Below are 57,671 nucleotides of genomic sequence, written 5' to 3'. Positions count from 1 at the left end.
GGCTGCATGCCATGGGAGCGCGGCCTATTCGCCGCGCCCTCTGAAGCGCCGCTGATAGGCGGGATCATAAAGCGAGCTTTCGCGGAAATCGGAGGCTTCGAGCCCCGGACCGACGAAGATCAGCGCCGTGCGCTCGATCGGCTCTTCCGCCACCTTGGCGGCGATATTGCCGAGCGTGCCGCGCACCACCCGTTCGTCCGGCCAGGAGGCCTTGACGACGATGGCGACCGGGCAGTCGGCGCCATAGAGCGGCGTCAGTTCCTCGACGACCTGCCCGAGCGCATGGATCGCAAGGTGGATCGCCAGCGTCGATCCCGTAGCGCCGAAGGCGGCAAGCGTTTCGCTGTTCGGCATCGGTGAAGCGCGGCCGGAAACGCGGGTCAGAACCAGGCTCTGGGCCACCGACGGAATGGTCAGTTCACGCCCAAGCGCTGCGGCGGCCGCCGCAAAAGAAGGAACGCCCGGCGTCATCGTATAGCCGATGCCGCGCTTTTCCAGCCGGCGGATCTGCTCGGCCACCGCGCTCCAGACCGAGAGGTCGCCGGAATGCAGACGCGCCACATCCAGACCATCAGCTTCGGCTCTGAGATACTCGGCCTCGATCTCGTCGAGCGACATCGGCGCGGTGTCGACGATGCGAGCACCGGGCGGGCAATATTGCAGCAGTTCCGGCGAGACGATCGAGCCGGCATAGAGGCAGACCGGGCAGCGCCCGATCAGGTCGCGACCGCGCACCGTGATCAGGTCTGCAGCCCCCGGGCCGGCGCCGATGAAATGTACCGTCATAGGTTGCTCTTTCTTTTTCTTACGCAGTCCTGACGCGACCGCGTCATACTTTTTCTGGGCTTTAGCCCTTCGTCCACGACCACTGGGTGACCGGCATGGCCGGCTTCCAGCCGGTCATTGCACCGATCGGTCCTGCCCGCGCGATATCGATGCGGATCAACGAACCGCCGAGCCGCGCGTGATGTTCAAGCAGAACCGCCTCCATATCCGTCGTTACCGCATTGGCAACCAGCCGTCCGCCTGACTTGAGCGCGTCGATCGCCGCTTCCATCACGCCGTCTTCGCTGCCACCGCCACCGATGAAGATCGCGTCCGGCTGCGGCAAGCCGGCAAGCGCCGCCGGCGCCTCGCCTTCGACGACGGTCAGCCCGGGCACGCCAAACATCGTCGCGTTGCGGCCGATGCGCGCTGCCCGCTCCGGTTCCACCTCGATGGTGATCGCCTGCATGGTCGGGTCGGCCAGCATCCATTCGATGCCGATCGAGCCGGAGCCGCCGCCGATATCCCAGAGCAGTTCGCCCTTGCGCGGCGCAAGAGCCGAGAGCGTCAGCGCCCGCACCTCCCGCTTGGTGATCTGCCCGTCATGTTCGAATAGCGCGTCGTCGCGGCCGGCGGCGAGCGGCAGCACGCGCGCGCCCTCGTCAGCCGTCACTTCGATGGCGCAAACGTTCAAAGGATGCACGAGGCCGAGCATGAAGCGCGAGGCAATCTGCGTCGTCACCCGTTCGCCGGCGCCACCAAGTGCTTCCAGCACCGTCAGCCGCGACTGACCGAAGCCGCTTGAAACCAGCAGTTCGGCCAGGTCCCTCGGACCCGCACCGTCCGACGTCAGCGTCAACACCTTGGCACCGGGATGCAGGTGCGGCCGCACCAGATCGAGCGGGCGTCCATGCACGGAAACAAGCGTCGCGTCCTGCAGCGCCCAGCCGAGGCGCGAGGCGGCAAGGCTGATCGAGGACGGCGCCGGAAGCGTGCGGATTTCGGCCGACGCGATCCGGCGCGCCAGGGTCACGCCGACGCCGAAGAAGAACGGGTCACCCGAGGCGAGCACCACCACCGGGCTGCCGCGGCGCGCGACGATCTCGACGACCGAGCGCTCCAGCGGGCTTTGCCAATTGTGCGCTTCGCCGGTGATGAGGGAGGCCGCAAGTTCCAGATGGCGGTGGCCGCCGTAGACAACCGGCGCCTCGGCGATCAGCCGCTTGGCCTCGTCGCCGAGACCCGCTACACCATCCTCACCGATACCGATGACGGTCAGCCAGGGGGAGACGATGGCGGGTTCGCTGTTCGACACGTCAGCCATGGAAAAACCTCGTATTCTGATATTGGGTGGCACCACCGAGGCACGCGAGCTCGCACGCCGGCTGGCCGAAGATGCCCGCTTTGAGACCGCCATCTCGCTCGCCGGCCGCACGACCGACCCACGGCCGCAGCCGGTGAGGACCCGCATCGGCGGCTTCGGCGGCGCCGAAGGACTGGCGCATTTCCTGCGCGACGAAAAGATCGCGTTGCTGGTCGATGCGACGCACCCCTTTGCCGCGCGCATTTCGCACAATGCCGCCGAGGCGGTGCAAAGAATTGGCGTGCCGCTGCTCGCCCTTCGCCGACCGGAATGGTTGCCCCTGCCCAGCGACCGCTGGACCCTGGTCGATAGCGTTGTCGAGGCGGTCAGTGCGCTTGGCGATCGAAGGCGCCGCGTGTTCCTTGCCATCGGCCGGCAGGAGGCGTTCCATTTCGAAGTCGCGCCTCAGCACAGCTACGTCATCCGCAGCGTCGATCCGGTCACGCCGCCGCTCGATCTTCCGGACCAGGAGGCGATTCTTGCAACCGGTCCCTTCAAGGAAGCCGACGAAGCCGAGCTGCTCAAGAGCCGGCAGATCGACGTGATCGTCGCCAAGAACAGCGGCGGCAGCGCCACCTACGGCAAGATCGCCGCTGCGCGCCGGCTTGGCATCGAGGTGATCATGGTCGAGCGGCGCAAGCCCGCGGACGTGCCGACGGTGGGCAATTGCGACGAGGCGCTCGACCGCATCGCTCACTGGCTCGCCCCTGCATAGAAGCGCGGCGTGTAGACGAGATCCGGCTGGCCGTCGCGCTCGACGGTACGCGTCTCGGGCGAACCGATGATGACGCAGGTCGCCATGTCGGCGCGGTTGGCATCGGCCTCGCCGAGCGGCATCACCGCAATCCGCTCGTCCGGCCGCCCGGCCGCGCGGCCGAAGATCACCGGAACCGTTGCCGGCAAGACGCCGCGCAGAAGCTCGAAGGCTTCGCCCAGTTGCCACGGCCGCGCCTTGCTGATCGGATTGTAGAGCGCGATGACGAAGCCCGCTTCCGCCGCCAGCCGGAGCCGCCTTGTGATGACTTCCCAGGGCTTCAGATTGTCGGAAAGCGAGATCGCGCAGAAATCATGGCCGAGCGGCGCCCCGATACGAGCGGCAACGGCAAGCATCGCGGTGACGCCAGGCGTGATTACCAGTTCGACCGACTTCCATTCCTCTGGGCCCTTGTCGATCGCCTCACAGACGGCGGCGGCCATGGCAAAGACGCCCGGATCGCCGCCGGAGACCATGCAGACCTTCACGCCTGCCGCAGCCCGCGCCAGCGCGACCTGCGCCCGGTCGAGTTCCTCGCGGTTGTCGGAGGCGACGCAGACCTGATCAGGTCTGAGGTTCAGCCGGTCGAGATAGGGAAAGTAGCCGTAGAATTCCTGAGCGGCGGCAACGGCCTCCGCCGTTTCCGGCGTCATCTGCTTGGCGCTGCCCGGTCCGGTGCCGACCACATAGAGCGTGCCGGTCATGGCCGGTCCTTCCAGCCGGGAACGAGCACCAGCGAGAAATAGGGCGCATCGTCATTAGCCTTCTCGGCGAGCGCCGTCATCGCCGCGTTCTTCATCGTGCCGCGCTCGACATAGACGGCCTGAGCGAGGCGGCCGGAGGCGGCAAGCGCGCGGCGGATCTTCGGCAGGTTGCGCCCCACCTTCATGATCACGGCCGCTTCGGTATCCTTCAGCCTGCGGCCAAGCTCGGCTTCGGCCATCGTGCCGGGAAGCACGGAGAGAACATCATCGCCCTGCACCAGCGGCAGGCCGGCAAGCGACCAGCAGCCGGACATGGCGGTAATGCCGGGGATCACCTCGACCGGGAAACGGTTGGCGAGCCGCACATGCAGATGCATGTAGGAACCGTAAAACAGCGGATCGCCTTCGCTGAGCACGGCGACCGTACGACCGGCGGCAAGATGCGCCGCCACGGCTTCGGCCGACGCATTGTAGAAATCGGTAATCTGGCTCTTGTAGGCGCCGTCGTCCTTGTCGATCTCGGTCGTCACAGGATAGTAGAGCGGCAATTCCACGAGATCCGGCTTCAGCAGTCCCTCGACCACGGCGCGACCGTTGCCGCTGCGCCCGGCCTTGGCGAAATAGGCAAGCACATCGGCCTGCCCGAGCGCTTTGACCGCCTTGACCGTCAGAAGCTCCGGGTCGCCGGGGCCGGTTCCAACGCCGATCAGGCGTCCCACACCGCCGCCGCTCACAGGCCCGGCCTCGCGAGCGAGTTGAGCGCGGCCGCTGTCATGGCGCTGCCACCGAGGCGGCCGCGCACGATCGCAAAGGGAACGCCATAAGAATTTTCCGCCAGCGCATCCTTCGATTCCGCAGCACCGACGAAACCGACGGGCATGCCGAGGATTGCCGCCGGCTTCGGCGCGCCATCACGCAGCATTTCGAGCAGGAAGAACAGCGCCGTCGGTGCGTTGCCGATCGCGACCACCGAACCGGCCAGACGCTCGCTCCAGAGCTTCAGGGCTGCGGCGGAGCGCGTGTTGCCGATCTCGGCGGCGATCTCGGGCGTGCGCGGATCGCGCAGCGTGCAGATCACCTCGTTACCGGCCGGAAGACGTGCGCGGGTCACACCATGCGCAACCATCTCGGCATCGCAGAGGATCGGCGCACCGGCCTTCAACGCCGTACGGGCGGAGCTTACGAAATCGGGAGAAAACACGAACTGCCTGGTCGCCTCGACGGAGCCGCAGGCATGCACCATGCGCACCGCCAGATCCGCTTCCTCTTCGGAGAAGCGCGAAAGATCGGCCTCGGCGCGAATGATAGCGAAGGAACGCTCGTAGATGGCGTTGCCATCGCGAATGTAATCATACTCAGGCATGTCTATCCCTGTTCGAACGCTGCCGAGACGCGCGCAGCTCCGAGCCGTGTAAGACAGGACTGCGCCGATTCGCCAGCGTCTTTGTTTTGCCGCACCAGCCAGCCGAGCCGGGCAAGTGCGGATCCCATTCCATTCTCATCGGTGTAGGCGCTTGGCAAGCCATTGGCAGCCCCATTTACGACAAGCCCGTATCCTGATGGCGCACCGACGAACGTCAGTTCGGACGGCTTCGGCCGGGCGCAGCCCTTGGCGCAGCCGGAGAGATGCACGGTCAGTGACCCGTCGAGCAACTCCGGCGCCGCCTCGACGAGGCGCTCAGCCATGCCCTTGGTCTCCATCCGGCCGGACGCACAGCCCTTGCTGCCGGCGCAGGTGGCGATCGCGTTGCGGGGATCCTCTTCGGCAATGCGAAAACCGTGTGCCACCGCCAGGCCCTGCGCCATCGCCGCCGTCTCAGGGCGAAGGCCGAGCACGAAGAAGGCGTGCCCCGGCGCAAGCCGGATCGCGCGCGCACCAAGTTCCTGGACCTGAAGGAGGTAGGATGCCAGCGCGGCAGCCTCCACTTGAGCAAAGGCCAGACCGAGACCAAGAACGGTGTCGGCGCTACCTAGGGCGTGAATGCCGGGTATGGCAGCCGAACGCGGAACGGCCGGGCGTTCGCTCGATGCCTCACAGCGACAGAGCGCGCGGATGTCCGCCGGGTCCAGATCGCGCCCGCGCGCCGCCGCGCCCAGGCTCGCCAGTTTCTCGAGAATGGTGACCAGGGCCGGCACGACTGCGTCGCCGGTAAACGTCCCGACGATCGATGCCTTCGCCGCCGTGCCGCCAAGCGACAGAACCCAGGTCGCGCGCCCGGCAGTCGAAACCGCCTGAAGGCGAATGTCCGCAACCACGGCGCCAAGACCGAAGCGGCCGCCACTATCGATGACGACGGATAATTTGGGTGCAAGCTTCAACGGCACCTGGCGCGCGCGAAGCGCTTCGCGAAGCTCGCTGGCAATCGGCCGGGGGTCGGCGATCTCGTCCGGGTCGATGCCGGCGAGAGGCGGCACTTCGATCGCGAGCCCCTCGGTGATGGCGATCTCCGCATCGCCGATCGCCTGCGCCAGCATCGGCACGGACGCCGCGCTCAGGCCGCGAAGCTGCAGGTTTCCGCGCGCGGTGATCTCGATGATGCCGTTGCCGAGGCGCTCGGCAGCAGCGGCAAGTGCAATGATCTTCGGCAGCGTCAGACTGTCGTCCGTCGGCCTCAACCTGACGAGCAGGCCGTCGCCGGTCTGCATCGGCTCTGCCAAGGAAGGGCAGGCACCGCGGCGCATCGACGCGACAGTACCGGCATCTCCGGTCGATGGAAGGGCGCAGCTGGTCATCAAATCCGTCATCACGTGAGGCTCTCCTCCCTGAAGAAACCTCTTAAGACGCTATAACACAGCCGCAAACCTTGAGTGAGATCAAACACGACGCGGATCAGTACTTGCCGTCACTCGTCGAAGTCGGCGCCCTTGCGCAGGAGATAGATGTCCATGATCCATCCCATCTTCGCGCGCGCCGCCGCCCGCGTTTCAAGGATTCGGTCCTTCACCGCAGCCACGCGGCCGGAAATCACGATCTCATCCGGCGTGCCGAGATAGGCGCCCCAGAAGATCTCAGCGTCCGGATCGTCGATCCGCTGGAACGCCTGTTCGCCGTCGAGCATGACGACGGAGGTCTGGCTCTTTTGCGGAAAACTCTCGTGCAGCCGGCGCCCGGTGGTGATCTCCACCGGCTTGCCGACCAGGTTCAGCGGAATGCGGTGGCTGGCGCAGAGCGCCTGCAGGCTGGTGATCCCGGGAATGACGTCATAATCGAAGGCGACCTGACCGCGTGCCTTGACCCGCTCGACGATGCGAATGGTGCTGTCATAGAGCATCGGGTCACCCCAGACGAGAAACGCGCCAATTCCCTCGTTGCCCAACTCCTTCGAAAGAAGCCCTTCATAGATCGCGGCGATCTGCGCGTGCCAGTCGTCGACGCTGCCGTCATAGCTGACGCCCTCGGTGCGCCGCACCGGCACCGCGAACTCGACGGTGCGGCCGTCCTTGCGCGTGACGTAGCGGGCGCAGATGTCGCGACGCACGTCGGCAAGCTCGGTTTTCTTGGCGCCCTTGGTCGGAATGAAAAGCACGTCGGCGCGGTTGAGCGCATTGATGGCCTGCACGGTCATGTGTTCGGGATTGCCCGAACCGATGCCTATGATCAGAATTTTGCGCATGCCCGCCTCCGCCATTTCGTTCGGGCGTCTTAGGCGGATCTCCGCCGCCAAGGCAAGACCTCAGGGCGACGACGAAGCCGTCAATCACGCCAAGCCGTCAGTTGATGTCCGCAGCCGGATTCTCGGGCAGCCGCCAGTCGATCGGATCGTAGCCCTTGCTTTCAAGGAAGGCGTTGGCCTGGGAAAAATGCCGGCAGCCGAGAAAGCCGGAATGCGCCGAAAGCGGCGACGGATGCGGCGCCCTCAAGACCAGATGGCGTGAGCGGTCGACGAAGGCCGCCTTCTTCTGCGCATAGGAGCCCCAGAGCATGAAGACGACGGGATGCTCGGCCTCGTTGACCGCGCGGATGATCGCATCCGTGAACTTTTCCCAGCCGCGTCCCTGGTGTGACGCCGCATTGCCGCGCTCCACCGTCAGCACGCTGTTCAAAAGCAGCACGCCCTGTTTCGCCCAGCTTTCGAGGAAACCATGCCGCGCCGGCGGAATGCCGAGATCGGTGTTCAGCTCCTTGTAGATGTTGACGAGCGACGGCGGCGTCCGAACGCCGGGGCGCACACTGAAGCAGAGCCCATGCGCCTGGCCATCGCCGTGATAGGGATCCTGGCCGAGGATGACGACCCGCACCTTGTCGAGCGGCGTCAGATCGAGCGCGCGAAAATACTCAGGTCCCCGAGGAAAAATCTGCCGGCCCTCGTTCTTCTGGACCACCAGGAACTGCTTGAGGTCAGCCATGTAGCCGCTGGCAAATTCCGGTGCCAAGGCTTCCCTCCAGCTTTCTTCAAGCTTTACTGCCGTTTCCATCGCGCGTCCGCTCCATGTCAGAGGATCGAGGCCGCAATTTAGGCCGCTCGGACATCACCGCAAGCCCAATCGCGCCTGCCGCGGGAATGCTGCACGGGTTTTGCCTGCCGGCCGCAGGCACAGGGGTATTGCGCTAGCCCTTTTGAGGAGCATTGTATTTCAACAGATACAACGGTAATCAGGAGGCGATATCGTTGTATCCTTAGAGATATCACGCATCGTTGGAGGGAAATCGATGATCAAGAGAAGAGACTGGCTGAAGGGCCTGGCGCTGACGCTCGGCCTCGCCTGGGTCGGCGCAATCGTTCTGCCGGCGTCCGCGCAGGCCGAAGAGAAGGTGACGGTCTTTGCGGCTGCGAGCCTGAAGAACGCGCTCGATGCGATCAATGCCGAGTGGCAGAAGGAAAGCGGCAAGGAAACGACCGTTTCCTACGCGGCAAGCTCCGCGCTTGCCAAGCAGGTGGAACAGGGCGCGCCCGCCGACGTCTTCATCTCTGCCGACCTCGCCTGGATGGACTATCTCACTGAAAAGAAGCTGATCAAGGACGACACCCGCGCAAACCTGCTCGGCAACCGCATCGTGCTCGTGTCCGGCAAAAAGGATGCTGGCCCGGTCGAGATCAAGCAGGGCTTCGATCTCGCTGGCATCCTCGGTGACGGCCGCCTGGCCATGGGTGCGGTCGATTCCGTTCCGGCCGGCAAGTACGGCAAGGCAGCACTCGAAAAGCTCGACGCCTGGGAGGCCGTAGAGCCGAAGGTCGCCGGCGCCGAAAGCGTGCGTGCCGCCCTCCTGCTCGTCTCGCGCGGTGAGGCACCCTACGGCATCGTCTACCAGACCGACGCCGCAGCAGATCCGGGCGTCAAGGTCGTCGGCACCTTCCCGGAAGACAGCCATCCGCCGATCATCTACCCGATCGCCATCACGGCCGAGAGCAAGAGCCCCGATGCCGCCGCCTATGTCGACTTCGTCAAGTCGGCCAAGGCTGCAGAACTCTTCGAAAAGCAGGGCTTCACGGTCCTGAAGTAACCGACCTGAAATCGCGTCGGATCTCGGCTGTCCAGAGGCAGGCGAAGCATCTATCGTGACACGTCGCCCGCGCCCAAACGCGGGCGACGTTATCGTGTTTGAGAGGCAGCGGCGGCCTGAAGCGTACAGCTAAGTCTGACCGGCCTGGCATCGGGGAGCGACATCTGTTGGACTGGCTTGCAGTGAGCGAAGCGGAGTGGACGGCGATCCTCTTGAGCCTGCGCGTCGCAACCGTCGCGATGATCGGTAGCCTGCCTTTCGCCCTCGCTGTCGCCATGCTGCTTGCCCGCGGACGCTTCTGGGGCAAGACGCTGCTGAACGGCCTTGTCCATCTGCCGCTGATCCTGCCGCCCGTCGTCACCGGCTTCCTGCTGCTTCTGCTCTTCGGTCGCCGTGGCCCGCTCGGCGCCTTCTTCGCCGATTATTTCGGCCTGGTCTTTTCCTTCCGCTGGACCGGCGCGGCGCTCGCCTGCGCCGTCATGGCCTTTCCGCTGATGGTGCGCAGCATCCGCCTGTCGATCGAGGCGGTCGACCGCAAGCTCGAGGACGCGGCCACGACGCTCGGGGCGAGCCCGCTCTGGGTCTTCGCCACCGTCACCCTGCCGCTGATCATCCCCGGCATCATCGCCGGCATGATCATCGCCTTTGCCAAGGCGATGGGCGAATTCGGCGCAACGATCACCTTCGTCTCCAACATTCCCGGCGAAACGCAGACGCTCTCGGCTGCGATCTATACCTTCACCCAGGTGCCGGGCGGCGACGCCGGCGCCATGCGGCTGACGATCATTTCCGTCATCATTTCCATGGCCGCGCTGATCTTCTCCGAACTGCTGGCGACCTTTGCCGCGCGCCGGGTGGCGGCCCAATGAGCCTCACCGTCGAAGCCCGCCACCAGCTCGGTAATTTCGCGCTCGATGCCGCCTTTACTTCGGATGGCGGCGTGACCGCATTGTTCGGCCGGTCCGGCTCTGGCAAGACCTCGCTGATCAACATCATCGCCGGGCTCTTGAAGCCGGAAAGCGGCCGCGTGCTGCTTAACGGCGACGTCATCGCCGACAGCGAGAAGAGGATCTTCACGCCGGTGCACCGCCGCCGCTTCGGCTATGTCTTCCAGGAGGCGCGGCTCTTCCCGCACTTGAGCGTGCGCCGCAACCTCGCCTATGGCCGCTGGTTTGCGGGCAACGGCGGCTCGGGCGGAGACTTAACCCGCACCGTCGAGATGCTCGGCATCGGCCATCTGCTCGATCGCAGCCCGTCGGCTCTATCCGGCGGCGAAAGGCAGCGCGTGGCGATCGGCCGGGCCCTGCTTGCGGCACCGCGGCTGCTGCTGATGGACGAACCGCTCGCCGCCCTCGACGAGGCGCGCAAGGCCGAGATCCTGCCCTATCTCGAGCGGCTGCGCGACGACGCCGGTATCCCGATCGTCTATGTCAGCCACTCCATCAGCGAAGTCTCCCGGCTGGCACGGCGCGTCGTGGTGCTCGAAAACGGCCGGGTGACCGCGTCCGGTGCAGCGGCCGAAGTGTTGAGCACACCCGCCGCCACGCTTGCCACCGGCCGGCGCGAGGCCGGCGTCCTCTTGGAGGGCGAGGTCGAGGGAACCGATCCGGCTCACGAACTGACGACGGTGCGCGTCGGACGGGAACGGCTGCGCATCGCCGGTGTCAGCGCCACGCCCGGAGGCAGGCTCCGCCTGCACATCGCCGCCCGCGACGTCATGCTGGCGACGTCGAGACCAGTGGAGATCAGCGCGCTCAATGTACTCGAAGGGCGCATACTGACGCTGACATCGGAGGACGATGGCAGCGTGGATGTCCGGGTGACTTGCGGTGATGCGACCATTGCCGCCCGCATCACCCGCTTTTCGCGGGACGTGCTGCAGCTTGTTCCCGGCAAGACCGTCTATGCCGTCATCAAGTCGGTGGCGATCGATCACTAGAGCGTGGTGCGTTCATGGGAACGCACCAAGGACGTCCTAGGCTTTTTGGGAAACAACAGGTGCCGTATCGGACGGTGGTGTATCGCTGCTCCGAACACTTTCGAGCCAGGCGAGATCATCGGCAATCACCGCCTGCGCCTTCTCTTCCATTTCGCGGTAGCGACGGATGAGCTCTTCGCCGAACGCCGTCAGCGCCGCCCCGCCACCCTGCTTGCCGCCTCGCTGCGATTCAACCGAAGGCTCGCGGAACATCCGGTTCAAGGCATCGACCAGCAGCCAGGCGCGGCGGTACGACATGTCCATCGCCCGCCCGGCAGCGGAGATGGAGCCGGTCTCGCGGATCAGTTCGAGCAACAGGATCTTGCCGCGGCCGAGCCGATCGGCGGGCGGAAAATCGATGCGCAGGACGGGGCGAAGATCGGGGCGGCGTTCACTCATGCGGGCAAGCATAGAAGCTCCAGGCGGAAACCGGAAGTCCGCCCGGTGGCAAGGCGAACCGGCTTTCCCAAACAAAGTGAGCCGGCAAACCACGCGCTTTCGATCCTTAGCCAGATTGCAGGTCTTGATCTCGCGGCGGCGGCATGCACCGATGACTGCGATACTTCCCTGCCCGAAAGTGCCCCCATGCCTGGCCCCACACTCGATCTCATCGCCACAGACACCACCTTGCCCGCCAAGGCCGACGTCGTCATCGTCGGCGGCGGCATCATCGGCGTCTGCACCGCGCTCTTCCTCGCCGAGCGCGGCATCGATGTCGTGCTCTGTGAGAAGGGTATGCCCGGAGCCGAGCAATCGAGCCGCAACTGGGGCTGGGTGCGGGTCATGGGCCGCGACGAGCGCGAAATCCCGCTGGCGATCGAGGCGCTGAAGATCTGGGACACGCTCGACGCCCGCGTCTGCGGCGAGACCGGCTTTCGCCGCAGCGGCATTCTTTACATCTCCGAGAACGAGCGCGACGTCGCCAACCGAGACGCCTGGCTTGCCATGGCAAGGCCCTACGGTGTCGATAGCGTACAACTCGGCTCCGACACGACAGAAGCGATGATGCCGGGTACAGCGATCCGCTACCCAGGCGGGCTCTTCACGCCGAGCGACGGCCGGGCCGAACCGCAAAAGGCCGTGCCTGCCATCGTCGCTGGCGCCCGCCGCGCCGGTGCCAAAGTTCTTACAGGCTGCGCCGTGCGCGGCGTCGAGAAGGCTGCCGGGCGGATTTCCGCCGTCGTGACCGAGAGGGGCCGCATCGAGACGTCGACCATCATCGTCGCCGGTGGCGCCTGGTCGAGGCTGTTCCTCAAAGGCCTCGGCATAAGATTGCCGCAGCTGAAAGTTCGCAACACGGTGTTGAGAACCGGCCCGGTCTCGGGCGGTCCGGAGGGGGCTGGTGCAACCGCGACCTATGCCTATCGCAAGCGCCTCGACGGCGGCTACACGATTGCCGATGGCGCCGCCAATCTGCACGCGATCGTGCCCGACAGCTTTGCCTTCTTCCGCGATTTCCAGCCGGCACGAAAAGCGGAGGGCGATGCCGTGCAGGTGGGCCTGAGCGCCCAGAGCTGGAACGAGCTATTCGAGATCGGCACCGTGCCCCTCGACCGGCCCGGCGCCTTCGAGCGTCACCGCGTGCTCGATCCCAATCCGGATTCGCGCCGCGCCCTGCATGCGCTCGATGCGGCCGCCAAGGCCTTGCCCTTGCTGCGCGAAACCAAGGTGCAGCAGATCTGGGCCGGCCTGATCGACGTGACGCCCGATGCCGTGCCCGTCATCTCGCCCGCCGAGACCGTTCCGGGCCTCATGATCGCAACGGGCTTTTCCGGCCACGGTTTCGGCATTGGCCCCGGCGCCGGCCACCTCGTCGCAGACCTCGTGACCGGCGCAGAACCGATCGTCGATCCGACGCCGTTCCGGCTCTCGCGCTTCCTCGATGGAACGCCGATCACCATCGCCCCGCCGGTCTGACCGCCGTCGCCGGCGGATAGCCGCGAAAGAAAATTACCGGCAATGGCCGACGGGAAGATGTCCGACACAACGCGTGGGCGCACTCCCGGCAGGATTCTATCTTTCTTCGCCTGCCCCTGCCCCGCGACACGGAAAGACCTTCATAAGCCCCGGAACTCGTGGCAGTCTGTGAGCATTCCCGTTGGGAGAGCGGGGGCTTTTAGGAGGAGTCTGTGCAGACCTTAGGCGGAGGAGCCTTGCCGGTCACATTGCACGTCCTCGTACACCTCAGGCCCATCGTTGTCCCGACCCAGAGCATTTCCAGCAAGGGCCCTAGCGCCCCTGCGTCCGGAAATGCGTGAGAACAGAAAAGAGGAGCGGTTCGACTGGAACCGCTCTTGACTGGTGCACTGCGCACTCCGGAGGAGGCCGGAAACCGCATGAGCGATCTCAATCGACTTAGCCTGCATGTCCCCGAACCCGCCGTTCGGCCCGGTGGCCAGCCGGATTTCTCCAACGTCAAGATCCCGAAGGCCGGCTCCGTGCCGCGCCCGGAGGTGGACATCGCGCCGGAAGAAATGCGCGACCTCGCCTATTCGATCATCCGCGTCTTGAACCGCGATGGCGAAGCGGTCGGTCCCTGGGCCGGGCTTCTCTCCGACGAGGAGCTGCTCGCAGGCCTCAGGCACATGATGCTGCTACGCGCCTTCGACGCGCGCATGGTCATGGCGCAGCGCCAGGGCAAGACCTCCTTCTACATGCAGCATCTGGGCGAAGAGGCCGTCAGCTGCGCCTTCCGCAAAGCGCTGGTGAAGGGCGACATGAACTTCCCGACCTATCGACAGGCCGGTCTTCTGATCGCCGACGGCTACCCGATGGTCGAGATGATGAACCAGATCTTCTCGAACGAGAGCGACCCGTTGCGCGGCCGACAGCTGCCGATCATGTATTCCTCCAAGGAGCATGGCTTCTTCACCATCTCCGGCAACCTCGCCACGCAATATGTCCAAGCGGTCGGCTGGGCGATGGCGTCGGCCATCAAGCGCGACACCAAGATCGCTGCCGCCTGGATCGGCGACGGCTCCACGGCGGAATCGGACTTCCATTCGGCGCTCGTCTTTGCCTCCACCTACAAGGCGCCGGTCATTCTCAACATCGTCAACAATCAGTGGGCGATCTCCACCTTCCAAGGCATTGCCCGCGGCGGCTCCGGCACCTTTGCCGCCCGCGGTCTCGGCTTCGGCATCCCGGCGCTTCGCGTCGACGGCAACGACTATCTCGCCGTCTACGCCGTCGCCAAGTGGGCGGCCGAGCGCGCCCGTCGCAACCTCGGCCCGACGCTGATCGAATACGTGACCTACCGCGTCGGCGCCCATTCGACCTCCGACGATCCGAGCGCCTATCGGCCGAAGACGGAATCCGAGGCCTGGCCGCTCGGCGATCCGGTTTTGAGATTGAAGAAGCACCTGATCCTGCGCGGCGCTTGGTCGGAAGAACGCCACACCCAGGCGGAAGCCGAGATCCTCGACGAAGTGATCCAAGCGCAGAAACAGGCCGAGGGCCACGGCACGCTGCACGCCGGCGGCAAGCCCTCGGTGCGCGATATCTTCGAGGGCGTCTATGCCGAAATGCCGCCGCACATTCGCCGCCAGCGGCAGAAGGCAGGATACTGATATGGCCAGAATGACAATGATCGAAGCCGTGCGCAGCGCCATGGACGTGTCCATGGAGCGCGATGACAATGTCGTCGTCTTCGGCGAGGACGTCGGCTATTTCGGCGGCGTCTTCCGCTGCACGCAAGGCCTCCAGGCGAAATACGGCAAGACACGCTGTTTCGACGCGCCGATCAGCGAAAGCGGCATCGTCGGCACGGCAATCGGCATGGCCGCCTACGGCCTGAAGCCCTGCGTCGAGATCCAGTTCGCCGACTACATGTACCCGGCTTACGACCAGATCACCCAGGAAGCGGCCCGCATCCGCTACCGCTCCAACGGCGACTTCACCTGCCCGATCGTGCTGCGCATGCCGACGGGCGGCGGCATCTTCGGCGGCCAGACGCACAGCCAGAGCCCGGAAGCGCTGTTCACCCATGTTTGCGGCCTGAAAGTCGTCGTTCCCTCCAATCCCTATGACGCCAAGGGCCTGCTGATCGCTTCGATCGAAGATCCGGATCCAGTGATGTTCCTCGAGCCGAAGCGGCTCTATAACGGTCCCTTCGACGGCCACCATGACCGGCCGGTCATTCCGTGGTCGAAGCACGATCTCGGCGAGGTGCCGGAAGGCCACTACACCGTCCCGATCGGCAAGGCGGAAGTCCGCCGAGAGGGTTCGGCCGTCACCGTCGTTGCCTATGGCACCATGGTGCATGTGGCGCTGGCCGCTGCCGAGGAAACCGGCATCGACGCCGAGGTGATCGATTTGCGCAGCCTGCTGCCGCTCGACCTCGATACGATCGTCAAGTCGGTGGAAAAGACCGGGCGCTGCGTCGTCGTGCACGAGGCAACGCTGACCTCCGGCTTCGGCGGCGAAGTGGCGGCCCTCGTCCAGGAGCATTGCTTCTACCATCTCGAAGCGCCCGTCGTGCGCGTCGCCGGCTGGGACACACCCTACCCGCACGCCCAGGAATGGGACTATTTCCCCGGCCCCGCGCGCGTCGGACGCGCGCTCGTCGAAGTGATGGAGGCCTGAGATGGGCGAATTCGTAATCAAGATGCCGGATGTCGGCGAAGGCGTGGCCGAGGCGGAACTCGTCGAATGGCATGTGAAGCCGGGTGACCCCGTGCGCGAGGACATGGTGCTCGCCGCGGTGATGACCGACAAGGCAACCGTCGAAATCCCCTCGCCCGTTACCGGCACGGTGCTCTGGCTCGGCGCCGAGGTGGGCGACACCGTCGCGGTGAAGGCGCCGCTTGTCCGCATCGAGATCGCAGGCGAGGGCGGAACGGCTGCTCCCGCGGAAGAAAAGCCGGCCGCCAAGGCGGAAGAAGAGCCCGCGGCAAAGGTCGAGGCGCCCACCCCGCTCGCCAAGCCGGCCCAGCCCGCCAAGGTGGAGGTCAAGGCACCGGTTGCAAATGGCGTCCAAGCCAACGGCGCACATGCCCCCGGTGAACGGCAGGAGAAAGCGCTGGCGTCACCCGCCGTGCGCCTGCGCGCCAAGGAAAGTGGCGTCGACCTGCGCCAGGTGACGGGCACCGGTCCTGCCGGCCGCATCACCCACGACGACCTCGACCAGTTCATCGCCCGCGGCGCCCAGCCGGCGCTGGCGCCGGCCGGCCTGCAGCGCAAGACCGCCGTCGATGAAATCAAGGTGACCGGCCTTCGCCGCCGCATCGCCGAGAAAATGTCGCTTTCGACCTCGCGCATTCCCCACATCACCTATGTGGAAGAGGTCGACATGACTGCGCTCGAGGATCTGCGAACGACGATGAACCGCGATCGCAAGCCGGAGCAGCCGAAGCTGACGATCCTGCCCTATCTGATGCGCGCGCTGGTGCGCACTATCTCCGAGCAGCCGGCCGTCAACGCCACGTTCGACGACGGCCCCGGCATCATCAGCCGCCATCACGCCGTAAACATCGGCATCGCCACCCAGACGCCGGCCGGCCTCACCGTTCCGGTCGTGCGCCATGCCGAAGCGCGCGGCATCTGGGATTGCGCCAACGAACTCAATCGCCTGGCGGAAGCGGCCCGCACCGGCACCGCCACCCGCGACGAGCTGACGGGATCGACGATCACGATCTCTTCGCTCGGCGCACTCGGCGGCATCGTCACCACGCCGGTCATCAACCACCCGGAGGTCGCGATCATCGGCGTCAACAAGCTCGCCGTCCGCCCGGTCTGGGACGGCACGCAATTCGTGCCACGCAAGATCATGAACCTGTCCTCGAGCTTCGATCACCGCGTCATTGACGGCTGGGATGCGGCCGTGTTCATGCAGCGGCTGAAGACCCTGCTCGAAACGCCGGCGCTTATTTTCGTGGAGGCTTGAGGCGATCATGAAGGAAATTTCCTGCAAGCTGCTCGTCATCGGCGCCGGCCCCGGCGGCTATATCTGCGCCATCCGCGCCGGCCAGCTCGGCATCGACACCGTCATCGTCGAGAAGGCCAAGGCCGGCGGCACCTGCCTGAATGTCGGCTGCATCCCCTCCAAGGCCCTGATCCATGCGGCTGAAGAGTTTCACAAACTGCGCGCGGCCGCTTCCGGCCGCAACCCGCTCGGCCTGTCGCTGGCCAACCCCTCGATCGATCTCGCCCATACCATCGCCTGGAAGGACGGTATCGTCGGCCGGCTGAACGGCGGCGTCATCGGGCTTTTGAAGAAAGCCGGCGTCAAGGCGGTCGTCGGCGCGGCCCGCTTCATCGATGGCAAGACAGTCGATGTCGAGACAGAAACCGGGCTGCAGCGCATCCGCGCCGAAGCGATCGTGATAGCCACCGGCTCCGCACCGATCGAGCTGCCGGACCTGCCCTTCGGCGGGCCGATCATCTCCTCGACCGAGGCCCTGTCGTTGAAGAGCGTGCCGAAGAGCCTCGCTGTCATCGGCGGCGGCTATATCGGCCTCGAACTCGGCACCGCCTTTGCCAAGCTCGGCAGCCACGTCACCGTGCTCGAAGCGCAGCCCCGCATCCTGCCGCTGTATGACGCCGATCTGACGAAGCCGATCGGCAAGCGCCTTGGCGAACTCGGGATCGAGGTCTTCACCCAGACGGTCGCCAAGAGCTACTCCACGGAGACCGGCAGCCTGCAAGCCGAACACAACGGCCGCGCCATCAATGTCGCTGCCGAAAAGGTGCTCGTCACCGTCGGTCGCCAGCCGGTGACCGAAGGCTTCGGCCTCGAAGAAATCGACCTCGACCGCACCGGCCGCTTCATCCGCGTCGACGACCAGTGCCGCACCTCCATGCGCGGCATCTATGCGATCGGCGATGTCACCGGCGAGCCGATGCTGGCGCACCGCGCCATGGCGCAGGGCGAGATGGTCGCGGAGATCGTCGCCGGCCACAAGCGCAGCTGGGACAAGCGCTGCATCCCCGCCGTCTGCTTCACCGATCCCGAGATCGTTACCGCTGGCCTTTCGCCCGACGAAGCACGCGCGAGCGGCATCGAGATCAAGATTGGCCAGTTCCCCTTCCAGGCGAACGGCCGCGCCATGACGACGCTTGCCGAGGACGGTTTCGTGCGCATCGTCGCGCGCGCCGACAACCATCTGGTGCTCGGCATCCAGGCGGTCGGCCACGGCGTCTCGGAACTCTCGGCAAGCTTCAGCCTGGCGATCGAAATGGGCGCGCGCCTCGAAGATATCGCTGGCACGATCCATGCGCATCCGACGCAGTCCGAAGCCTTCCAGGAATCGGCGCTGAAGGCGCTGGGACACGCACTGCATATCTGACGCTTCGCGTTGTAAAATGGCCCCTCATCCAGCCTGCCGGCCACCTTCTCCCCGCACGCGGGGAGAAGGGAATGCGAGACAAGCGCCTGCACCAACCATTGCCGTTTTCCGTATGGGAGAAAGACATGAGCAGAACTGACCCGATCGTCATCGTTTCGGCGGCCCGCACGCCAATGGGCGCCTTTCAGGGCAGCCTCAAGGATTTGACCGCACCCGAAATCGGCGCCATCGCGCTCAAAGCCGCACTCGATCGTGCCGGCCTTGATGCTGTCGACGAGGTTCTGATGGGCAATGTGCTGCCGGCCGGCATCGGCCAGAACCCGGCGCGTCAGGCAGCCCTTGGCGCGGGCCTCGGCAAGGAGACGCCGTCGACGACCATTTCCAAGGTCTGCGGCTCCGGCATGAAGGCGCTGATGCTTGGCCACGACGCACTCCTTTCCGGCAGTGCCTCGGTGCTTGCGGTCGGCGGCATGGAGTCGATGACCAACGCCCCCTATCTGCTGCCGAAGGCGCGCGGCGGCTTCCGCCTGGGTCATGGCGAAGTCAAGGACCACATGTTCCTCGACGGTCTCGAAGACGCCTATTCCGGCCGGCTGATGGGCACCTATGCCGAGGACACGGCCGAGCACTACCAGTTCTCGCGTGCCGATCAGGACGGCTTCGCTTTGCGTTCGCTGGAGCGCGCCAACCGGGCAACTGAGGATGGTTCCTTTGCCGATGAAATCGTGGCGGTCGCTGACGCCGGCAAGCGCCAGACCGCCAATCTCGACCGCGACGAGCAGCCGGCAAAATCCGATCCGGCCAAGATCCCGAAGCTGAAACCCGCCTTCCGCGACGGCGGCAGCGTGACGGCGGCCAATTCGTCGTCGATTTCGGACGGCGCTGCCGCACTGATCCTGATGCGCGCAAGCGAAGCGGAAAAGCGCGGACTGACGCCGCTTGCAATCGTCGCGGGCCATGCGGGCCACGCCCAGGAACCGGCCTGGTTCACGACCGCGCCGATCGGCGCGATCGACAAGCTGATGGCCAAGCTTGCCTGGGAGAAGGGCAGCGTCGGCCTCTACGAAATCAACGAGGCCTTCGCCGTGGTGGCGATGGCGGCGATCCGCGACCTCGGTCTGTCGGACGATATCGTCAACGTCAACGGCGGCGCCTGCGCACTTGGCCATCCGATCGGCGCGTCCGGCGCCCGCATCATCGTGACGCTCCTGCACGCCATGCGCGCCAAAGGCGTCAAGCGCGGCATTGCCTCGCTTTGCATCGGCGGCGGTGAGGCAACCGCGGTCGGGCTGGAGCTGTTGCAATAACTTAGCGCGGTCTTCCGGCCGTCTCCAACTCCAACAAATGAAAAACGCCGCCGGTCGAACCGGCGGCGTTTCTGTTTTTCGCAGGCGATCGCCCTCGCGCCTCAGCCCATGCGCTCGGAAGCGTAGGAACCCGGGCTCGGCGGGAAGACCACCACGCGGTTGCCGTTGATGAAGCAGCGGTTGTGGATATGGGCGTGCACGGCGCGGGCGAGCACCTGGCTTTCCACGTCGCGGCCGATCGAGACATAGTCCTCGGCGCTCTGGGCGTGGGTGATGCGGGCGATGTCCTGCTCGATGATCGGGCCTTCGTCGAGGTCGGCGGTGACGTAATGCGCCGTCGCACCAATCAGCTTCACGCCACGCTCATAGGCCTGCTTGTAGGGGTTGGCGCCCTTGAACGACGGCAGGAAGGAGTGGTGGATGTTGATGATCCGGCCAGACATCTTCTTGCAGAGCGCGTCGGACAGGACCTGCATGTAGCGGGCGAGCACGATCAGTTCGGCGCCGGTCTGGTCGACGAGCTCCAGCAGCTGGGCCTCGGCCTTCGGCTTGTTCTCCTTCGTCACCTTGATGCAGTGGAAGGGAATGTCGTGGTTGACGACCACCTTCTGGTAATCGAAGTGGTTGGAGACGACGCCGACGATGTCGATCGGCAGCGCGCCGATCTTCCAGCGATAAAGCAGGTCGTTAAGGCAATGGCCGAAACGCGACACCATCAGCAGCACCTTCATGCGCTCTTCGCTGTCGCGGATCTCGGCGTTCATGTCGAAGCGCTTCACCACGGCTTCGAAGCCGGCCTTCAACTCGTCGAGCGTAGCGCCTTCCTGGCTGATGAAGCTGAGACGCATGAAGAACAGGCCGGTTTCGAGGTCGTCGAACTGCGAACTGTCGGAGATGTAACAGCCTTTTTCGGCGAGATAGCCGGTGATCGCGGCGACGATGCCACGGGTGGTCTTGCAGCTGACGTTCAGCACATAGCTTTTCATCGGTAGGTCTCTCGCTCCAGAGGTTTTTCCGGCCCCCCTTATACGGCCAGTCACACAAAAACTAGCGCGGCCTTTTCGCCGCCGTCGATCCATTCGCGACATTCGCTTGACGGAACCGGCCAGACGAGGCGGCCGCATCATGCAAGCTCGCCCGAAGGTGGAAGGAGAAGGGATCAAGCGGCAAGCGGCATGGCCTCAGCGCGGCGTGCGGTCCGGGTGCGCACGGGCGAAAGCCTCGATCTCCGCGCAGTTCTGGTCGATCCCGACGAGCCGCGGACAGGCCGAAAGATCGACGTCCCATCGGCGGGCATTGTAGACCTGCGGCACCAGGCAGAAATCCGCCATGGTCGGACTGTCGCCATGGCAGAAGCGCCCGGTCGCGGAGGGATGGTCGAGCAAGCGCTCGAAAGCGGCAAGCCCCTCGCCGATGAACTTGCGCATCCAGTTCCGCCGCGCCGCCTCGCCATCGTCGGCATTGGCCATGACGTGGGACACGACGCTGAGATTGCAGACAGGGTGGATGTCCATGGCGATCGCATAGGACAGGCTGCGCACCCGCTGACGACCGATGGCGTCTTCCGGCAGGAAGCCGGAGGTTGCCCGGGTCTCGGCGAGGTACTCGATGATGGCGAGCGATTGCGTGAAGCGCTCGCCATCGATCTCAAGCACAGGCACCAGCCCTTGCGGGTTGCGGGCCAGATGCTCCGGCGCCTTGTGCGCCTTGGCAAGCAGGTCGACCGGCACCGAACGATAGCTTTCGCCGAGGCTGTTGAGCGCGATGCGCACCCGATAGCTCGCCGACGAACGCCAGTAATCGTAAAGGACGGTCTCGCTCATGCCTCTGCCCATTTTCTTATCTGCGGTCAGGCCTTGGTGTAGGCTTCGACGGTCTGCTCGATCGCGCCGAAGATCGAATGACCGGTCTTGTCCTTCATCTCGATGCGTACGACATCGCCGACCCGGAGGAACTGCGTCTTCGGCGCGCCGCCGGCGATCGTCTCGATCATCCGGACTTCCGCGATGCAGGAATAACCGGCGCCACCTTCGGCAACTGGTTTGCCCGGCCCGCCGTCGAGCTTGTTGGAAACTGTGCCCGAGCCGATGATCGTGCCGGCCAAAAGCGGCCGGGTCTTGGCCGCATGTGCGATCAGTTGGGCGAAATCGAAGGTCATGTCGATGCCGGCATTCGCCCGGCCGAAGGGCTTGCCGTTGAGATCGACGTTGAGCGGCAGATGCAGCTTGCCGCCATCCCAGGCGTCACCCAGCTCATCCGGCGAAACGGCAACCGGCGAGAAGGCCGACGACGGTTTCGACTGGAAGAAGCCGAAGCCCTTGGCAAGCTCGGCGGGGATGAGGCCGCGCAGCGACACGTCGTTGACGAGCATGACGAGACGGATCGCCGACCTAGCCTCGTCGATGGTGGCGCCCATCGGCACGTCGTCGACGACGACGGCGACTTCGCCCTCCATGTCGACGCCGAAGCTCTCGTCGGCAAGCGGGATCGGATCGCGCGGCGCGATGAAGCTGTCGGAACCGCCCTGGTACATCAGCGGATCGGTCCAGAAGCTCGCCGGCATCTCGGCGTTGCGGGCCTTGCGCACCAACTCGACGTGGTTGACGTAGGCCGAGCCATCGGCCCATTGGTAAGCGCGCGGCAACGGCGACAGCGCGTCATGTTCATGGAAGCGAATCGTCGGCTGCGAGCCGGTCTCGATCCCTTCAGCCACACGCGCAAGCCGTGGACCGGCATGCGCCCAATCGTCGAGCGCTGCCTGCAACGAGCGGGCGATGTGCCCGACTTCCGAGCAGCGGGTGAGATCGCGAGAGACGACCACGAGCTTTCCGTCGCGCGTACTGTCCTTGAGTGTCGCCAGTTTCATGCAGTCCTCCCTCTCAATCTTTTCATTGTTCACGCAATTTCGAACGAAACCGCGCTTAGACGGACGAATCGTCCGCTATCTTCACAACAAGGCCGTCGGCGGCGATCGTCAAGGCGCCCGCCCAGTTTTTGCGAGCCGCCGTAGTCCAGTGGTTTTCCGTAATTTCCGGATCGTCGGCCGGGATCAGATGATGCAGCACCAGCCGCCCGACGCCGGCGGCGGTTGCGATCGCTGCCGCCTCTCCGGCGAAGCTGTGGCTTGCCAGCAGATGCTCTTTCAGCCGCGCGCCATTGCCGGTGCGCGCCACCAACCGGTCGACGCCTTCGGCAAGCATCGCCTCGTGCACGAGAATGTCGGCCCCTTTGGCGAAATCGGCAAGCGGCGGGAAATAGGCGGTATCGGACGAAAATACGACCGAGCCTTCCGCATGGTCGAAGCGGAGCGCAAAACAGTCGGTCACCGGCGGATGGTCGACGCGCAGCGCCGAAAGCGTCAGGCCTTCCTCCGAGAAGATTTCGCCTTCGGAGAATTCGATGACCTCGACCAACGCGCGCAGGTCCGGCCGGCCTTCGTCGACGATGCGGATGTCGACGTCGAAGGCCATCGACTGCAGGAAACCGTGCCAATAGGCTTGGGTACCTGCAGGTCCGAAGACCCGCACCGGCTGTGATAACCCAGCGGTCCAGGCCGTGTGAATGAGCGGGCCAAGTTCCAGCACATGATCCGAATGCAGGTGGGTAATGACGATCAGGTCCAGCGTCTTCAGTGTGACACCGGCATCGGTCAAACCTCGGGTTACGCCGAGGCCGCAATCGACGACAACAGTCCGGCCGCCGATTTCAAGCAGCGACGAGGTCGGCCACGGGCCACCCGGCCGGATCGCCGGACCACCCTTGCTGCCGAGCAAAACCAGGCGTGAACTCAAGACCAATCGCCTTCCGGCGTCCCGTTGAACCGCTTCTTGAGATCCGTCCAGCAGTCGATGTAGTTGTCCTGCAACGTCTCCAGTTCGGCGGCGTAGCGGGTCAGTTGCTGCGGGAAGCGGGTCTCGAACATGAAGGCCATCGTATGGTCGAGCTTCACCGGTTTCAACTCACTGTTTGTCGCCTTGTCGTAGCCCGACGCATCGGGCCCATGCGCCAGCATCATGTTGTGCAGGCTCATGCCGCCGGGCACGAAGCCCTCTTCCTTGGCGTCGTAGCGGCCGTAGATCAGCCCCATGAATTCGCTCATGATGTTGCGGTGGTACCAGGGCGGACGGAAGGTGTGCTCGGCTACCAACCAGCGCGGCGGGAAGATGACGAAATCGATGTTCGCCGTGCCCTCTTCGCCCGAGGGTGCCGTCAGCACGGTGAAGATCGACGGGTCCGGATGGTCAAACAGGATAGCGCCAACCGGCGAATAGGTCTTCAGATCGTACTTGTAGGGCGCGTAATTGCCGTGCCAGGCGACGACGTCGAGCGGCGAGTGGCCGATCTCGGTCACGTGGAAGCCACCGCACCACTTCACATGCACGCGGCAGGGCGTCTCCTTCTCTTCGAAGGCGGCGACCGGCGTCTTGAAATCGCGCGGATTGGCGAGGCAATTGGCGCCGATGGGGCCGCGGTCGGGCAGCGTGAACTTGGCACCGTAATTCTCGCAGATATAGCCGCGCCAGACCTTCTCGTCGCCAAGCCGCGTCACCTTGAACATGGTGCCGCGCGGCACGATGCAGATCTCAGAGGGTTCGACGTCCATCTTGCCGAGCTCGGTGAACACCTGGATCGCGCCCATTTCCGGAACAATCAGCAGCTCGCCGTCGGCATTGAAGAAATAGTCGTCCACCATGTCGGCGTTGAAGGCATAGGCATGCGCTGCCATGCCCGAATGCGTCGGAGCATCGCCCGCCGTCGTCATCGTGCGGATGCCCTGCAGGAAGTTCAGCTTTTCCGTCGGCTCCGGCAGTGGATTCCAGCGCAACTGGCCAAGCGCCAGGGAATGGTCGGCGACATGCGGTGCCGTCTTCCAGTGCGGATAGTCTATTCTGCTGAAGCGACCGGTGTGGCGGACGCTCGGGCGGATGCGATAGAGCCACGAGCGCTCGTTGGTGCCGCGCGGCGCGGTAAAGGGCGAGCCCGAAAGCTGCTCGGCATAGAGGCCATAGGCGCATTTCTGCGGGCTGTTCTGACCCTGCGGCAGCGCGCCGGGCAGGCTCTCGGTCTCGAAATCATTGCCGAAGCCGGGCATATAGTTGAGCGCTTCGTTGGCCTTCACCTGTGCTTCGGCCTGTTTTCCTGCCTTGTCCAGCATCGTCGATCCTCCTCCTCTTGGGCGCCCTGCTTCGGCTTCGCGAAGCGACCTCAAAAGGTCCGGCGCAATCCCAAATACCGCGGCGACGACCGTTTCCCAGGGTGGACGCAGGCGTGGCCTTCGGCATATTAGTTGCAATCGTAACTATCGATTTTGTAACTATCAAGGATGCGCGATGGCCGCCGATGGCTTCGAACTCAATACCTTCCTGCCCTATCGCCTGAACCGCGCCGCCGAGTTCGTCGCGCTGCGCTTTGCCGCCCAGTACAAGGCGCGCTACCAGCTCACCCGCCCGGAATGGCGCACGCTCGCAGCCCTCGGCAGCACCGGTCGCGCAATGACCGCCACCGAAGTCGGCGCGCACTCGGCCATGCACAAGACGAAGGTCAGCCGCGCCGTCGCCTTGCTCGAAAAGCGCCGCTGGCTGACACGGCGCGAAGACGAGAACGACCGCCGCATCGAGCACCTGGAACTGACGAAGACGGGCATCCGGGCCTATGGCGAACTGACGGAACTTGCCGCCCGCTATCAGGCGGAACTCGACATGCTGATCGGTGCGGCCGGCATGCAGGCGCTCTCTATCGGCCTGGAAGCGGTAGAACGCGCCATCGGCAGGTTCGAACCTCCGCCCTCGGCCTGAGTTTCAGCCCTTCATCCGCTCCGGGATCGGCACGCCCTCGAAGCTCTTCAAGGTTTCGAGCACGATCGACGTCTTCACATGCTGCACGCTGTCATGCGGCAGAAGCACATCGTTGACGAAGCGCGACAGTCCCGCAAGATCGGGCGTCACCACCCGCATGTGGTAGTCCATCTCGCCGGTGAGCGCATAGGCCTCCAGCACCTCGGGCAGCCCTGAAATGAGCTTGCCGAAACGCTTGGCATTGTCGCGATTGTGGGTGGCGAGTGTGACAGAGATCACCACCATCAGATCGAGGCCGAGCTTCTGCCGGTCGATCTGTGCCTGGTAGCCGGTGATGTAGCCTTCCGCCTCAAGCCGGGTGCGCCGGCGCGAGCATTGCGACGGCGAAAGCGCGATGCGTTCCGACAATTCGTTGTTGGTCAGATGCCCGTCGCGCTGCAATTCGCTGAGGATCTTGAGATCGAACCCGTCAAGCTGCTCCATTCGTGCATCCTAATACGAAATTTTGCATGTTTCGTGCGCGATTTTGTCTAAACCGCGCAAGAATACAAGCATCATGCATGGGAATTGCGTCATACTCCAGCAAAGTTTGGAAGAATAAGAGGAGACTTCCGATGGGCCCCTTCCCGCATGACGCCCCGCCGGCAACGATTACCGCTGACAATCCCGCCGGCACGGACGGCTTTGAGTTCGTCGAATTCGCCCATCCGGAACCGGAAAAGCTGGCCGAGCTCTTTACGCGCATGGGCTACAGCCCGGTCGCCAAACACAGAAGCAAGAACATCACCGTCTGGCGCCAGGGCGACATCAACTACATCCTGAACGCCGAACCCGGTTCCCACGCCATGCGCTTCGTCGACGAGCACGGCCCCTGCGCCCCGTCGATGGCCTGGCGCGTCGTCGACGCCAAGCACGCCTTCGACCACGCAGTCTCGAAGGGCGCGATCCCGTATGAAGGCACGGACAAGTGTCTCGATGTCCCGGCGATCGTCGGCATCGGCGGTTCGCTGCTCTATTTCGTCGAGACCTACGGCGCCAAGGGCTCGGCCTACGAGGGCGAATTCGAGTGGACCGGCGAGCGCAACCCGAAGCCCGAGGGCGTCGGCTTCTATTATCTCGACCACCTGACCCACAACGTCTATCGCGGCAACATGGACAAGTGGTGGGCGTTCTACCGCGAACTGTTCAACTTCACCCAGATACACTTCTTCGACATCGACGGCCGCATCACCGGCCTCGTCAGCCGTGCGATCACCTCGCCCTGCGGCAAGATCCGTATTCCCTTGAACGAGTCCAAGGACGATACGAGCCAGATCGAGGAGTATCTGCGCAAGTACAAGGGCGAAGGCATCCAGCACATCGCCGTCGGCACCGAAGGCATCTACGATGCCACCGACAAGCTGTCGGACAACGGCCTGAAGTTCATGCCGGGCCCGCCGGAGACCTACTACGACATGTCTCACGACCGTGTGCACGGCCATGATGAGCCGATCGAGCGGATGAAGAAGCACGGCATCCTCATCGACGGCGAAGGTGTGGTGAACGGCGGCATGACCAAGATCCTCTTGCAGATCTTCTCGAAAACCGTGATCGGCCCGATCTTCTTCGAGTTCATCCAGCGCAAGGGCGACGAGGGTTTCGGCGAGGGCAACTTCCGCGCCCTGTTCGAATCGATCGAAGCCGACCAGATCCGTCGCGGCGAACTGGGACCGCAGGCCGCCGAATAATCCGGGCGCGCGTCGACCGACACGCCTGGACCAGATGCAAAGCCCCTCGCCTCAAGCGAGGGGCTTTTTTTGCTGGCGGGGACACTGGATCCAGCCAGGGGATCCAAACATCCGTCGCGTGTGCCGGCCTGGTCTTTGCGGCCGGCAGTCTTAAAGCATGTCGTTATCGCAAAACCGCTACGCACTTTCGCGCGACATTCAGTTCGTCGTGGCATCGGTTGCGACGCGCCAGTTCGGTCGGCCGAGGTCATGCGGCCAATCGATAACGTCGCGATCGTTGAAGTAGACGACTTCGACCAGGTTCGGGAACTGCGGATCCGGTTGGGTCGCCGTATTCATCCAGGGCTGCATGTAGGTCGGACTGCCCTCCCATCCGAGCTCGGCCACCCAGATCGGCTTGTTGTATTTGGAGACCAGGTCGTAGCCGGGCTTCAAAGCTTCGGCGAAGGTTTTCGGCGCGCCGTATTCGATCTTGTCGAACGGCTCGAGCCCGAAGACCGAGAGGCCGACGAGATCGACGTAGTCATCGCCCGGATAATAGTCGACGAGGTTCGGCAGCCCCTTGGGCGACCACATGATCTGCGCCTTTGGCGCCTTCGCCCGCACGATGTCCATCGCGTGCCGGTAGGCCTTGATCCAGTCCTGAGGCTCCCAGCCGGCCCAGGAGAAGCGCCCGGAGGTATCTTCCATTTCCTGGCCCCAACGCACGATGACCGGGCTCTTCAGCTCGGCGATCGTGTTGGCGATCGCTTCCATGTTGGCGTCATACTCGCCTCTGAGCATGCGGTCGCGCAGCTGCGTCGGCGTCAGTTTCCAGTCGAGCGACCAAGACCAGGGCTCGATGGTGATCAGCAGGTTGCGGTTGCGCTGGAGCGCGTACTCGTCGGCGGCCTGCAGGGAGGCGAGGTCCACGTCTTCCCAGGGCAGGAACAGGGCCTCGGTCGAGACATCGTTCTGTGCGCCGAAATCACCGTGGGGGTCATAGGCGCCGAATTTCGTTCCGCCCGGGTGAATGACCGGACGTTTATCGCTCATCGTCTGTTCTGCACTGGTCGCAGGATTGGCTTGTTCCTGCGCCAACGCGGATACCAAGCTTGCACTGAGATCCAGCTGGAGAGCCAGAGCCGTGCATAGCGCGAATGCCAATTTGCGTTTCATTTCATCCTCCTGCGGCAGAACGTCTATTTCTTGGCCAGGAACTGTTCCTTCAGCCGGAGTGCCTTGGCCGTAATGTTGTCGTGGGCGACGAAGCGCTTGTACTCGTCACCGGCGCGGGGCTTGGCATGGCTGAAGACGTACCACTTCCCATTGGGGACCTTGCGTTGATAGACCGTGTCGCCGATCCGGGCGTGACCGAAGCAGCTGCGGGCGTTGCCGGCATTGGCCGACGTCGTCCAGGTGGCCTGCATGCACATCATGCCGAGGTCGCTGACGTACCAGTTGCCTTCGGCAAAGGAGCGATCGCCCTTGCCCTTGTCGACGAACGCGACGAGCTTGCGCCCATGGGCTTCGAACCGGGCACCGCCCGTCGACCATTCCCAGGTCTTGTTGCGGTAGAGCGAATAGACCTCATAGGCGCTGAGCGGCGTCGGCTTGACTTCCATCTTCGCCTTGACCGGCTCGGCGCCGAAATAGACCGCGGCCGCTGCCAAAGGCACCAGCAGCGGAAGAGCTACAACTTTCAACGACCCTTTCATTACACTTCTCCTCGCATTGGAGACCACACACACTCGACTGCTTGCCGTCGTCATGACGGCACATGAAACCGACCGACCTTCCTGGTCGTTATCGTTTCCCTGTTCCTTGGTTGGCTGACATTCGATGCACTGATTTCGCCGCGCGCGGGCCCGTCGGAGGGCTGTGAAAACCCTCTCCATTTCAGGCGGAAGCGAACGGTTTTGAGATTGGTGCCGCTGCCGGCACCGGCGACCGTGTATCTCGTTTCGGTGAAGCTCACGAATTGCAGGCCGTGCGACAATGCCTGCGTTGCCTCGGCCCCGTGGCGCACGGCCGATTGGGCAGAGAGCACCGAGACCAGCACCAGGCACCCGGCCGTCGCCGCGGTCATCGTCGAGCGCGGGATCAGGCCCAGCCGGTTTTCACGTGCGTGGCAAATGAGGATTACCGCCACCAGCCCTGCATAGATCAGCGCGTTGATGCCGGCAAAGACGTAAAACCCGCGTGCGGTGCCGGCATCGGAGATGCCCCAGGCGACCAGTGCCGACGCCAAGGCGAGCACGAGATAGGGCATCAGCACCCGCAGCGGCAAGGGCGCAGCGGCACCGCCGCCCTTCGGCGTGATGCGGAAGTCGACGAAGTTGCCGGTCAGGTGATCGCGCACTGCCGCAAGGCAACCGAGAAGCGACCAGGGCCAGCGCGCAAACAGGAACAGCGTGCCTTCCCAACTCAGGACGCGCGCATCATAGGGCCGGAACGTGCCCGTCGAGCGCCAGAAATAGGCAAGCGCGATCAAGACCAGCGAGAGCGGCACAAAGTGCAGCAGGAAGTCCGGATAGGTGACGGCGACGAAGGTTCGCCCGGCCGCGAGCGCCGCAATCGGCATCAGGAACATCAGCGCCATGAAGCACGAAAACAGCGGATACCAGAGCTGCGAGAACAGGAACTGGAACTTCAGCCGCGGCGACAGCTTCGGCACGTAGACCGGCGAGTATTTCAGCAGGATAGTGACGAGGCTTCGCGACCATTGAAACTCCTGGACCACCAGATCGGCGAAGTTGGCCGGTCCGTCGCCATGGGCGATCGCGTTCAGCGCATGCACGCCGCGCCAGCCATGGGCATTCATGATCAGCGTCGTCGAATGGTCTTCGGCAAGTTCGGGACCCAGTCCACCGATCTGCTTCAGCGCCTTGGTCCGCACGGCATAGTGCGAGCCGATGCACAACGGCGCCCAACCGTTGTTGTAGCCGGCCTGCAGCGAGCCGTGCATGCTGGCTTCCGCATGGAGCCGCCCGCGCGCCGCCCAGCTGGCGGCAGCGTTGGCGTCGCAAATGCTGGGCGCCGAGACATAGCCGACCGACGGGTCGTTGAACGGACGCAGCACCTCGACGAGATAGGTCGTTTCCGGCACATGGTCGGCGTCGAACTGGGCGACGAAATCATAGCGCTCGTAGCCATAGTGATCGTAGAAATAGGCGAGGTTTCCCTCCTTGCACCGGGTCCGGCGCGGCCAGGAGGAGCGGTGGTAGTCCGCGACACCCTTTCGCGTCGAGATCATCACCCCGCGCGCCGCGCACCAGGCAATCGTATCCGGCGACGGATCTTCGTCGGCGAGCCACACGTCGAATTCGCAGCCGGTCTGATCGAGCATGGCGAGCAGCGTCTTGCGCACCACGGAAAAGGGTTCCGAAGGCGCCTTGGTCACCACCATCGCGACCCGCCCGTGCGGCACCGGGCCGGCGCTTGCCGCCATCACCTTCGCGCCGGAAAAGATCACGATGAAATAGACCGGCAGCAGGGTGATCCACCCGACGACGACCGTGATCAGCACATAGGACGGCCAGTCGACGACGTGGGCGGGATCAAGCCACCACTGCCAGAAATACAGGAGGGCGCCAAACCATGCGGCAATGCCGAGGACATGGAGCAGTTGCAGCCGGCCCGAAAACAGGGCAGTCGGCGCGAAAGCCGCCTTCCTGCTCTTATCGATGGCGATGGTCTCATTTGGTTTCGCAGTTGCCGGCGACCAGCTCATGAGCGCACCTCCAGGCCGAAGCTCGGCGCGGCGGTGGCGATGATCGTGTCGATGTCCGAGAGCTGTGGGCTGAAGCCCAGCCTCTGGCGCGCCCAGTTCGTGTCGGCATAGAGAACCGGCGGGTCTCCGGGCCGGCGCGGCAGCATCTGCACCGGCACCGGCCGCCCGGTCACCCGGTCGATGGCCGACAGCACCTGCCGGATCGACGTACCGTGGCCAGAACCGAGATTGGCGTGCAGCACCTCGCCGCCGTCGCGCAGGTAGTTCACGGACGCCACATGCGCATCGGCAAGGTCGGTCACGTGGATATAGTCGCGGATGCAGGTGCCATCCGGTGTCGCATAGTCGTCGCCGAAGACGTCGAGCCTGTCGATGCGGCCGGCCGCCGCCATCAGCGCACGGGGAATGAGATGCGTTTCCGGATCGTGCTTTTCGGTCAGCTGCCCTTCCGGATCGGCGCCTGCCGCATTGAAGTAGCGCAGCGCCACCGAGCGGATGCCGTAGGCGCGGGCATAGTCGCCAAGCATCAGTTCTATCATCAGCTTGGTGCGGCCATAGGGATTGATCGGCAGCTGAACCATGTCCTCGGTAATCGGTAGCTGCGGCGGGATGCCATAGGTGGCGCAGGAGCTGGAAAAGACGATACGTCCCAGTCCGGTCGCCCGGCAGGCTTCCAGAAGCGCGATGCTGCCCGCGACATTGTTGGTGTAATATTTTCCGGGATCCTCGACCGATTCCCCGACATAGGCGGACGCGGCAAAATGAATGAGGCATTCGGGCGCATGGGTCCGGATTGCCGCCGCCAGCCGTTCCTTGTCCTCGATCGCTCCCTCAACGAGGGGGCCCCATTTCACGTTGGCCCGATGCCCCGTCGACAGATTATCGTAGACGACGGGCACGATACCCTGCTCAGCCAGGCGCTTGCAGGTGTGGCTGCCTATGAAGCCGGCTCCGCCGGTGACCAGTGCGACGCGAGACATGTCATACCGCCTCTCCGGCCACTGCGCGGTCGGCCGCACTGAGGCGCTCGTCGAAATGGGCGATCGTGCGCTCGAGGCCTTCGCGCAGCATCACCTTCGGTTCCCATGCGAGCTCGCCACGCGCCTGCGTGATATCGGGCCGTCGCTGGCGGGGATCGTCGGTGGCTGCTGCCAGATGCACGATGCGCGAGCGCGAGCCCGTCATCGAAATCACCATCTGCGCGAGCTCGAGAACCGTGAACTCTCCGGGATTGCCGAGATTGATCGGCCCGGTGCACGGGTCGGCCGAGACAGAAAGGCGGAGGAAGCCGTCGATCAGGTCGTCGACATAGCAGAAGGACCGGGTCTGGTACCCGTCGCCATAGATCGTGAGATCGTTGCCGCGGAGAGCCTGGACGACAAAGTTGGATATAACCCGCCCGTCGTCGGGGCGCATGCGCGGACCATAGGTGTTGAAGATACGTGCGACCTTGATCTTCACGCCGTGGGTCCGGTGGTAATCGAAGAACAGCGTCTCGGCCGACCGTTTGCCTTCGTCATAGCAGGCCCGCGGACCGATCGTGTTGACGTTGCCGAAATAGGTTTCCCGCTGCGGACTGGTCAGCGGATCACCATAGATTTCCGACGTCGAGGACTGGATGACCGTGGCACCGGTGGCCTTGGCGTTTTCGAGCGCGTGCAGCGCGCCGAGGACGTTCGTCATCAGGGTTCCGACCGGGTCGGCCTGATAGTCCGGAGGGGATGCTGGAGAGGCAAAATTGAAGATGACATCCGCATCGATCAGGTAAGGCTTTCGAACGTCGTGATCGATGATGTGGAGATGGGGGTCCTGCGCCAGATGAGAGAGATTTTCGCGCCGGCCGGTCGAAAAGTTGTCAAGACAGATGACCGTATGCCCCAGGGAAAGAAGTCTTTCGCAAATATGAGATCCAAGAAAACCGCTTCCACCCGTTACTAGTATTCTCTTCGGTATTCCTGCGATCTTCTTAAGAAATTCCCGCTGTCCGACCACGGACAGCGGTCCCTTGACGACCTTTCGCATGCGCACCTCCAATTATTAAGCTCACCATTTTCTTTGGTGATTTGGAGACGGGATGCGAGCGCAATAAATAATAAAAATATTCTCTTTATTACAATGACACGCACAACCCGACAAAAAATAAACTATTCAATTGCAATCAATATTTTTCAGTTTTTCAATTTCAATATTAGCTAATTATCAAATAAGGAGCATTCAGTCAATATGTATGGAATTTATTTCCAGTAAATAATCCAAAATTACAACAAACTTCTATTGACATAATCACATGTGATTACTTTCCGGCCAATCCAGCTCAAAAGTAACGAAATATTTACCAGCATGTTCTAAGGTAAATTACGGTTTTATCTTCGGGGTTTCGCATACCTGTCGCGGAGACATACTGCGGCCGAACCGCCCGGCCATTCGCCGGGCAGGTTCCAAAGCAGCATTTTATTTCGAGAGCAGCCCCAGGAGAGTTCACCTGGGACCGAGGGGGAACCTGGCATGTCTTCGATGACATCCAGGCCTTCAAGCGGACAAACGCCCGCCTTGCGTCGCGCCTAGTTCTTCCAACGCGACAGGATGACGTCGCCGTTGCGCTCCGTCGCCGCATCGTTGGTGAAGTAGCGAGACGCAGCTTCCGTACGGTTGCGAACGTTCATCTTCTTGTAGATGTTGCGGACGTGAACCTTGACGGTGTTTTCCGACAGCCCGAGCCGGTCCGCGATGATCTTGTTCTGCGTACCCTTGCAGATCAGATCGAGGATCTGGACCTCGCGTGTCGTCAGGCCGTCCGGGCCGGCATCGCGCTTGCGCCGCCCCGTTCCCGAGACGACCGTCTGGCCCGAGGCTTCCCCGCGCCGGCCGTAAAGGTTGTTTGCCGCGAAAGGCTCGGGAGAAAGCCGCCGCAGCAAAGCCGCCGGGAAATGTTCGCCGCCCTTCATCAGTAAATCGATGGCGGCAAGGCAGACGTCGAGATTGAGGTTCAACGGCAGGACGCCATGGATGAGGCGCTCTTCGACGAAGCCGGCAATCGAAGGATCGAGTTCCTCGGCATTCTCCACCACCAGGCCGATCGATGCCCGCGGGTGGAACTCGTGAATGGTCCGCAAGATAGCCGGAAAGGACTTGGGAGGCATCCGGTACAGCATGATCAGCGTGACATCGACGAGATTGCCGTCGAGCAGATTGTCGGGATCGGAGAAGCTGACGATATCGTGCCCTTGAAACCTGGACCCGACGGCCTGCATCAGGCATTCGGCGAACAGATCGATCTTGGCGAGCATTACGATTTTTTTCTTTTCTGACAAAGCCTTGTTGTTATCTTCAAAATCACCCACTTTGGAGCTTCCAGGATACATTACGCCCTCCTAGGATTTTTCCATTTATTTTTATGGGTGCCGCGGTCTGGCCGTCGGCACGCCCCACTTTCAAAAAATTTATTCGGAACCACTTATGCGTCACGTTTTTTCCTGCGCGATAAAATTCGCGATAGCTAATGTAACGTAAAGATCTCCGCAACGAAACAGCCCAAAAGGATTAGAGAAGCGCCGGAAAGGCACTTAAATCGTTATAAATCGAACCATCTTTGGGTTATATTGTAAACGTTCTGTTTACCAAGGCGCGGAACGTCCTCAAAAACAAGGCTCCAGGATACCTCCGCAAGAGCCGATGTCCTATGCATTTCTGCCAAGGCGCGGCCGGCGGCACGCAATAATAGGATTAGTTAAGCAGGCCCGCACGGCCGTTCTTAATCCCCTCTTCCGCTCCGAAATACGCAGGAATACTTATTCCGGACTAGGACGCCCTTACTTTACTATCGGCGATCGCCCGCATCCCGGCGCAAACGGCCTAGAGTGCCGGGGCACCGCGCGATGGATGCCTCTGAAAAAGCTTGGGATTTCATCGCAGCGCCAAGGGTTTGCCACCGATGGTTAGACGGGAAAGTGTCAGTAATTACAAACCACTAACTAGAATTGGTATCTTCCGCGTCGCGCCGTTTGGAGTCAAATTGGACTTTCGTTCCGGAAGATCAAACGGGTCCGGCCGAGCGCCACCAGGCGCTTGCAGCCAATAAGAAACCTGCCCTTCGGACAGTTGCGTCCGCGTTCCATCGAGTAAGCGTAAAGCAAGTCGACATATAGCTCGGACCCAATCCGGGCGGACATTATATAAAAAAGTAAAAACTAAAATAAATTTAACAAAAAAGCGAAAATCTCTAAATCAAGATATTACGCGTCTCTCCAAAAGGAGCCAACACCGGATAAATACCGTAAGAGTTAAGGGTATTTGGTGTTGGCTTCCCTTTGTCCCGAAATCCGCCCGGCGGCGTGAAACACGCCTGCACGCAACGCAGCAATCGGGTGGTAAACAGCGACGCCGCAATGCGGCGTCGCGTTGCAATCACTTCTTGCTCAGCGCCTGCGTCAGCTGATCGACAATATCCTGCTGCGACTTCAGGCCCGATGCCGTGAGGTAAAGCTTGGCGGAGTCGAGATAAACGACGTGTCCGTCCTTCCAGGCTTTCGTCTGCCGCACGAGTTCGTTGTCGAGCAGGGCCGCTGCCGGCTGTGCCTGCTGGCCGATGGCTGCATCGCGATCGACGACGAAGATCCAGTCGGGGTTGGTTTCGAGAATATATTCGTAGGAAACCGCCTGGCCGTGGGTCGCGACCTGCAGCTCGGGATCGGCCGGCTTGATCCCGAAGACGTCATGCAACGCGCCGAAGCGCGATCCCTTGCCATAGGCGCTGATCTTTCCGCCGGTCGTCAGCAGGATGAGACCCGTTCCACGTTCCGCAGCAAGGCCACGCAGCGCCTCGATCGAGGAATCGAGCTTGGCGATGCTTGCCTTGATCTCGGCTTCCTTGCCGAAGATCTCGCCGAGGATCTCTGCATTCTTCTTGACGCTGCCGATCAGATCCTTGTCGTCCGAGGTCAGGTCGATCGTCGGTGCCAGTTTGGCGACTTCAGCATATTTCGCCTGCGACCGCCCGCCGACGATGACGAGGTTGGGCTCCGCCGCATTGATCGCCTCGAAGTCGGGTTCAAACAGCGTGCCGATCTTCGCATAGGTGTCGGCCTTGTACTTTTCGAGCGACGGCGGGACGGCCGATCCGGGGACGCCGGCGACGGCGACGCCGAGCATATCCAGCGTTTCCAACATGCCGAAATCATAGACCAGCACGGTCTTCGGGTTTTTCTCCACCTCGGTGACGCCGCTGCTGTGTTCGATCTTCAGTGTTTCGGCCATCGCCACCGATGCGCCGCCAGCCGTCATCACGGCCGCGACGAGCAGGCTGCGCAAACCATTAGAGAAGGGAGATATATTCATGACTATTTACCTCATGTTTTCTCCTCCTCCCTAGCGCGATTTTACGGGGAGGGCAATGCGCGCATTGCGCGTCATTCTCGCCTCACAAAACTTGACGAAGCCGATCATATATATGACTAAGGCGAGCCTTCGATCGAGCACCTCCTCGCGGCCGCAAGCCTCAGGGGTTTCGTTGCGGCGGTCGATGGAAAAATGCAGCCACGGATACGAGAGCGGTGATCAGAACGAAAAGCAGCTGGAGCGTGACGCAGCCATGAGGCCGGTCCTGTTCGCCATCCCGGTCGTCCTGCTGCTTGCCGCCGTCAGCGTCTTTACCGGTGTCGGCAGTCTTGCGGCCAGCGACGACGGCCGCGGCTGGCTTCTGGTCGTCGAAAGCCGCCTGCCACGCACACTGGCGCTGATGCTCGCAGGCGCCGGCCTCGCCGTGTCCGGCACGATCATGCAGATGCTGGCGCGCAACCGCTTCGTCGAGCCGTCGACCGCCGGCACTGCCGAATCCGCCGCCCTCGGAATGCTTCTGGCCATGCTGATCGCCCCGGGCCTGCCGGTGGCGGGCAAGATGGCCTTCGCCACCCTGACCGCGCTTGCCGGAACCGCCCTGTTCCTGCAGATCCTGCGCCGCGTTCCGCTGCGCTCGGCGCTGATGGTGCCGCTGATCGGCCTCATGCTCGGCGGCGTCGTCAACGCCGTTACCACCTTCATCGCCTATCGCTACGACCTGATGCAGTCGATGGGCGCCTGGATGTCAGGCGATTTCTCGGTCGTCCTTCGCGGACGCTACGAGCTGCTGTGGATCGGTTTCGCGCTGACGCTGGTCGCCTACGCGACCGCCGCGCGCTTCACCGTCATTGGCATGGGCGAGGCGATCGCCCGCAATGTCGGGCTCGACTACGACAAGGTGGTCACCCTCGGGCTTGCCATCGTCTCCATGGTCACGGCGACTGTCGTTGCGACCGTCGGCATGATCCCGTTCCTCGGCCTCGTCGTTCCCAACATCGTCAGCCTGACCCTTGGCGACAATCTGAGGCGCACGTTGCCGGTGATCGCCATCGCCGGCGCCGGGCTGGTGCTCGCCTGCGACATCGTCGGGCGGATGGTGATTGCGCCCTATGAGGTCCCTGTCGGCACGGTCATGGGCGTGATCGGCAGCCTCGTCTTCCTTCATCTCCTGCTATCGAGGCGGTCCCATGCAGGCTGATGCCAAGCGGCTCTCTCCGTCGACCGTCCTTGTTGCGTCCGCCGCGCTCGCGCTGTTGTCGATGATCGCCTTCATGACCATCGGCGCCAAGGGAAGCTGGAGCTTCATACTCTCCTTCCGCGGCACGAAGCTGCTCGGCATGGTGCTGGTCGCCTACGCGATCGCCGTCTCGACGGTGCTGTTCCAGACGATTTCCGGCAACCGCGTCCTGACGCCGTCGATCATCGGTTTCGACGCCATGTACACGCTGCTGCAGACGGTCATGGTGTTCTTCCTCGGTGCCGCCGGCGCGGCAAGCATCAACCCGCAGATGCAGTTCACGCTCGAAACGACCGTAATGGTCGGCCTGTCGCTTCTTCTCTTCCGCGCCCTCTTTTCCGGCGGCAGCCGCAGCCTGCATCTCCTGATGCTGGTCGGCGTCATTCTCGGCGGCCTGTTCCGCAGCCTCTCCTCCTTCCTGCAGCGCATTCTCGACCCCAACGATTTCATCGTGCTGCAGGACAGGCTGTTTGCAAGCTTCAACAGTATCGATGCCAACCTGCTCGGTATTGCCGCCGCTGCCACCCTCGGCGTGACCTTCGTCCTGTGGCGGCTGTCGCCCACCTTCGATGTGCTCTCGCTGGGGCGCGAGGCGGCGATCGGGCTCGGCGTCGACCATCAGCGTGTCGTGACGCTTCTCCTGATGCTGATCGCCGTTCTGGTGTCGGTCTCCACCGCGCTCGTCGGGCCGGTGACCTTTTTCGGCCTGCTCGTCGCAAGTCTCGCCTGGCAGTTGACGCCCACCGCCAGCCACCGCTTCGTGCTGCCTGTCGCCGTCTTTATCGCGATCGCGACCCTCGTCGGCGGCCAGGTCGTCCTGGAGCGGCTGTTTTCCTTCAACACGGCGCTCAGCATCGTCATCGAATTCTTCGGTGGCCTAGTCTTCATCTTCCTGCTCGTCCGAGGCTCCGCGCGATGATCGAGATCCAAGAGGTAACGAAATCCTATGGCGGCACCGCGGTCGTCGACCGGGTGTCGCTGACCCTGCCCACGGGCGGCCTGACCTCGATCATCGGCCCCAACGGCGCCGGCAAGTCGACGCTTTTGTCGATCGTCAGCCGGCTGATGCCGATGGATACGGGCAAGGTGCTGGTCGATGGCCTCGACGTCAGCCGCGCTGCCGGCGACGTGCTTGCCCGACGGCTGTCGATCATGCGCCAGGACAACCACATCACCGCGCGCCTCAGCGTGCGCGACCTCGTCGCCTTCGGACGCTATCCCTATTCCAAGGGACGGGTGACGGCAGCCGATGCGGAACACATCGATCGCTCGATCGCCTATCTCGGGCTCGAACCCTACCAGAACCGCTTTCTCGACGAACTCTCGGGCGGCCAGCGCCAGCGCGCCTTCATCGCCATGGTGCTGTGCCAGGACACCGATTACATGCTGTTCGACGAGCCGCTCAACAATCTCGACATCAAGCATGCGGTCGAGACGATGAAGCTGTTGCGACGCCTCGCCGACGATTTCGCCAAGACGGTGGTGGTCGTGCTGCACGACATCAATTTCGCCTCCGCCTATTCCGACCGGATCGTCGCCATGCAGGGCGGCCGCCTCGCCTTCGAGGGCCCGCCGCAAGACATGATCGTGCCCTCGCGGCTGCAGGCGATCTTCGATGTCGACTGCCGCGTCCACGCCGTCGGCGACACGCGCCTCGTCAACTATTTCGACTAGACCCCGGAAACCACCGCTGAGCCCGAATGCGCGAAGCGCGCCGCACGGAGATCCATGCAGCGCGCTTCGACAATGCTTATGCCGAGATGAGGCGGTGCGCTACCCCGCCGCGCCGGATGCGCCCTCCTTGCCGATCCGGGCCGCATCCGCCGCATGGTCCTCGTCCGTCACCGAGGAGAAGCGCTTCAGCCAGCGGCCCATCTTGGTGTTGATGTCGTCCATCACGGTGAACATGACAGGCACGAAGACGAGGCTCAGCATCGTCGAGGTGATCAGGCCGCCGATCACCGCAACCGCCATCGGCGCGCGGAAGGCGGCACCGGCGCCGACGCCGATGACTGCCGGAACCATGCCCGCCACCATGGCGATCGTCGTCATGATGATCGGCCGCGCGCGGGTGACGCCCGCCGTCAGCAGCGCCGTACGCCGGTCCGCACCCTCGTTGCGGCACTCGATCGCATAGTCGACCAGCAGGATCGAGTTCTTGCAGACGATACCCATCAGCATCAGGATGCCGATCATCGACGAAAGGTCGAGTGCCGCGCCGAACAGGATCAGGGCCAGCGCGGCGCCGCCGATCGACAACGGCAGAGCCACGAGGATGGTCACCGGCTGCAGGAAATCCTTGAAGAGCAGGATCAGAACCGCCACGACCATCAGGATGCCGGCAAGCAACGCCAGGGCGAAGTTGCGAAACATCTCCGACATGTATTCCGCATCGCCATAATTGGCCTGCGACACGCCCGCCGGCAGTTCCTTCATGGCCGGCAAGGCCGAAATCGCCTCGAAGGCCGTGCCGAGCGTCATGCCGTTGAGGTTGGCTTCGACGGAGATCAGCCGCTTGCGATCGAGACGCTCGACGCTGCTTTCCTCGGCGCCGAAGGAGACGTCGGCGACCGAAGTCAACGGCACCAGGGCGCCCGCATTCGTGCCCACCCGCAGATTGCGCAGGGTGTCGAAATCGCCGCGCGCCGACCGGTCGAGCATCACCCGGATCGGCACCTGGCGGTTGCCGAGGTTGAAGCGCGCGGAGTTGCTCTCGCTGTCGCCCATCGTCGCGATGCGGGCGACGGTGCCGATCGACGTCACCGACACGCCGAGCCTTGCCGCCTCGTCGAAGCGCGGCTTGACCAGAAGCTCGGGCGAAAGCAACGGCTCGGTCGACCGCACGCTGACAAGCCCCGGAAGCGCACGCATCTCGCTTTCCAGGCGCCGCACCGACGCCATCAACGTTTCCGGATCGTCGCCCGTCAGGTAGATGGAGAGGTCCTTCGCGCCCTCGGTCGAGGAGAACGTCGCCTGGATGTCGGGCGTCTCCGCCAGCAAGGGCCGCAACGACAGCTCGAAGGACTTGCGGTCGAGTTCACGCTCCTTGCGCGGCTTGAGCTTGATGCGCAGCGATACCTCGTTGAGACTGTCGGTCGTCGCCAGGACGTTCTCGACTTCCTTGCGCTCCTTGAGCTTGGCCACGAGATCGTCGGAAATGCGCGCCGTTTCCTGGAGCCGCGTACCGGGCGGCAGGGTGATCTTGAGCTGCGAGACGTTGCTGTCGCTCGTCGGCATGAAACCCGTCGGCAGCATGGTCAGAAGCGCGATCGAGCCGACGAAGATCAAAGCGACCATCGAGAGCGCGGTCTTGCGGTGATCGAGGGTCCAGCCGAGCATGCTGCGATAGGCGTCGGCGATGCGCGACGGCTTGACGGCATGGCCGTGACCAGGCTTCGGCCGCAGCAGATAGGCCGCCATCAGCGGCGTCAGCAGGCGGGCGACCAGCAGCGAGAACAGAACGGCGATTGCCACGGTCAGGCCGAACTGCTTGAAATACTGCCCGACCGCGCCACCGATGAAGCTGACCGGCGCAAAGACGGCGACGATCGTCAGCGTCGTTGCGACGATCGCAAGGCCGATCGCGTCGGCCGCGTCGATCGCCGCGATGAACGGGCGCTTGCCCATGTCGACATGCCGCTCGATGTTCTCGATCTCGACGATCGCGTCATCGACGAGAATGCCGATGACCAGCGTCAGGGCGAGAAGGCTGATGCCGTTGAGCGTGAAGCCGAGCAGGTCCATCACCGCAAAGGTCGGCAGGATCGAGAGCGGCATGGCAAGCGCCGAGATCAGCGTCGCCCGCCAGTTGCGCAGGAACACGAAGACGACGACGATGGTCAAAAGCGCGCCTTCGATCAGCGCCGTCACGGCTGCATCGTAGCTTTCCTGCGTATATTCGACGAGCGAGATCAGCTCGGTCATCTCGACGCCGGGGGTGCGCGCCTGGATCTCCTTCAGCCGCTCGATGACGCGCTCGGCAACGACCGTGTCGCTCGCGCCCTTGCTACGCGAAACCGAGAAGCTGACGATCGGTTCGCCATCGAAATGGGCAAAGCTGCGCGGCTCGGACGAGGTGTCCTCGATCGTCGCAATGTCGGAGAGCTGCAGCCAGCGGCCGCCTGCAAGCGGGATCGAAAGCTGCCGGAGCTCGTCCACCGAGCCGGCACTGCCGACGGTGCGGATCGACTGCTCGCGCCCGCCGATTTCACCGCGGCCGCTCGGGATGTTGATGTTGATTTCGCGGAGTGCCGTGTTCACTTGGTCGGCCGTCACGCCAAGCGCCAGCAACCGCTCGGGATTGAGCGAAACCCGCACTTCGCGGCTGACGCCGCCGAGGCGCTGCACCTTCTGCACACCGGGCAGCGTCAGCAATTCGCTGGTGATCGTGTCATCGACGAACCAGGAGAGCTCCACTTCCGACATGTGCGGCGCCCGCACGGCGTAATAGACGATGGCGCTGCCGTCGACGTCGAGGCGCGAGACGATCGGCTCCTGAATGGATTGCGGCAGGTCGGCGCGGATCTGCGCCACGGCCTCGCGCACGTCGTTTGCCGCCCGGTCCGGATCGGTGCCGATCTTGAATTCGACCGTGGTCGTGGAGACGCCGTCGGTAATGGTCGAGCGGATGTGACTGACCCCGACGAGGCCGGAGGCGACCCCTTCGACGCGACGCGTCACCTGCGTTTCCATTTCGCCGGGCTGCGCGCTCGGCTGCGTGATCGTCACCGTCACGATGGGGAAGGATACGCTCGGATTGGCGTTGACCGGCAGCCGCAGAAACGAGGCGATCCCGATCAGTGTCAGCACGACGAAGAGAACGATCGTCGGAACGGGCTTTCGGATCGCCCAGGCGGAAATGTTGCTCGTCATTGCTGGTCGCCCGTCTGCGTCGGCTGGACGTCTTTCGTTGCGACCGCTTCGCCTTCGCGCAGCGACGCCCCAGATTTAAGGACGACCCGTTCGCCGGTCGAAAGGCCCGAGGTGATCTCCACCTTGCCACCCTGGCGCATGCCCGCCTTGACCGGCTTGCGCACGATCTGGCCGCCATCGACGACGAAGACCGAGACGGCGCCATCCGGCGCACCGAACAGCAGGGCGGAATCGTCGACCATGATCGCCTTGCGCTCGGCCACGACAATCTCCGCCCGGCCGAACGTGCCCGCGAAAGGCGGGCGCTCGGTCGACAGCGTGACCTGCGCGGTGCCGAGCCTGGTCTCGCGGTCGATCTTCGGGTTGATCACCCGCACGTGCCCCTCGATCCAGTCGTGGCGCCCCGAAAGCTTGACCTTCACCGTCTGGCCAACCGCCAGCAACGGCAGCTCGGTTTCCGGCACTTCGGCCGCAAACTCGATTTCGCCGCCGCGAATGAGCTTGAGCAGCGGCTCCGAGCCCGCAAGCGCGCCGGCGCGCGCCAGCCGCTCCGACACGATCCCGTCGGCGGGCGCCACGATCACAGCACGATCGAGCTTCCGGCGCGCCTCGGCCTCGAGCGCTTCCGCCTGGTCGTAATCGGCTCGCGCCACTTGGACGGCCTGCTCGGCAAGGGCGAGCGCCGAGACGCGCTCTTCGAGAATGGTGGCGGCCTGAAGGTGGCTCAACTGCCGGGCGCGGGCGAGTTTCCTCTGTTCCTGCGTGACCGTCTCTTCTTCCCGCGCCATCGCGGCGCCGGCGCGCGCGACCCGGCCCTTGGCCTCGCGCAGCAGGTTCTCCAGCATGTCGGTTTCCAGCCGGGCGAGCACCTGGCCTGCAGCGACCCGATCGCCGATCTCGACCTCGACACTGGCAATGCGCTGGTCGGTCAGAGTGGTGCCGACGGCAATCTCCTCGCGGGCGACGAAGATGCCGGCAAAGGAGCGTGTCCACTGCTGCGGGCGGCTGTCGGCAACGAGTGTCGTGACCGTACGGGTGGCAGACGGGGCGGGAACGGAGGCTGCGGCCTCCCCCGAGGCGCGCGCCGGACCAGCAGCCGCCGCAATCACGAGCAACGCTGCGAGAGCGACGTTCAACTCAACTGTACGTCTCATTTCATTGGCTTTCCATTGGCGGGGCCGGCGGCGCGATTGCGCCTGCAGTACCGGATCCCGGGTCGGGCAAAAGGCGTCGATAATTTATTAGATCATTCAATCTAATAATTGAATTCATCAAACGCGACAATTGTAAGGCAGATCACATACGAGCATTGCGGGAAGATGGCGGAGATCGTGCAAGCGCCCGGCCTTGACACCGATCGACTGCCCACCGAAATTAGAGCGCCTGATCTAATAATTGAACGGCATGCAAGGAGACCGGCGATGCGCAAGATCGACCCCGAAAAACATGCGGCCAGGCGTCGGCTGATTCTCGATGCGGCAATCGCCTGCTTTTCGCGCAAGGGTTTTCACGGCACGTCGACGGCCGAGATCTGCGCCGAGGCAGGCATGAGCCCGGGAAATCTTTTCCATTATTTTCCGACCAAGCACACCATCATCGCGGCGATCGTGGAAGAAGAACGTCAAGAAACGGCGGAGATTTTCCGAAAGCTGGGTGAAGAGGAGGACCTGTTCGCCGCATTGCTGGGCTTCATGGATAGCGTTCTCGAACTGGCGGGCGATCCTGCCTATTCGAGCCTCGCGCTCGAAATCGCCGCCGAAGCGATGCGTGACGAGCGCATCGGGACGCTCGCAACGACAAACGACGCGGAACTCCAGTCGGCGCTCGTGGCGCTCCTGCGCAAGGCCGCCAGCCGAAACCAGATCGACAGGAGCCTCGACGCCGAGGGCGCTGCCCGCTGGATCGCCGCGATCATCGACGGCATCTTCAGCAGGGTCGCGGTCGATCCCGGCTTCAAGCCGAAGGAGGAAAGCGCGTTGCTACGCCGCCTGCTGAGCCGTTTTCTGCGCGCGCAAGACTGAGCGCGTGAAAAATGCGAGACCGCGGCAGCCCTTCGGCACGCCGCGGTCTCTTGTTTCCGGCTGGCCTCGGCTTGAAGCCGAGGCCGTTCGTCGAAGTTTTCTCAGGAATGCTTCTGGATGACGCCGTAGACGATGTTGCGGTTGGCACCGAAGAAGACGCGTCCATCGATCGCGGATTTCCCGGCACTCTTGTGGATGATGTTCCACATGTCCGCTTCGGAACGCAGCAGCAAGGCCCAGTTCATGAAGCTCTCCATGTAACCGTCGACGCCGATGTCCTGGGCGAAGTTGGCAAACAGGAAGACGCCGTTCGGCTTCAGCATCTGCAGGCAGCGATGGGTCAGCTTGATGGCCACCTTGTCGGCCAGATAGTCGTAGAGACCGGCGGCATAGATGAAGTCGAACGTGCCGAGCTTCTGGTCGCGACCGAGCAGGCTGCGAACGGACCCGTCGACCGCTTCGATCGCCGTGCCGGAGAAATCGCGGCTGATCGATCCGACACTGAGCGGATCCTGATCGAGCGCCACCCAGCGCTTGATCCGGCCTTCCTCGAGTGCCTTCGAGCGATTGGCTTCCCGCAGATGACCGGCGGCAATCGTCAGGATCTCCGCCTCGGAACCCCGGCTCGCCGCGATCTCGTCGACGTGGCGCGTGAGGATATCGCGGCGCTCGCGCACCGCCACCGAGGACGAAGCGTCCTTCGTGTAGTCATAGAGCGCCCGACCGACCGGGGACGCCCGCTCGATTTCACCGGCAACGCTCGCATGGCCGTAGATGAAGTCGAGCAACTGCGCGTCACCCGAATAGCCCCTGGGCTTGTCGAACGACCACCGGGTGAACGGATCCTGCAGGAAGTACTCCGAAACCGGGTGATCCTGGGCAATCGGGATTAGCTCCTGCCACACGCTCGGGTGGTATTTGGCACGGGTCTGGTGGAGGGAGGCAGCGAGCCGGTCGATAATTTTCGACGCATCCGTCCCTTGAATGAATTGTTCCTGAGCGACCCTGAGAATCAATGCGAGCTCGGCCTTGGCGGTCGAGAGCTGTTCGTCATGTCGTTCGCCGCGGGGCGAAACGAACTCATCAGCCATTGCCTTGGGAGTAATGAGGCTCTGACCGTCGAAAACAGTCTGAAATTGGCGCACGCGAGACCATCCGTTAAAGCTTTGTTAACAATAATCGCGAAGATGCGCGCATAACGGCTCGGAATGCAAGTTTTTGTATATAATAAGGTAAATACTCGGAGCTCACCTCTTTGGGTGATACCGATTCGCAGATGCCCTGACCCATTAATTTAACAAAACTTAATGGACACCTCCTATCATGCCTCGCAGCGTTTCCCGCCCTTGTTGCAGATGGGTCGCGGTGAACACGCAGGGAGTGTCCGAAACAACGTCCATTGATGGAAAAGCGACGACAGATTTCCGTTGACCGTGACGCAACTCGATGGATCAGTGCATGAAGCACACGTTGGCCGACGTAGTTGACATCGACCTACACAAGCAGCCGCACAGGCCGCACCTGGCTGAGCTTCAGACCCTCTATCGCATGGAGGGCGAGGCTGGCCGGCGCGCCTCGACCCGGCAGGGGCTGTGGATTGCCGTCGTCGTCTACCTGCTTTTCTTCATCCCCGACATTCTGCTCGTCCCCGACGTCGCCTTATACACGATCGTCTCGCGCCTCTTTGTCGGCATCGGCTCGCTGCTGACCTTCGAGATCCTGTTCCGGCTGAAGGCCCAGACCAAGTGGCTCGACGCCACCTGCGCCGCAGCCCTCGTCTTCGGCTACATCGGCTGGCTCGTCCCGGCGATGATGACGGCCGATACGAACAGCATGTCCTATTACATGATCTTCGGCGCCATCTTCATGATGGGCGCCAATCTCTTCTTCAGCCTACGGTTCCGCCTCTCGGTGGTCGCCTCCAGCATCGTATTGGTGACGTTTTTCATCGCGCTGTCGTTCTTCTCCGAACACGATCCGGCCTACCTGATCGCCTTCGGGACGTTCTACGTCTCCTGCTTCGTCTTCACCTCCTATGTGAACTGGAAGCTCAACCGCGAGCGCTACAAGGTTTTCCTCAACGCCTTCGAGGCGAAGATCCAGCAGAACGAGGCTTCCGAGCGCGGCATGGCGCTTCTGCGGCTGTCCAACACCGATCCGCTGACCGGTCTCGACAACCGCCGCGCCATCGACCAGCAGTTGCGCGACTACTGGAACGATTGGCAGAAGCTCGGCAAGAACTTCACCGCCATGCTGATCGACGTCGATTTCTTCAAGAAATACAACGACTGCTACGGCCACCAGGAGGGCGACCGCTGCCTCATTCTCGTGGCCAATGCACTCGGCGAGGCGATCAGGGACTATCACGGCTCGATCGGCCGCTACGGCGGCGAGGAGTTCATCGTCCTTGCCCGCCTGGATACGCGTGAGCAGGCGGCCGAGCTTGCGGAGGTCATCTGCCGCACGGTTGAGAACATGGGGCTGACCCACGAGCAGCGCCGCGACGGCGTGTCCATCGTCACTGTCAGCGTCGGCGCCGCCTTCACCCGCAACCACACCGGAGCCAAGCTAGAAAAGATCATCCACGAGGCCGACCGCGCGCTTTACGCCGCCAAGGCGAGCGGGCGAAACTGCTCGAAGCTGTTCGATCCGAACGATCCGCAGAGCAGCGACGAGAGCGAGAACATCGCAGCGCTGCTGAAGATCGCAGTCGACCAGAACCTGGTATCCCTCGTCTACCAGCCGATCACGAACGTGACGACCGGCGAGGTCGATGCGGTCGAGGCCCTGATGCGCCTGACGATGCTGGACGGCACGTCGGTGCCGCCGAGCCTCTTCATCCCGGTTGCCGAACGGACCGGCGCCATTCTCGATCTCGGCCGCTGGGCGATAAAGACCGTCTGCCGCGAGCTTCTGGTCGACAACCACATCCCGCTCGTCAGCGTCAACGTTTCGCCGATCCAGCTGAAGACGCCGGGCTTTGCGACCTCGGTCGCAGCGATCCTCGGCGAGACCGGGGTTGCCGGCAGCCGCCTCGCCTTCGAGATCACCGAAGGGCTCGAGATGGAGATGCATTCGGGCATCCTGCGCTGCATCAGCGACCTGGAAACGCTCGGCATCCGCATCTGGCTGGACGATTTCGGAACCGGTTTCGCCGGCCTCTCCTGGCTGCGCCTGATCGATTTCGACACGGTGAAGGTTGACCGGTCGTTCCTGCACGATTGCGCCACCCCGAAGGGCCGCGCGATGCTGCAGGACATCATCGGGCTCGTGCGCAACCGCGGCCACAAGATCCTGATCGAGGGCGTGGAGACCGACGAGCAACTGGCCCTGATGCGCCGCTTCCGGATCGACCACGTGCAGGGTTTCCACGTCGGACGCCCGGCGCCTGCGGAAATGTTCCGCGCGCCCACCGACAAACCACGCATCCCGCTTCGAAACGGCGTCCGGACCTAGAAGCCTCTTCGACTTCATTTGCCACGATCGGCGCTCGACGTACGGCAAGCCGGCATCGGCGGACCGGGGATGCGGGCCGCCGCCTTTCCCGTCCAGCGCGGGTCATGACCTCGGCGAGGGATAGCGCGGCCGCGCGCCGCTTCCTCGGCATCGCCAGCGCACGCCCGCGCAGCCTCGGCAGGGAACGTGAAGCGCGGTACGCGAATAAATGTTGCGCTCCGACCGAACCGGTGCGTAGGATACGGGAGAATACACTGCCGCCGGATACAATCTCACATTGTGACCATGGAGGCGCGTGATGGCCATCGGGGACCAGCAGGACGTCGGCGTCGAACCGACCATATCTCCGCCGAGCCGCGCGGAAGTTCTGGCACAGCTTGAGCGCATTCGCCTGAGCGCCGAATTCGACGCTCCGGACCGCGACCGTAAATTCCTGGCCTATGTCATCGCGGAAACGCTCGCCGGGCGCGGCGACCGCATCAAGGCCTATTCCATTGCGACAGAGGTTTTCGGCCGGACTTCCTCCTTCGACCCGCAAACGGATCCTGCCGTTCGGATCGAGGCGGGCCGCATTCGACGGGCGCTCGAACGCTATTACCTCGTCGCCGGACGCAGCGACCCGATCGTCATCCGCATGCCGAAGGGCGCCTATGTGCCGACCTTCGAAAGGCGGGCCGAAAAACAGCCGGCACCATTTATGGAAAGCGGAACGCCACCGTCCGAAGCAGTGCCGGTCGGCTGGCATGAGCGCCGCCGCGTCCTGCTTGGCGCTGCGGCGCTTGTGTGTGGGGTCGCCGGCCTATCGGCCGGCTTGCTGCTTTTCGGTGACGAAAGCACCACGACCAATCGGCCCAATATCCCGAAGGTGATCGTCACGCCTTTCGAGGATCTCTCAAGAACCCGGCAATCGGCGATGATGGCGCAGGGATTGACGGACGAAGTCGTCAGCAACCTTGCCAAGTTCAAGGAGATCGTGCCGGTTACCGGCAACGACCGACTGCAGACACCGGACGATCACGCCTATGCGCTCGAGGGACGCGTAAGGCTCGAGGGCGAACGGTTGCGGCTGGTCGTGAAGCTTGTCCAGCGATCCGACGGGGCGATCGTCTGGGCAAACACCTATGACGAACGACTGCAGTCCGGCGAAGTCATAGATCAGCAGGCAAGGACCGCGGCGGCGGTATCGAGCGCGGTGGCAGAGCCCTACGGCGCCGTCTTTCAGGCAAGCGCGGCCGAACTCAGGCACCCGGTTCCTGAAGGTTGGAAGCCCTATGCCTGCACCCTCACCTACTACGATCATCGCGGCGACGCCGATCCGCAATCCCGCCGCGCCGCCGAAGACTGCCTGCAGCGCGCGACCCGGCAATTCCCGACCTATGCGACCGCCTGGGCGCTTCTGTCCATGAGCTATGTCGATGCCCTGCGCGATCGCGCCGACCCCGCGGCCTCGCCAGGATTGCTGGAACAGGCTGGCGAAGCGGCGGCGCGCGCCGTCGATCTCGCCCCCGTCGACGTTCGCGCCCTCGAAGCGCAGATGCTCGTCCTTTTCGCTCGCGGCGAGGTCGATGCCGCCCTCGCCGTCGGCGCCCGTGCGCTTGCCATCAATCCCAACGACAGCGAGCTTGCCGGCGCATACGGCCTCCGGCTCGCGCAGTCGGGACAGTGGGATGCGGGCTGCAAGCTCCTGTCGGACGCGACGGAACGCAATCTCGGCCAGACAGGCGCTTTCGAGGGGGCGCTGGCAAGCTGCGCCTACTTCGCGGGCGACTATGTCGCCGCCGAGCGCTGGGCGCGGCTTGCCAGTCCGCACGCCAGCCCGGCCGACCGGTTGCTCCTGCTTGCGATTCTCGGCAAGCTCGGCAAGTCGGATCAGGCACGGGAGGAGCGAAAGTGGTTCGAGGCCCACGCCCCAGGCTTCCTCGGTGACCTCGGGCAGACGATTGCCGCTCAATTGCACCGGCCTGAGGATCAGCACCGCCTGTTCGACGGCTTGCGCGCCGCCGGCGTCTCCGTACCCGAGGCGGAGTATCAACAGGCAGGGACCGCGAGCGCCATACGCTGATCAGATATTGCCGGGTTCAAGCTCGCCGTCGCGAACGGCGGGTTCAGCCGCTTTCTCAGGCTCAGCATCCGAGCGCGCCCAAACCATCAGCAGATCATGCGCGACACTCAGCACGATCGGCCCGAGGAAAAGACCGATCAGGCCGTAGGACAGCGTGCCACCGAGCACCCCGAGCAGGATCACCAGCGTCGGTGTTGACAGCCCGCGTGCCACCAGGATCGGCTTCATCACGTTGTCGATGACGAAAAGCGGGATCAACAGGATCGTCAGCAACAGCGCCGGACCGAAATCCATGGTGAACCAGGCCCAGATCATGACGGGCAGTAGCACCAGCGCCGGGCCGATCTGGATGATGCAGAGCACGAGCACGACGAAGGCGATTGCGCCGGGTGCCGGCACGTCGAACAGGCTGAGCACCAGCCCGCACAGAAAGGCCTGTAGCAGCGCCACGCCGATGACGCCGCGCGCCACGTTGCGGATCGTCGCGGTCGAAAGCTTGAGGAAACCGATGCCGCGCTGGCCGCCGATCCTGCCGGCAAAGCGCTGCGCCATTTCCGCCAGCCGCTCCGCCGAACCGAATAGGAAACCTGCGATCAACACCGAGACCACGAAACTCAAGACCTCGGCGCCGACGCTCGCGACCTTGCCGAGAACCTTGGTCCCGGCCTGCATCAGCGCCGGTTCGATCTTGCTCAGCAGTGCTTCGATATTGCCCGACGCCATGCTCCAGGCCGCATGAATGCGCTCGCCGACGACAGGCCACGTGCGGACGTATTCCGGCGGGACCGGCACGATCAGCGAACCGTCGGCAAGCCGGGCAAGCAGCGCCTGCAGCCCCTCGGCAAAACTGACGGCGATCGCAGTCAGTGGCGCAACGATGACGGCGAGACATATCAGCGTTATCAGGAAAGAGGAAAGGCGCCGCGAACCGAGCAGGCGCCCAAGCCGGGCATAGGCCGGAAAGAGCGCCACAGCGAGGATTGCCGCCCATATCAGGATGATCGCGAAGGGCGCGATCAGCGTCAGGGACCAGTAGGCCAGAAGCCCGACGATGCCGATCCGGGCGATATCCGTGATCTTCGCCTCGATGGAAGGCGACCCGTTCGTTCCGTTGCGGATCACATTCGATCGGGAAGGATCCTCGTCCATGCTAGCCCCTTCCCCTCCACGCGAAACCGCCGACGCCCGCAGCCTTGTGCTCCCCGGCGCACTGCAAGGGTTCTACCGTCACGTGGATGGCACTCTCACGGCAACCGTGGGGCAGTAACATACCGTAGAATACGCCTGCCGGGCTTCCCGATCCGCCGGCCTCCTCTAGAGATTCCAGTGACTGATAACGACCGTGGTCAGCGATCGCGGCCCGATCAGCTTGAAATTGCAAGACAAGAAGCGTCGACAGGGGGCTGTCCCGCGCGCCAGTACAAGCGCCCGCGCCACCGCCCGATACACGAGGGAGGCTGGATAGATGATCAAAAAGACGATCATCGCGCTCGGCAGCGCAATAGCGTTTTTGATAACAACACCCGTCACAACGGTTCTCGCCCAGCAGACGGCGGCCGCGCCGACTGCCCAGGAACAACAAACGGCACCCGAGCCGCTCAGCGATGACGAGCTCGAGGTTCTGGTGGCGCGCATCGCGCTTTATCCGGACGAATTGGTGGCACTCATTTCTGCAGCGGCACTCTATCCGTTGCAGATCGTCGAGGCCGAACGCTTCCTTGAGGCCCGTCAGAAGAAGCCCGACATGAAGCCGAAGGAGGACTGGGACGGCAGCGTCATTTCGCTGCTGAACTATCCGCAGATCGTCAAGATGATGAGCGAAGATCTCGAATGGACACAGTCCTTCGGCGACGCCATCGCCGACCAGCAGAAGGATGTGCTGATCGCCATCCAGCAATTGCGTGACGAGGCGGTCGCCAAGAACATCATCAAGTCCGATGACAAGGTGAAGGTGGTCCAGGAGGGCGACAACGTCGTCATCCAGGCGGCCAACCCGGAAACGATCTACGTGCCGCAGTATCCGCCGGAGATGCTCTACGAGCCGAACTATGCGCCGGCGCCGATCGGCTACTATGACGAGCCCTACCCCGCCTACTGGTATCCGGGTGCGGCCTTCTTCGCCGGCGCGGTGACTGGTGCGGCCTTCGCCGCGATCGTCGACTGGGATGATTGGGGTGTCTGGGGCGGCCGCTGGAACGGCGGCGACATCGATGTCGACTGCAACACCTGCTTCAACAACATCAACGGCAAGGTCAAATGGAACGACGTCGATTGGAAGAATGTCGATCGCAGTAAGATCAAATTCGACCGTAACCAGATACAGCAGCTCGACCGGACCAACATCAAGAACAATCTCAAGGCGAACGGTAACAACAACCTGCGCAACCGCGCCGCCGAGATCAATCGCGACCGGCCGAACGCGCGGCCCGGGGGCGGTGGTGCCGGCCAGATCAGGGATGTGCGCAAGAGCACGCTCGACGGACTGAAGGCACAGCAAAGACCGGCCGCACGCCCAGGCGGCGGCGGTGGCGGTCAGGCGATCGCCAAGGCGCGGCCCGGCGATGGGCGGCAGAACATCAACCGCGCCGGTGGCAACAAGCCTTCGCAGGTCAACCGTCCCTCCGGAAAGAAGAAGATGGCCGCCAAGGCGCAGAACCGGCAAAAGCCGTCGGGTCTTGGCAACGTCAATTCCGGACGGCGCGAGGTGGCCTCATCACGCCGCGGCGGCCAGAGCTTGGGCGGTGGCCAGCGTGGCGGTGGGCGGCCGCAGATGAGCCGCGGCGGCGGCAGGCCGCAAATGCACCGCGGTGGCGGCGGACGGGGCGGCGGCGGCGGCCGTAGGCGTTGACCGGATCACAGGAGAACGACCATGACAAAACTCTTCAATTCCCTTCTCCTGGGATCAGCGATGGCGCTGGTTCTGGTAGCAACCCCGATCGGCTCCGCCTATTCGCAGGACAAGCCGCCGGCCGACAAACCCGCACGCAATCAAGCTGCAGGAGATCAGCCTGCTGGAGATCAACCGCCGGCTGATCAGCCGCCGGCGGACCAGATGGTGGGTGGGCTGGATGCCTATGCCGCCGCGGAAGATCCACCGGCCTTCGACGATCCGGACAAAGCCGTCGAGGAATTCAAGGCGAAACTCGCCGCAAATGACTTCGATGGCCTGGCGAAACTGCTGGGGCTGAATGCCGAGAAACTGAAAGACAGCGAGGGCGTCAAGGACACCTTTGCCCTCATTCGCGAAGGCGCGGCCCGCAATGTCGTCGTTCGGGATCTGGAGGGCCGCAAGATCCTTCAGATTGGCGACCGGCTCTGGCCGCTGCCGTTCCCGCTCACCAAGGGCGACGACGGCAAATGGGCCTTCGATACCTATGTCGGCCTGGAAGAAATCGTCAACCGACACGTCGGCGAGAACGAGCTCCAGGCGATCGACACCGTCGAAGCCTATGTCGATGCCCAGAAGGAATACGCTTCCGAGGATCGCGATTCCGATGGTGTCCTCGAATATGCCCAGAAGCTGATCAGCACGCCCGGCCAGACCGACGGGCTCTATTGGCCTGCCGATCAGGGCGACGGCGAAAGCCCCGTCGGAGACTCGATCAACGAGGCAGCCTTGGAAAAGGCAAAAGCCGGCGAAGGCTATTTCGGCTACCGCTTCCGCATCCTGACCTCGCAGGGCGACAACATCGCCGGCGGCCGCTACGACTATGTCATCAACGGCAATATGATCGGCGGCTTTGCGCTGATCGCCTGGCCGGTCACCTATGCGGAGACGGGGGTGAAGACCTTCGTCGTCAACCAGCAGGGCATCATCTACGAGCGCGACCTCGGGCCGAGCACGGAAGCGATCGTGCCCTTCATCGACCGCTTCGATCCCGACGACAAATGGTCCGTCGTCGACGATTGACCGGGACTACCACTCCACATGAACGGCAGCGCCGCCCGATCGGGCGGCGTCAGGCAACACTCGACCACTTGGGCCGGCACGCTCCTCCCTTCAATCGAGGATCAACGGCACATCGAGCGAGACCCGGTATTTGCACGGCTCGATCGGGCCGGCCGTCGACGAAGCTCCCTCCCAGCCGTTGAGAATTGAAGGGCCGCTCTCCCACCGCGTTGGGGTGCCCTCCCCCCTCAGGTTTAGCGGTGTGCTCGGTTCTTTGGCCCTTGCCTGCTCTGTCCGCTTGCGCCCGTCTGGGTCTTTCCCCTGCGGTCTAAACGCAAAAAGCCCCCTGGCATTTCTGCAGGGGGCTTTTATGATTTGGTTGCGGGGGCAGGATTTGAACCTGCGGCCTTCAGGTTATGAGCCTGACGAGCTACCGGGCTGCTCCACCCCGCGCCATCGCGGTAAATCCCTTTGGGATTTATCCGCTCATTGCGGGTTTTGCCGAAGGCAAAATCCCGTTTAACCGGTCCGGGTTTTGCGTGCGCAAAATCCCGTTGGTTTGTCTGATCTTACTTACGCAAAAAGGCCGCTTGTTGGCGGCCCTTGTGTTTCGGCAGGGCCGAAGAGTGTGTCGAGAAGATTTCCGGCGTTTTATCTTGCGTTTTGCAGACCTGGCAGCGACCTACTCTCCCGCGTCTTAAGACGAAGTACCATCGGCGCTGGGGCGTTTCACGGCCGTGTTCGGAATGGGAACGGGTGCAGCCACCCCGCCAGAACCACCAGGTCGGCAAAGCGCAAGATTTGAGCTTGCGGGCTCAAACCGGATGAGAAGCTGGTGAGTTCGGGTTTAAGCGAACTCGTTTTGTTTTGAACACGTCGTTCATCTCGGCGAATGCTTTGCAATCGCCTTGTGATGAACACAAGCAATGGGAACGATCAAGCCAATCGAACGATTAGTACTGGTAAGCTTCATGCGTTGCCGCACTTCCACACCCAGCCTATCAACGTGGTCGTCTTCCACGGTTCTCAAGGGAATACTCGTTTTCAGGTTGGTTTCCCGCTTAGATGCCTTCAGCGGTTATCCATTCCATATATAGCTACCCTGCTATGCCCTTGGCAGGACAACAGGTCCACCAGAGATATGTCCATCCCGGTCCTCTCGTACTAGGGACAGATCCTGTCAATATTCCTACACCCACGGCAGATAGGGACCGAACTGTCTCACGACGTTCTGAACCCAGCTCACGTACCGCTTTAATTGGCGAACAGCCAAACCCTTGGGACCTGCTCCAGCCCCAGGATGCGATGAGCCGACATCGAGGTGCCAAACAACCCCGTCGATATGGACTCTTGGGGGTCATCAGCCTGTTATCCCCGGCGTACCTTTTATCCGTTGAGCGATGGCCCTTCCACGCGGGACCACCGGATCACTATGACCGACTTTCGTCTCTGCTCGACTTGTCAGTCTCGCAGTCAGGCGGGCTTATGCCATTGCACTCGACGACCGATTTCCGACCGGTCTGAGCCCACCATCGCGCGCCTCCGTTACTCTTTCGGAGGCGACCGCCCCAGTCAAACTACCCACCATACACTGTCCCGGATCCGGATAACGGACCGCGGTTAGACATCCATGACGATAAGGGTGGTATTTCAAGGATGGCTCCACAAGAACTGGCGTCCCTGCTTCAAAGCCTACCACCTATCCTACACATGCCGACACGAATGCCAGTGTAAAGCTATAGTAAAGGTGCACGGGGTCTTTCCGTCTGACCGCAGGAACCCCGCATCTTCACGGGGAATTCAATTTCACTGAGTCTATGCTGGAGACAGCGGGGAAGTCGTTACGCCATTCGTGCAGGTCGGAACTTACCCGACAAGGAATTTCGCTACCTTAGGACCGTTATAGTTACGGCCGCCGTTTACTGGGGCTTCGATTCAGAGCTTGCACCCCTCCTCTTAACCTTCCAGCACCGGGCAGGCGTCAGACCCTATACGTCGTCTTGCGACTTCGCAGAGCCCTGTGTTTTTGATAAACAGTCGCTACCCCCTGGTCTGTGCCACCCCATCTGACTTGCGTCAAAAAGGGTCACGCTTCTTCCGAAGTTACGCGTGCAATTTGCCGAGTTCCTTCAGCATAGTTCTCTCAAGCGCCTTGGTATACTCTACCTGACCACCTGTGTCGGTTTCGGGTACGGTCTATACGGTGGAGCTATTTCCTGGAACCGCGTCCCCGCCCAGACAATCCAATAAGTCTGAACAAGTTAAGCAATCCGTCACTACCACCAGGCCCACGAATATTAACGTGGTTCCCATCGACTACGCGTGTCCGCCTCGTCTTAGGGGCCGGCTAACCCTGCTCAGATTAACTTTAAGCAGGAACCCTTGGTCTTTCGGCGAGAGGGTCTCTCACCCTCTTTATCGTTACTCATGTCAACATTCGCACTTCCGATACCTCCAGGACCCCTCACGGGTATCCCTTCACAGGCTTACGGAACGCTCCGCTACCACACGTCTTGCGACGTATCCTCAGCTTCGGTGCATGGCTTTAGCCCCGTTACATTTTCGGCGCAAAGACCCTTATTTAGACCAGTGAGCTGTTACGCTTTCTTTAAATGATGGCTGCTTCTAAGCCAACATCCTGGTTGTTTTGGGATCCTCACATCCTTTCCCACTTAGCCATGACTTGGGGACCTTAGCTGGAGGTCAGGGTTGTTGCCCTTTTCACGACGGACGTTAGCACCCGCCGTGTGTCTGCCGACTAGTACTCCTCGGTATTCGGAGTTTGGTTAGGATCAGTAAGACGGTGAGTCCCCATAGCCCATCCAGTGCTCTACCCCCGAGGGTATTCGGTCGACGCTCTACCTAAATAGATTTCGCGGAGAACCAGCTATTTCCGAGTTTGATTGGCCTTTCACCCCTAACCACAAGTCATCCCAATCTATTGCAACAGATGCGGGTTCGGTCCTCCAGTTGGTGTTACCCAACCTTCAACCTGCTCATGGCTAGATCACTCGGTTTCGGGTCTAATGCGACGAACTGAACGCCCTGTTCAGACTCGCTTTCGCTGCGCCTTCACCTATCGGCTTAAGCTTGCTCGTCACACTAAGTCGTTGACCCATTATACAAAAGGTACGCTGTCACCCTTGCGGGCTCCAACTGTTTGTAGGCATCCGGTTTCAGGTTCTATTTCACTCCCCTTGTCGGGGTGCTTTTCACCTTTCCCTCACGGTACTTGTTCGCTATCGGTCATGCACGAGTACTTAGGCTTGGAGAGTGGTCTCCCCATGTTCAGACAGGATTTCACGTGTCCCGCCTTACTCAAGGACAATGAGTGTTCTACGTGTAAGGGGCTATCACCCTCTACGGCCGACCTTTCCATGTCGTTCCACTTTATTCCTCATTGCCACTGGCCTGGTCCGCGTTCGCTCGCCACTACTTGCGGAGTCTCGGTTGATGTCCTTTCCTGCAGGTACTTAGATGTTTCAGTTCCCTGCGTTCGCTTCTTACCCCTATGTATTCAGGATAAGATACCTTTAAACAATACTTGGAAACCTAAGCCGTACTTGCGCACGACTTAAATTTTCCAAGCATTTAAGGTGGGTTCCCCCATTCGGAGATCCATGGATCAAAGCTTATTCGCAGCTCCCCACGGCTTATCGCAGCGTATCACGTCCTTCATCGCCTGTGCATGCCAAGGCATCCACCAAATGCCCTTTTGACACTTGATCGTTCTCATTGCCAATGCTCATCCATTAGCCGCCGTCCCGAAGGGACGCGGCAGATAGGGTTACCTTTTACAACCCAATCCTTCTGAGATGCCATCGACGTGTTCGATACGGTCGCTTTATTGGAACCACGCCGAGCGGTTCACTTGCGCCATATCTTAAGACCAGCTTCTCGAGATCTGTCCGGTGATGCGCGGTCAGGCAACACCAATCCAACATGAACACCAGAAGGGCACTCTTA

At 62.9% G+C, this 57,671-nt stretch carries 46 protein-coding genes, 1 tRNA gene and 2 rRNA genes; 20 read left to right on the top strand and 29 right to left on the bottom strand.

Features of this window, described 5'->3' with window-relative positions; genetic code table 11:
• Positions 1-24: 24 nt before the first annotated feature.
• Positions 25-786, bottom strand: a complete 762-nt coding sequence (cobM, locus tag JVX98_RS24500) for a precorrin-4 C(11)-methyltransferase (RefSeq protein WP_205237680.1) — start codon at positions 784-786, stop codon at positions 25-27.
• A 61-nt stretch (positions 787-847) separates the two neighbouring features.
• A complete protein-coding gene (gene cbiE, locus JVX98_RS24495; protein WP_192450835.1) occupies positions 848-2,089 on the bottom strand; it encodes a precorrin-6y C5,15-methyltransferase (decarboxylating) subunit CbiE in 1,242 nt (413 codons plus the stop codon).
• Between cbiE and JVX98_RS24490 the strand changes: the two genes are divergently transcribed.
• Complete coding sequence (locus JVX98_RS24490; RefSeq protein ID WP_205237678.1) at positions 2,058-2,843, top strand: cobalt-precorrin-6A reductase; 786 nt, start codon at positions 2,058-2,060, stop codon at positions 2,841-2,843. The genes cbiE and JVX98_RS24490 overlap by 32 nt on opposite strands.
• Here JVX98_RS24490 and JVX98_RS24485 read toward each other — a convergent pair.
• The 6 genes from JVX98_RS24485 to ung all read right to left on the bottom strand — a co-directional run bounded on the left by JVX98_RS24485 (position 2,822) and on the right by ung (position 8,002).
• On the bottom strand, positions 2,822-3,586 hold the full coding sequence (locus JVX98_RS24485; RefSeq protein WP_205237676.1) for a precorrin-3B C(17)-methyltransferase: 765 nt from the start codon (positions 3,584-3,586) through the stop codon (positions 2,822-2,824). The genes JVX98_RS24490 and JVX98_RS24485 overlap by 22 nt on opposite strands.
• Positions 3,583-4,320 carry a precorrin-2 C(20)-methyltransferase gene (locus JVX98_RS24480; RefSeq protein WP_205237674.1) on the bottom strand — a complete coding sequence of 246 codons (738 nt, stop codon included), beginning with the start codon at positions 4,318-4,320 and terminating at the stop codon, positions 3,583-3,585. The genes JVX98_RS24485 and JVX98_RS24480 overlap by 4 nt, the downstream gene beginning before the upstream one ends.
• Positions 4,317-4,949: a precorrin-8X methylmutase gene (locus JVX98_RS24475; protein WP_192450839.1), complete on the bottom strand. Its 633-nt coding sequence runs from the start codon at positions 4,947-4,949 to the stop codon at positions 4,317-4,319. The genes JVX98_RS24480 and JVX98_RS24475 overlap by 4 nt, the downstream gene beginning before the upstream one ends.
• A gap of 2 nt (positions 4,950-4,951) precedes the next feature.
• Entirely contained in the window at positions 4,952-6,319 is a 1,368-nt protein-coding gene (gene cobG, locus JVX98_RS24470) for a precorrin-3B synthase (RefSeq protein WP_205239517.1), read from the bottom strand.
• Positions 6,320-6,429: 110 nt separating this feature from the next.
• Positions 6,430-7,200 (bottom strand): precorrin-6A synthase (deacetylating), encoded by a 771-nt coding sequence (gene cobF, locus JVX98_RS24465; protein ID WP_205237672.1) that lies wholly within the window; start codon positions 7,198-7,200, stop codon positions 6,430-6,432.
• A gap of 97 nt (positions 7,201-7,297) precedes the next feature.
• Entirely contained in the window at positions 7,298-8,002 is a 705-nt protein-coding gene (ung, locus tag JVX98_RS24460) for a uracil-DNA glycosylase (protein ID WP_205237670.1), read from the bottom strand.
• A gap of 235 nt (positions 8,003-8,237) precedes the next feature.
• On the opposite strand from ung, the gene modA reads away from it, so the two are divergent.
• The 3 genes from modA to modC all read left to right on the top strand — a co-directional run bounded on the left by modA (position 8,238) and on the right by modC (position 10,968).
• Positions 8,238-9,029 (top strand): molybdate ABC transporter substrate-binding protein, encoded by a 792-nt coding sequence (gene modA, locus JVX98_RS24455; protein WP_205237668.1) that lies wholly within the window; start codon positions 8,238-8,240, stop codon positions 9,027-9,029.
• A gap of 167 nt (positions 9,030-9,196) precedes the next feature.
• Positions 9,197-9,898, top strand: a complete 702-nt coding sequence (gene modB, locus JVX98_RS24450) for a molybdate ABC transporter permease subunit (protein WP_205237666.1) — start codon at positions 9,197-9,199, stop codon at positions 9,896-9,898.
• A complete protein-coding gene (modC, locus tag JVX98_RS24445; RefSeq protein WP_205237664.1) occupies positions 9,895-10,968 on the top strand; it encodes a molybdenum ABC transporter ATP-binding protein in 1,074 nt (357 codons plus the stop codon). Before modB ends, modC begins: the two co-directional genes overlap by 4 nt.
• A 36-nt stretch (positions 10,969-11,004) precedes the next feature.
• On the opposite strand, the gene JVX98_RS24440 is transcribed toward modC, so the two are convergent.
• Positions 11,005-11,406 carry a winged helix-turn-helix domain-containing protein gene (locus tag JVX98_RS24440; protein WP_192450895.1) on the bottom strand — a complete coding sequence of 134 codons (402 nt, stop codon included), beginning with the start codon at positions 11,404-11,406 and terminating at the stop codon, positions 11,005-11,007.
• 186 nt (positions 11,407-11,592) lie between these two features.
• Here JVX98_RS24440 and JVX98_RS24435 point away from each other — a divergent pair, with 186 nt between their 5' ends.
• The 6 genes from JVX98_RS24435 to JVX98_RS24410 all read left to right on the top strand — a co-directional run bounded on the left by JVX98_RS24435 (position 11,593) and on the right by JVX98_RS24410 (position 19,600).
• Complete coding sequence (locus JVX98_RS24435) at positions 11,593-12,924, top strand: FAD-binding oxidoreductase (RefSeq protein WP_205237662.1); 1,332 nt, start codon at positions 11,593-11,595, stop codon at positions 12,922-12,924.
• 419 nt (positions 12,925-13,343) lie between these two features.
• Positions 13,344-14,576: a 3-methyl-2-oxobutanoate dehydrogenase (2-methylpropanoyl-transferring) subunit alpha gene (locus JVX98_RS24430; RefSeq protein WP_192450846.1), complete on the top strand. Its 1,233-nt coding sequence runs from the start codon at positions 13,344-13,346 to the stop codon at positions 14,574-14,576.
• Position 14,577: 1 nt separating this feature from the next.
• Positions 14,578-15,591, top strand: coding sequence for an alpha-ketoacid dehydrogenase subunit beta (locus JVX98_RS24425; RefSeq protein ID WP_034787163.1), 1,014 nt, complete (start codon positions 14,578-14,580; stop codon positions 15,589-15,591).
• A 1-nt stretch (position 15,592) separates the two neighbouring features.
• On the top strand, positions 15,593-16,891 hold the full coding sequence (locus JVX98_RS24420) for a dihydrolipoamide acetyltransferase family protein (protein ID WP_205237660.1): 1,299 nt from the start codon (positions 15,593-15,595) through the stop codon (positions 16,889-16,891).
• A 7-nt stretch (positions 16,892-16,898) separates the two neighbouring features.
• Positions 16,899-18,293, top strand: coding sequence for a dihydrolipoyl dehydrogenase (gene lpdA, locus JVX98_RS24415; protein WP_205237659.1), 1,395 nt, complete (start codon positions 16,899-16,901; stop codon positions 18,291-18,293).
• 125 nt (positions 18,294-18,418) lie between these two features.
• On the top strand, positions 18,419-19,600 hold the full coding sequence (locus JVX98_RS24410; RefSeq protein WP_205237658.1) for an acetyl-CoA C-acyltransferase: 1,182 nt from the start codon (positions 18,419-18,421) through the stop codon (positions 19,598-19,600).
• 101 nt (positions 19,601-19,701) lie between these two features.
• Here JVX98_RS24410 and purU read toward each other — a convergent pair whose 3' ends face one another.
• The 5 genes from purU to hmgA all read right to left on the bottom strand — a co-directional run bounded on the left by purU (position 19,702) and on the right by hmgA (position 24,755).
• Positions 19,702-20,586 (bottom strand): formyltetrahydrofolate deformylase, encoded by an 885-nt coding sequence (purU, locus tag JVX98_RS24405; RefSeq protein ID WP_043618564.1) that lies wholly within the window; start codon positions 20,584-20,586, stop codon positions 19,702-19,704.
• Between the two features lie 195 nt (positions 20,587-20,781).
• Entirely contained in the window at positions 20,782-21,423 is a 642-nt protein-coding gene (gene maiA / locus JVX98_RS24400) for a maleylacetoacetate isomerase (protein ID WP_371826532.1), read from the bottom strand.
• A gap of 26 nt (positions 21,424-21,449) precedes the next feature.
• Positions 21,450-22,466 (bottom strand): fumarylacetoacetate hydrolase family protein, encoded by a 1,017-nt coding sequence (locus tag JVX98_RS24395; protein ID WP_205237654.1) that lies wholly within the window; start codon positions 22,464-22,466, stop codon positions 21,450-21,452.
• 55 nt (positions 22,467-22,521) lie between these two features.
• Entirely contained in the window at positions 22,522-23,391 is an 870-nt protein-coding gene (locus tag JVX98_RS24390; protein ID WP_205237653.1) for an MBL fold metallo-hydrolase, read from the bottom strand.
• Positions 23,388-24,755 carry a homogentisate 1,2-dioxygenase gene (hmgA, locus tag JVX98_RS24385; protein WP_205237651.1) on the bottom strand — a complete coding sequence of 456 codons (1,368 nt, stop codon included), beginning with the start codon at positions 24,753-24,755 and terminating at the stop codon, positions 23,388-23,390. The genes JVX98_RS24390 and hmgA overlap by 4 nt, the downstream gene beginning before the upstream one ends.
• A gap of 175 nt (positions 24,756-24,930) precedes the next feature.
• Here hmgA and JVX98_RS24380 point away from each other — a divergent pair, with 175 nt between their 5' ends.
• Positions 24,931-25,395 carry a MarR family winged helix-turn-helix transcriptional regulator gene (locus tag JVX98_RS24380; RefSeq protein WP_205237649.1) on the top strand — a complete coding sequence of 155 codons (465 nt, stop codon included), beginning with the start codon at positions 24,931-24,933 and terminating at the stop codon, positions 25,393-25,395.
• A gap of 3 nt (positions 25,396-25,398) precedes the next feature.
• Here the strand turns inward: JVX98_RS24380 and JVX98_RS24375 are convergent, their stop codons facing one another.
• Complete coding sequence (locus JVX98_RS24375) at positions 25,399-25,878, bottom strand: Lrp/AsnC family transcriptional regulator (protein WP_034787199.1); 480 nt, start codon at positions 25,876-25,878, stop codon at positions 25,399-25,401.
• Between the two features lie 131 nt (positions 25,879-26,009).
• Between JVX98_RS24375 and hppD the strand changes: the two genes are divergently transcribed.
• Entirely contained in the window at positions 26,010-27,122 is a 1,113-nt protein-coding gene (gene hppD, locus JVX98_RS24370; RefSeq protein ID WP_205237648.1) for a 4-hydroxyphenylpyruvate dioxygenase, read from the top strand.
• Positions 27,123-27,320: 198 nt separating this feature from the next.
• Here hppD and JVX98_RS24365 read toward each other — a convergent pair whose 3' ends face one another.
• The 7 genes from JVX98_RS24365 to JVX98_RS24335 all read right to left on the bottom strand — a co-directional run bounded on the left by JVX98_RS24365 (position 27,321) and on the right by JVX98_RS24335 (position 36,168).
• Complete coding sequence (locus tag JVX98_RS24365; protein ID WP_192450858.1) at positions 27,321-28,280, bottom strand: glycoside hydrolase family 26 protein; 960 nt, start codon at positions 28,278-28,280, stop codon at positions 27,321-27,323.
• Between the two features lie 23 nt (positions 28,281-28,303).
• Positions 28,304-28,807, bottom strand: coding sequence for a DUF995 domain-containing protein (locus JVX98_RS24360; RefSeq protein ID WP_245281651.1), 504 nt, complete (start codon positions 28,805-28,807; stop codon positions 28,304-28,306).
• A gap of 62 nt (positions 28,808-28,869) precedes the next feature.
• The gene (locus JVX98_RS24355; RefSeq protein WP_205237647.1) at positions 28,870-30,834 is read right to left on the bottom strand and encodes a glycosyltransferase; all 1,965 of its coding nucleotides are present in this window, start codon (positions 30,832-30,834) and stop codon (positions 28,870-28,872) included.
• Positions 30,831-31,814, bottom strand: coding sequence for a UDP-glucose 4-epimerase GalE (galE, locus tag JVX98_RS24350; protein ID WP_192450860.1), 984 nt, complete (start codon positions 31,812-31,814; stop codon positions 30,831-30,833). The genes JVX98_RS24355 and galE overlap by 4 nt, the downstream gene beginning before the upstream one ends.
• Before the next feature lies 1 nt (position 31,815).
• A complete protein-coding gene (locus tag JVX98_RS24345) occupies positions 31,816-32,856 on the bottom strand; it encodes a UDP-glucuronic acid decarboxylase family protein (protein WP_205237646.1) in 1,041 nt (346 codons plus the stop codon).
• Between the two features lie 539 nt (positions 32,857-33,395).
• On the bottom strand, positions 33,396-34,196 hold the full coding sequence (locus JVX98_RS24340; protein WP_205237645.1) for a response regulator transcription factor: 801 nt from the start codon (positions 34,194-34,196) through the stop codon (positions 33,396-33,398).
• A gap of 1,042 nt (positions 34,197-35,238) precedes the next feature.
• Entirely contained in the window at positions 35,239-36,168 is a 930-nt protein-coding gene (locus tag JVX98_RS24335; RefSeq protein ID WP_205237644.1) for a siderophore ABC transporter substrate-binding protein, read from the bottom strand.
• A gap of 253 nt (positions 36,169-36,421) precedes the next feature.
• On the opposite strand from JVX98_RS24335, the gene JVX98_RS24330 reads away from it, so the two are divergent.
• Genes JVX98_RS24330 through JVX98_RS24320 form a run of 3 tightly spaced genes read left to right on the top strand, consistent with a single transcriptional unit; the run spans position 36,422 to position 39,079 of the window.
• Positions 36,422-37,366, top strand: coding sequence for an ABC transporter permease (locus tag JVX98_RS24330; protein WP_205237643.1), 945 nt, complete (start codon positions 36,422-36,424; stop codon positions 37,364-37,366).
• The gene (locus JVX98_RS24325; protein WP_205237642.1) at positions 37,356-38,324 is read left to right on the top strand and encodes an iron chelate uptake ABC transporter family permease subunit; all 969 of its coding nucleotides are present in this window, start codon (positions 37,356-37,358) and stop codon (positions 38,322-38,324) included. Before JVX98_RS24330 ends, JVX98_RS24325 begins: the two co-directional genes overlap by 11 nt.
• Positions 38,321-39,079, top strand: coding sequence for an ABC transporter ATP-binding protein (locus tag JVX98_RS24320; RefSeq protein WP_192450866.1), 759 nt, complete (start codon positions 38,321-38,323; stop codon positions 39,077-39,079). Before JVX98_RS24325 ends, JVX98_RS24320 begins: the two co-directional genes overlap by 4 nt.
• A 99-nt stretch (positions 39,080-39,178) precedes the next feature.
• Here the strand turns inward: JVX98_RS24320 and JVX98_RS24315 are convergent, their stop codons facing one another.
• Positions 39,179-42,277, bottom strand: a complete 3,099-nt coding sequence (locus JVX98_RS24315) for an efflux RND transporter permease subunit (protein WP_192450867.1) — start codon at positions 42,275-42,277, stop codon at positions 39,179-39,181.
• Positions 42,274-43,431: an efflux RND transporter periplasmic adaptor subunit gene (locus JVX98_RS24310; protein ID WP_205237641.1), complete on the bottom strand. Its 1,158-nt coding sequence runs from the start codon at positions 43,429-43,431 to the stop codon at positions 42,274-42,276. The genes JVX98_RS24315 and JVX98_RS24310 overlap by 4 nt, the downstream gene beginning before the upstream one ends.
• Before the next feature lie 165 nt (positions 43,432-43,596).
• Here JVX98_RS24310 and JVX98_RS24305 point away from each other — a divergent pair, with 165 nt between their 5' ends.
• The gene (locus JVX98_RS24305) at positions 43,597-44,298 is read left to right on the top strand and encodes a TetR/AcrR family transcriptional regulator (protein ID WP_246764945.1); all 702 of its coding nucleotides are present in this window, start codon (positions 43,597-43,599) and stop codon (positions 44,296-44,298) included.
• A gap of 101 nt (positions 44,299-44,399) precedes the next feature.
• Here the strand turns inward: JVX98_RS24305 and JVX98_RS24300 are convergent, their stop codons facing one another.
• Positions 44,400-45,443, bottom strand: a complete 1,044-nt coding sequence (locus tag JVX98_RS24300) for a class I SAM-dependent methyltransferase (RefSeq protein WP_205237640.1) — start codon at positions 45,441-45,443, stop codon at positions 44,400-44,402.
• A gap of 313 nt (positions 45,444-45,756) precedes the next feature.
• On the opposite strand from JVX98_RS24300, the gene JVX98_RS24295 reads away from it, so the two are divergent.
• Both JVX98_RS24295 and JVX98_RS24290 read left to right on the top strand, forming a co-directional pair.
• The gene (locus JVX98_RS24295; RefSeq protein WP_205237639.1) at positions 45,757-47,754 is read left to right on the top strand and encodes a bifunctional diguanylate cyclase/phosphodiesterase; all 1,998 of its coding nucleotides are present in this window, start codon (positions 45,757-45,759) and stop codon (positions 47,752-47,754) included.
• A gap of 298 nt (positions 47,755-48,052) precedes the next feature.
• On the top strand, positions 48,053-49,816 hold the full coding sequence (locus JVX98_RS24290; protein WP_205237637.1) for a hypothetical protein: 1,764 nt from the start codon (positions 48,053-48,055) through the stop codon (positions 49,814-49,816).
• Here JVX98_RS24290 and JVX98_RS24285 read toward each other — a convergent pair whose 3' ends face one another.
• On the bottom strand, positions 49,817-50,965 hold the full coding sequence (locus JVX98_RS24285) for an AI-2E family transporter (RefSeq protein WP_192450872.1): 1,149 nt from the start codon (positions 50,963-50,965) through the stop codon (positions 49,817-49,819).
• 316 nt (positions 50,966-51,281) lie between these two features.
• Here JVX98_RS24285 and JVX98_RS24280 point away from each other — a divergent pair, with 316 nt between their 5' ends.
• Positions 51,282-52,664, top strand: a complete 1,383-nt coding sequence (locus JVX98_RS24280) for a DUF3300 domain-containing protein (protein WP_205237636.1) — start codon at positions 51,282-51,284, stop codon at positions 52,662-52,664.
• Positions 52,665-52,685: 21 nt separating this feature from the next.
• Positions 52,686-53,726, top strand: a complete 1,041-nt coding sequence (locus JVX98_RS24275; protein WP_246764944.1) for a DUF2950 family protein — start codon at positions 52,686-52,688, stop codon at positions 53,724-53,726.
• Positions 53,727-54,081: 355 nt separating this feature from the next.
• On the opposite strand, the gene JVX98_RS24270 is transcribed toward JVX98_RS24275, so the two are convergent.
• The 3 genes from JVX98_RS24270 to JVX98_RS24260 all read right to left on the bottom strand — a co-directional run bounded on the left by JVX98_RS24270 (position 54,082) and on the right by JVX98_RS24260 (position 57,433).
• Positions 54,082-54,158 (bottom strand) — tRNA-Met (locus JVX98_RS24270).
• Between the two features lie 216 nt (positions 54,159-54,374).
• A 5S ribosomal RNA gene (gene rrf / locus JVX98_RS24265) occupies positions 54,375-54,489 on the bottom strand.
• A 148-nt stretch (positions 54,490-54,637) separates the two neighbouring features.
• Positions 54,638-57,433: ribosomal RNA gene (locus tag JVX98_RS24260) — 23S ribosomal RNA — on the bottom strand.
• Positions 57,434-57,671: the final 238 nt, after the last annotated feature.

This window comes from Ensifer sp. PDNC004 (assembly GCF_016919405.1).
In the GTDB taxonomy this organism is placed as follows: domain Bacteria; phylum Pseudomonadota; class Alphaproteobacteria; order Rhizobiales; family Rhizobiaceae; genus Ensifer.
Note: the sequence above shows the minus strand (reverse complement) of the source record. Positions and strands in the feature narration are given on the sequence as shown.

Bases quoted from the DNA above. Each gene is read 5' to 3' on its own strand.
- cbiE (WP_192450835.1), bottom strand. From the start codon at position 2,089: ATGGCTGACGTGTCGAACAGCGAACCCGCCATCGTCTCCCCCTGGCTG.
- JVX98_RS24355 (WP_205237647.1), bottom strand. From the start codon at position 30,834: ATGAGCTGGTCGCCGGCAACTGCGAAACCAAATGAGACCATCGCCATC.
- JVX98_RS24365 (WP_192450858.1), bottom strand. From the start codon at position 28,280: ATGAAACGCAAATTGGCATTCGCGCTATGCACGGCTCTGGCTCTCCAG.
- JVX98_RS24275 (WP_246764944.1), top strand. From the start codon at position 52,686: ATGACAAAACTCTTCAATTCCCTTCTCCTGGGATCAGCGATGGCGCTG.
- JVX98_RS24395 (WP_205237654.1), bottom strand. From the start codon at position 22,466: ATGAAACTGGCGACACTCAAGGACAGTACGCGCGACGGAAAGCTCGTG.
- JVX98_RS24310 (WP_205237641.1), bottom strand. From the start codon at position 43,431: ATGAGACGTACAGTTGAGTTGAACGTCGCTCTCGCAGCGTTGCTCGTG.
- JVX98_RS24425 (WP_034787163.1), top strand. From the start codon at position 14,578: ATGGCCAGAATGACAATGATCGAAGCCGTGCGCAGCGCCATGGACGTG.
- JVX98_RS24340 (WP_205237645.1), bottom strand. From the start codon at position 34,196: ATGTATCCTGGAAGCTCCAAAGTGGGTGATTTTGAAGATAACAACAAG.
- hppD (WP_205237648.1), top strand. From the start codon at position 26,010: ATGGGCCCCTTCCCGCATGACGCCCCGCCGGCAACGATTACCGCTGAC.
- cobM (WP_205237680.1), bottom strand. From the start codon at position 786: ATGACGGTACATTTCATCGGCGCCGGCCCGGGGGCTGCAGACCTGATC.
- JVX98_RS24285 (WP_192450872.1), bottom strand. From the start codon at position 50,965: ATGGACGAGGATCCTTCCCGATCGAATGTGATCCGCAACGGAACGAAC.
- maiA (WP_371826532.1), bottom strand. From the start codon at position 21,423: ATGAGCGAGACCGTCCTTTACGATTACTGGCGTTCGTCGGCGAGCTAT.
- JVX98_RS24435 (WP_205237662.1), top strand. From the start codon at position 11,593: ATGCCTGGCCCCACACTCGATCTCATCGCCACAGACACCACCTTGCCC.
- JVX98_RS24485 (WP_205237676.1), bottom strand. From the start codon at position 3,586: ATGACCGGCACGCTCTATGTGGTCGGCACCGGACCGGGCAGCGCCAAG.
- JVX98_RS24420 (WP_205237660.1), top strand. From the start codon at position 15,593: ATGGGCGAATTCGTAATCAAGATGCCGGATGTCGGCGAAGGCGTGGCC.
- JVX98_RS24380 (WP_205237649.1), top strand. From the start codon at position 24,931: ATGGCCGCCGATGGCTTCGAACTCAATACCTTCCTGCCCTATCGCCTG.
- ung (WP_205237670.1), bottom strand. From the start codon at position 8,002: ATGGAAACGGCAGTAAAGCTTGAAGAAAGCTGGAGGGAAGCCTTGGCA.
- JVX98_RS24305 (WP_246764945.1), top strand. From the start codon at position 43,597: ATGGCGGAGATCGTGCAAGCGCCCGGCCTTGACACCGATCGACTGCCC.
- JVX98_RS24375 (WP_034787199.1), bottom strand. From the start codon at position 25,878: ATGGAGCAGCTTGACGGGTTCGATCTCAAGATCCTCAGCGAATTGCAG.
- galE (WP_192450860.1), bottom strand. From the start codon at position 31,814: ATGTCTCGCGTCGCACTGGTCACCGGCGGAGCCGGCTTCATAGGCAGC.
- JVX98_RS24290 (WP_205237637.1), top strand. From the start codon at position 48,053: ATGGCCATCGGGGACCAGCAGGACGTCGGCGTCGAACCGACCATATCT.
- hmgA (WP_205237651.1), bottom strand. From the start codon at position 24,755: ATGCTGGACAAGGCAGGAAAACAGGCCGAAGCACAGGTGAAGGCCAAC.
- modA (WP_205237668.1), top strand. From the start codon at position 8,238: ATGATCAAGAGAAGAGACTGGCTGAAGGGCCTGGCGCTGACGCTCGGC.
- JVX98_RS24280 (WP_205237636.1), top strand. From the start codon at position 51,282: ATGATCAAAAAGACGATCATCGCGCTCGGCAGCGCAATAGCGTTTTTG.
- JVX98_RS24475 (WP_192450839.1), bottom strand. From the start codon at position 4,949: ATGCCTGAGTATGATTACATTCGCGATGGCAACGCCATCTACGAGCGT.
- purU (WP_043618564.1), bottom strand. From the start codon at position 20,586: ATGAAAAGCTATGTGCTGAACGTCAGCTGCAAGACCACCCGTGGCATC.
- JVX98_RS24315 (WP_192450867.1), bottom strand. From the start codon at position 42,277: ATGACGAGCAACATTTCCGCCTGGGCGATCCGAAAGCCCGTTCCGACG.
- JVX98_RS24490 (WP_205237678.1), top strand. From the start codon at position 2,058: ATGGCGGGTTCGCTGTTCGACACGTCAGCCATGGAAAAACCTCGTATT.
- JVX98_RS24330 (WP_205237643.1), top strand. From the start codon at position 36,422: ATGAGGCCGGTCCTGTTCGCCATCCCGGTCGTCCTGCTGCTTGCCGCC.
- cobF (WP_205237672.1), bottom strand. From the start codon at position 7,200: ATGCGCAAAATTCTGATCATAGGCATCGGTTCGGGCAATCCCGAACAC.
- JVX98_RS24335 (WP_205237644.1), bottom strand. From the start codon at position 36,168: ATGAATATATCTCCCTTCTCTAATGGTTTGCGCAGCCTGCTCGTCGCG.
- cobG (WP_205239517.1), bottom strand. From the start codon at position 6,319: ATGACCAGCTGCGCCCTTCCATCGACCGGAGATGCCGGTACTGTCGCG.
- JVX98_RS24325 (WP_205237642.1), top strand. From the start codon at position 37,356: ATGCAGGCTGATGCCAAGCGGCTCTCTCCGTCGACCGTCCTTGTTGCG.
- JVX98_RS24430 (WP_192450846.1), top strand. From the start codon at position 13,344: ATGAGCGATCTCAATCGACTTAGCCTGCATGTCCCCGAACCCGCCGTT.
- JVX98_RS24440 (WP_192450895.1), bottom strand. From the start codon at position 11,406: ATGAGTGAACGCCGCCCCGATCTTCGCCCCGTCCTGCGCATCGATTTT.
- JVX98_RS24320 (WP_192450866.1), top strand. From the start codon at position 38,321: ATGATCGAGATCCAAGAGGTAACGAAATCCTATGGCGGCACCGCGGTC.
- JVX98_RS24295 (WP_205237639.1), top strand. From the start codon at position 45,757: ATGAAGCACACGTTGGCCGACGTAGTTGACATCGACCTACACAAGCAG.
- JVX98_RS24345 (WP_205237646.1), bottom strand. From the start codon at position 32,856: ATGCGAAAGGTCGTCAAGGGACCGCTGTCCGTGGTCGGACAGCGGGAA.
- JVX98_RS24410 (WP_205237658.1), top strand. From the start codon at position 18,419: ATGAGCAGAACTGACCCGATCGTCATCGTTTCGGCGGCCCGCACGCCA.
- modC (WP_205237664.1), top strand. From the start codon at position 9,895: ATGAGCCTCACCGTCGAAGCCCGCCACCAGCTCGGTAATTTCGCGCTC.
- lpdA (WP_205237659.1), top strand. From the start codon at position 16,899: ATGAAGGAAATTTCCTGCAAGCTGCTCGTCATCGGCGCCGGCCCCGGC.